We start from the raw sequence: 57671 nt of genomic DNA on the forward strand, positions 1-57671 counted from the left end.
ATCCATGGGTGATTTTCTTCTGGCAATTAGCTTCACTGAACATCAAACTTGCGCTCATAAGCTAAAAGGAATAGTCAACATTTCTTGCTGGGCAGGCAGTGTTGATTTCGAAAAACGCCAGCGACAGTTAGACAATTTCGTCTACTGTCGCTGGCATTTTTTGTTGTTAGCATTTGCCAAAACAATCATCATCTTTTCCCTGAAACAAAAAAATGCCCAACCCTTATCAGGTGGACATTTTCTCTGATTATGCAAAAGTGGTTTTAATCTGCATCTGCTTGACGTCGGCCATCGTTTGACAACCGGTTAGCTGCATGGCGATGTTGATTTCCATCTTCATGTGATCGGCTACCGCCTTGACGCCTTCCCAGCCGCCGAGGGCTAAGCCATAACTGAATGGCCGGCCGATGCCGACAAGATCGGCGCCGAGGGCCAAGGCCTTCAGGACATGGGTGCCGCGTTGGACGCCACCGTCAAAGATAATTGGTACGCGATGATCAACTGCAGCCGCAATTGCTGGTAAGGCTTCAATCGCACCTGGCGCACCATCTAGTTGGCGGCCACCGTGGTTGGAAACATAGATGCCGGCTGCACCAGCTGTAATCGCCGCAACCGCATCATCAGGATGCTGAATGCCTTTGACAATAATTGGCAGCCCTGAATAAGAGGCCAACTTATCGATGGTTGCAAGATCCAGTTTCTGCATGGATTCTTTAAACAAACCGCCAGCGCCAACTCCCTGCTGCCCAGTATTGTAACTTTCAAGATTAGCTAAGCGGCCTTTGAGATGATAATGATTCATCACGTCTTTTTCCCGATAGCCGCCAAGTGTCGAATCGGCCGTCAGAATGATCGCCAATGCGCCTGCTTGTTTTGCCTGATCTAACAAATATTGGCAATACGACCAATCTTTTGGCATGTAAAGTTGGAACATATAAGGGGCACCGTCGCTGACCGCAGCAGTTTCCGCAATTGTCTTGGAGGCAAAGGTGCTTTGCGACATCATAATACCGGCTTCTTTTGCGCCTTTTGCTAAGCCCAATTCACCACTTGGATGTGCCAGCGTGTTCCCAGCGATCGGCGCAGTTAACAGCGGTGACGCCAGTTTTGCTCCCATAAAAGTCGTACTTTGATCCGGATTCTCCACTCCTTGGAGCACGCGTGGGAGCATTTGTACATCTGTAAAAGCGGTGGTGTTGCGGCGCATGGTGTAACCATCGTCAGAGCCTTCGCTGATATAGCCAAATTCACCACGGCCAAGAATTTTCTCCGCACGCGCCTCCAAACTGGCTAAATCCAACACATCAATCGCATCAACTTTGCCGAATGGATCGGTCTCTACTGCATCGACCATCGTAAACTTCCTCTCTATTTCTAAAAAATTAAACGTGCCCACTCATCTCGGGCAGTTTGTGCCGTCATATTAGTCCAAATAGTCAATCAGCTGCTTCACATCATAGCGATCAGTATGAATCGGCTTCTCAGCTGCTTTACCAATAGCCACTGCCATAACTGGCACAAAGCGTTTTGGATCAAGTCCCAATGTTGGAATAATCGTCTTGAAGTCGTAACCGGACCACGGATTGGCATCAAAGCCATGTGCCCGCGCCGTCAGCAGCAGTTGCATACCAACCATGGCGCCATCGATGGTGGCATCTAATGTCAGAAATTCAGGTGAAGCATTTTCATATAATGGCAGGAAGGTATTGAAAATCTGGTCCAACTTTTCCTTGCTGATTTTGCCGTCTTCATAAACCTTGGTCCAAACATCACGATAAACTTCATGAGACTGCGTATCGCCGGCGATGAAGATGATGGCAGAACTGGAATCGATCTGCGGATAGTTGAATTTCATGGCAGACTTTTTCAATTTTTCTTTGCCTTCTGGTGTATCAATAATGACAAAGTGCCACGACTGCAAGTTGCAGGCAGATGGCGCGGTGGTAGCTTCTTTAATCATTTCCTGAAGCTCGTCGCGACTGATTTTAACTGATGGATCGAACACCCGAACTGAGTGGCGATCAAACATCACGTCTGCGAAGTCATTATTAGTTAATTTTTTTGTTGCTACTGTTTCTGTCATTTTTATTTGCCTCATTTCTTAATATCAATATTAACCGTTTTCAATCAAATAATATAGGTCGTTGCCAGCGGATTCATCATGCTGCGATCGTAGCGGCCGGTGATCAAATAAGGGGCGGTTTTATCGGCATCGACTTGTTCCAGATGCAAAGTGTTGAACATGGTCGAAGTCGCAAAATGATACCACATCGCACCAAGCGGCTTGAGCACTGGCAATTCACCGAATGGATCATCTTCAGTTGATGCAAGTTGAATCGACAGTTTCCCTAGCTCAACTCGATCAGCTAACGACTTCATCTGTGTGGCGACCAGCTCAACATTTTCAAAGTGGTTCGCACCTTGTTTATCCTGTACAAGATCATGGGTGAAGAAGAAACTGTTCATTTCGGATTCTTTGTTTAAGGCAAATTGACTGCCAAATGTTTGCAAAATGGAAGGATCATTGACATCCCCGGCTTCCCAATCAACCGAAAGCAGCGTCTTGCCGTGACGTTCCACCGTGGCACTGGCACTGTTGTCATTGCGCCGCAGTTCGATGTGATCGGCGAGCTTCTTAGGAATACCTGCACCTTCACGACCTGCCACCAAGCCGGCTTCAGCACCAGGGCCATGCAGGAGCAAGGTTAGTGGATAGGAACCCATCATTTTGTCTTTGTAGCTAACAAGGGCAAATAACGTTTGTTCCAGATAAGGTCCGCCAAACGACGGCTTGCCCATGTGGACGACGTAGCCGCAGACAACTGGTGCAACCAACTTCAACGGTGCCGGAATCAATTTGGCCAAGACGTCTGGATCCGTGGCATAGGCAAAACTGATCCCTTCTTGATCATTCATACTTGGTAAATTCAGAAAGTTCTTCACGTCTTCTTGACTCACAACATAGCTCGACATTTTTGACACTCCTTCTCTGTGAACGCTCGCCAGCGCGGTTGAGGCACTGATTCGCGTGTTATCGAAAGTAACTAACTACATAATCCCATCCATCACATGAACATCTGGTGCACCATTTTTGACGATCCGATTGACCCGATCCAAAATCAATGGGTTGAACTGTGGGTGGGTCAAAATGTAAAACTGATCTTCTTCAAGTGCTTTGAAAACCGTCGCCGCAATCGTATCAAGTGGCATACCGTTGGTGATCACATATTTGGCAAACTGTTGACCTTTCAGGAAAGCCTCGCTTTGATAGTAAGGATCACTTGGATTGCTGTATTGCTTTGGCCGATGTTCTTCAGTGTGATAAAGATCCGTCTGAACAAAACCTGGGCACATCACATGCATTTCAATATCAGCACCGGCCCGCTGCAGATCATAAGCAGTTGCTTCACTCATACCGACGCTAGCAAACTTGCTGGCGTGATATGCAGGCATGCCTGGGGTATCGACCAAGCCAGCGATCGAAGCGACGTTTAAAATCGCCCCGTGCGTTTTTTGCGCCATCATAATTGGAATAATCCGCTTCATCGCATAAACCTGACTCATCACATTGACGTGCATGATCCATTCCCAATCACGGGTTGGTAATTCCCACATACGTCCTGGCAAAGCAATCCCTGCATCATTGATCAGCAAATCGATTTGCTTAAATGCTTGAAGTGTCTGATCAATAGCTGCGTTAACTTCGTCTTCTTTGGTAACATCAGTCGGAATCATCACAGCATCCGCCCCTGTTGCCACAACGATTTGATAAGTTTCATTCAAAGCCGGCTTGTCGATATCGACTAAGGCGAGCTTCATCCCCCGTTTTGCCCCTTCTTCAGCAATGACCCGACCAAATCCGTGGGCGGCCCCGGTGATGAACATGACCTTGTCCTTAAAATCCTTCATAATTGCTTGCCTCCTATGTGGCGTGAATCCACGCACGCAGTCATTCATGTGTGTGCTTATTCACAATTTCGAATACGCCTTTACGATAGCGCTTTCAAAACGTATGATGAAGGTACAGTTTGCACATGAATGAACAAATAAATTTGTATGTTTTTGCTAATTGACACGTGCCACCTTCACGTCACCTTCGAGGATAAATAATGAAATTAAATACTTTGCTCCAACGACTTGACCAAACAGTCCCATTAACCTTTGATACCAGTCTCCAAAACCCCGAAATAACAAGTCTGCAATTTGACGATGATATGACTCTTTCGCCACATCCGACCTCACTGTATCTTGCTGTATCTGCTGATCAAACGATTACCTTGAAAGGAGCTGTTGGCAAGACTGCACAACTGTCCCTGTGTGCTCAAACGCAGCTAAAAAACGAGTCGCAACTTGCTCAACTATTCGATCGGGCTGGTTGTCTTTTGACGTCCGAAACAAGTTTACAAGCACAGATTAATCAGCTTGCTATTAAAGCGATCACAGAGGACTTCGACACGATTCTTAATCAAGCCGCCCGGACATTAGGTAATCCCTTGATTGTTCTTGATCTTGTCGGGCAACCTGTGGCGCAATCCACGCAAGCGCCGGCCATTAGTGACTTGACAGCGCCAGCTATTACCTCTGTCCAGGTCCAACAGGCATTGAAAAAATTCAGACCCGCTAAAGACTTGATCCCGCAAGTTATTCTCATTCAGCAATCACAGCTGCCCTTGCTGCTTTTATGTCTGCCATTGGCCTATCGCAACAATGCCCTAGGCTACCTCGTCATGCCAGCCTGCGTCAGACCGCTCACCGCTGAACAAACTGCCTTCTTCAAAGCCGAAGCCAAAATTATCACCAGCTCCTTGATCAAAAACCGGATGATGCCGACCGCCGCCTCAAAACGCGATCAACTGCTCACCATGCTGCTTACCGAACAACAAAGTGGTACCTTTGCCGCTCAGTTTGCGAAAGAACATGCAACATTGCCAACAAGCATGGTTTTGATTAAAGGTGAGCCGCGTGCTGGACAATCTTTGGCAGCGTTGAAAGAGCGACTAAAGTATTTATTAACCCCGCTTTTCTCACAAACTTTGATCACACTTTATCATCATCAATGTCTAGCCTTAGTTTCTGTCGACTTGCCAACTTACAACAACCCTGAATTTAAAGCTGATTTAGCGACCATTGCCGATCGTGCCAACTGTCGTTTGATCGTTTCGAATCAATATACGCGGCCTGAAGATACCATCGCTGCCTATGCCGTCTGCAGTCGCACTGCGAAGCTTAAATCTCAACCAACTCACGTCACCATGTGTGAGGATGCCTTTTTTGACTTAATGCTGGCACAGGTCGATCATGCCGAAATTTTGCCATTTTTCATCAATCCGGCGGTTAAGGCATTGATGGATCATGATGCTGAGAATAAAACTGAGTTGTTGCCGACACTGGACGCTTATCTTGAATCTGGTGAAAACCTCACCCACACTGCTAGGCAACTTTTCATTCACTTAAACACGTTGCGCTACCGGCTCAAGCACATCAGTGACATTACTGGAATTGATTTAAAAGATGCTGAAACTTGTTTCAAACTTGGCGCAAGTTTTAAGGTGCGTCGATATTTGAATCACAATAAACTCACTTTTACTCGATAATTTGATGGCTTTAACGTCATTTTCCCTGCGAGACAAATCAGTTGCTTTTAACGCCAAATCAGCCTATGTTAACGGCGAAAGGAGCTGATCCTATGCAAATTCATTTTGATGAAGGTGCCACTGAAAAAATCCAACCGCATCTGGGCGATGACAAAAAGTTGCTGCTTACGTTTGAAGATGGGGTGGGTCCTTATTCGCAGCATGCGATGATCCATATGCAGGTCCAGTTCTCACTTAACGTCGTAAAAGCTAGCGATCCGGCAACGGATTATGACACTGAAATTGACAGTAACCTTGGGCCAATTCTGATCAAGGGTTATTCGCAAGAAGATTTGAATGCCCACATGAATGTCCACTTTAACAAAACGCTGAATACCTTGGTTTTGAGTGGTGACGGCGGTGATATTGATACCAATATGGGCTTTATTGACTTCACCGAAGCCAATGGTGTTCGAAATAACCCTGCTCGCTAACTGCTATTTTCAAGAAACGTAATCTCGGTGCATTCTTAACAACTCGTAACAGAAAAGCCGCGTCAAAAATCACAATTGATTTTTGACGCGGCTTTTTCTATGTTCTTTGGTTTGATCAACGCATACGCGGCTTATTTGGGAAGGTCGCGATGAAAAGTGCGCCATGAGGATGGACATCCTTGACTTCAATATGCCCGTGATGCATGGTCACAATCCACCGAGCAATTGCTAAACCAAGTCCACTACCACCTGTTTGGCGACTACGCGAGGCATCTTCTCGATAAAAACGTTCAAAAACGCGAGCTTTATCAGCATCCGCAATACTCGGCCCAGAATTGCCAACCTGCAACTGCCAATCACGTGGTGTCTGTGTCACTTCAACCCAGATAGAATCACCCGCCTGTGTATATTTAAAGGCATTGTCCAGTAAAATCACTAACAGTTGTTTCATCCTCGCCGTGTCAAACAGTGCATGACCGGCCTTGGGTAGCGTTGTTGTAAGGGACTTCTGCTGACTGACAGCAATATCTTGATAAGAAGACAGCTGTGGTTCAAAGGCCTTTTCAAAAGGTTGATCAACCAATTCAATTTCGATGGTGTTGCTATCGGCTTTGGCAATTGTTAGCAGATCATCGGTCAGCTGACGCAAGCGTTTCGTCTCACCCAACGAAGTCGCAATTGCCTCACTTTCGTCAATGATGGTCGCTTGTGGTTTCGTCAGCAGGGCTTCCTGCTTGCTTTGAATCACGGCAAGTGGCGCCCGCAACTCGTGTGCTGCGTCGGCAACGAAATCCTGTTGTCGCTGCCATGACCGGACAATTGGCCGCATAGCACGTGTGGACAACCAGTATGACAAGCCGAGTGCCAATGCCCAAAAAAGAATAATGGTGACAATCAGAACCTGCCGAAATGATCGAATCGCTGCTTCCTGTGCATCGGTATTTTGCAAAATTAACACATAGTGACCGGCATACTGAGGATCTGCGCTGTATTTAGGTGCTTTGATTAATAGCGTCCGGAATGTTCCAGTTGATGTGGTCAATGTCTGTAACTTGTTTTGCGCTGATCGATCCAGTTTTAAATTTTTAAAGTAAGCATAAAACCGCTCACCAAGCATGGCTTGATTAATGATGCGCCCTTTTTGGTTAAAGACCACCATGTTGGTCCTGAAAGGTGCTGGGTGAGTTACTCTCGTACCGGGTTGCTGCGGACCAAGCTTTGTCGTTTCTTCGTTTGGATTAAGAATCATTGCTTGTTGCTGCTCTAAGGTGTGATCAATGTCTTGATAAATTGAGCGCTCATATAAGAAAAAAACAATGATACCTAATACCACAAACAAGCCCGCAAAGCTCAACAGTTGCCCGATGAATAAGCGACGTTGCTGATGTTTAATACCTTTTTCTGCGTTCATTCACTGCCCTCCGGCTCCTGAAAAATATAGCCAACGTTGCGAATCGTTTTGATCCAATGCTCAACTTTTAGCGGTTTTAATTTTTTGCGCAGGTTGGACATGTAAACCTCCACCACGCTGACAGCTGTTTCAGAATCAAATCCCCACAAACGATCAAAAATCTGATCTTTGGTGATAATTGTTTTCTGATTTTGTAATAGATAAACCAACAGATCGAATTCTTTACCGTTCAAGGCCACTGGTTGATCGTTGATGAGCACCTCATGACTCGTCACATGTACCACAAAAGGACCAGCAGTTAAGCCATCATCGTCAAAGAAGTGACCGGTTCGCTTTAACAACGCCTTCAAACGCATAATGAGTTCTTCACGATGAAACGGCTTCGTCAGATAATCATCTCCGCCAAGTTCAAACCCGTGCAATTTATCGGTCAGCGCATCTTTGGCTGTCAAAATCAATACAGGCGTTTTAATTTGCTTTGCCCGCAACTTCTTGAGTACGTCAAAACCATTTAATTCTGGCAACATAATGTCCAAAATAATGGCATCAAAAATACCTTCCTCGGCCAAATACAGACCATCAGCACCGTTTAAGGCGGCTTCTGGGTCGGCAAATGCGCGGATAAAATCAGTAATACTCTCGTTTAAATCCGGATCGTCTTCGATCACAAGAATTCTCGGTTTAACTGTCATGTTCTGCCCCACTTATTTGTTGGTAACCTTATATCTGCTGGTCTGACCATATCATGATAACCATAAAGTCATCTTAAGAAATAGAATGCCCGACTTTAAGGTTAATTTATGCTGTAACTCTCATAATGATCCCATTCACCAAGAAGGGAGCGGTTTGATGCGTCAAAAGCTGAAACAATTCATCGGCTTCGGCTTGGTCGGTGGGGTCAATACCATTTTAACTTATCTCATTTACTTGACATTATATCAGCTGATCAACCCGACAGCCGCCATGGGGGTTGGCTACGGGCTGACATCCATTTTTGGCCTATTTCTTAATGACACATGGGTGTTCAAGGCAAAAGATCGACGCCAACTCAAAACGGTGGCACCGCGTTATTATCTCTCCTATGGCCTGACCTTCATTCTAAGTTTAGTTTTGACAAGTTTTTGGAATGATTTCTTACGACTACCCAAGCCGCTTGCACCTATGTTCGCATTGATGATCACTGTCCCAACGAACTTCCTTTTAAGCAAGTTCTGGGTATTTCGAGAAAAGGGAGTTGCTGCACATGAAAAAAATTAAACAGTGGACCGTTGATTGGTGGTTTATTGGCATTCTGATCCTAGCCGCCTTTCTATATGCTTGGAATATTTGGGAAGCCGGTAACGCTAACGACTACTACACCGCCGCTATTACCAGTATGATTCAAAGCTGGCATAACTTCTGGTATGGTGCCTTCGATCCCGCCGGCTTCATCACCGTTGATAAACCGCCAGTTGCCTTGTGGTTCATGGCTATTTCGGCAAAAATTTTTGGCGTACATGGTTGGTCCGTTGTTTTGCCATCCATTCTTTTCGGGATTGGCAGCGTCGCCTTGATCTACAACATGATCAAACCGCGCTTTAACATTTGGGCAGCACGGCTTGCTGCGTTGGCGTTAACGCTGACACCGATCGTTGTTGCTGATTCACGAACGAATAATATGGATGCAACCCTTCAGTTCTTCCTCTTACTCGCCAGTTGGTGCCTCATGAAGGCCATTAGCAATCGCAAGCCATGGCTCGTTGTTGTGAGTTTCGCGCTGATCGGCGTCTCTTTTAACATCAAGATGCTACAGGCGTTTATGATTCTGCCGGCTTTGCTCTTATTCTTCTGGCTGGCTTCCAATCAGAAACTTTGGCGGCGCCTAGGCACCTTGGCTATTGCCTTGGTTGCTATGGCCATCACCACCCTCGCTTGGCCAATACAGGTGGATTCAACCGCCACTAGTCAACGGCCTTACGTTGGCAGTTCGGAAACTAACTCTGAATTGGAGCTGGCTTTTGGCTACAACGGCACTGAACGATTACTCGGACAAACCACAGGAACTGGTGCTGCCTTCCCTGGTATGGGTACCAAATCCAAGACCGGCTCCACTGGCACTGCTGGCACCCCGCCAACCGGTGCTAAAGGCACGGCGCCGGGTGGCACGACTGCTAGGAAACCAACTGGAACGCCTGGTGCCGGCAACACAGGCAAAACACCACCTGCCGGAACAAAAATGCCCGGCACTAAGACTGGCGCGGCTGGGAAGCAACCCGCTGTGACGACCGAAAGAGGCGCTGGTACAGGTCGCAAAATGCCTGCCAACTTCAAAAAAGGGACGTTTAAGGGCGGTACACGTGGTCGTCAAGGCAGTCAACGTGGCGGTGCTGGTGGTGCTTTCTCCATCGGGACAGTCGGTCCATTACGCCTATTGCAATCTGATTTAGGTCCACAAATCAGTTGGCTTCTGCCAGCTGCAATCATTGGCTTCATCAGTGCCTTTACCTACTATTTGGACCGCAAACGGAAATGGTACCAGACAACCATTCAACAAAATCACTTGCTCTTTTGGCTTGGATGGCTCATCCCCGTTGCTGGCTTCTTCTCCATCGCCAGCTTCTTCCATCCTTATTACATGATCATGTTGGCACCACCAATTGCCGCCTTATTCGGCATCGGAACTGTCACTATGTTCAAACAATTCAAAACCGATCTGAAACATTGGCAAGCATGGCTTTTGCCAATCGCAATCGTGGTCACCACAGGCTTGCAGGCTTGGTATGTCAGTCTCTATTATCAATGGCAGCCATTCTTAGTCATCGCTGGCGGCCTGCTCGGTTTGATACTTCTGTTCATCGGCCGCACTAAAGCATGGCGTAAAACAGCGTTAGGCGTTGCCATCGCAGCAATCATGGCCGCACCAGCATTCTGGTCCTTAACGCCAACAATAGCTGGTTCCTCGGCTGGTATTCCTTCTGCCGGTCCATCACTGCTCTCCTCTAGCGGTAACGGTGGACTCGGCAACGGCACAGCAGATTCTGGCTTGCTAAAGTATGTTGAAAAACATCAAGGCAATTCCAAATACCTGTTTGCAACCAGCAACGCCAGCACTGCAGCCCCGTATATCATCAAATCTGGCAAAGCGGTCATGGCCATTGGCGGCTTTAACGGGACTGATCCAGCTATCACCCTGAAACAGTTCAAAGCGCTTGTTAAAAAGGGCGATATGAAGTATTACCTTTCCTCTGGCCGCTCAGGCAATTCGAAGATTGAAGCTTGGGTCACCAAAGTCGGCAAAAAGGTTGCCGCAAGTCAATATGGCGGCACTTCATCGTCCAGCACGCAAGGCTTTGGCAGCCGAGGCGGCATGGGCGGCGGCACCTTGTATGAACTCGATGCCAGCATGGTGAAATAAAGCGTCTTGATCTCTCTATGAAAGGAGTCCCCGATATGCGACAAGAAAAGAATCCATTCATTTCGATTGTGTTGCCGGTTTATAACGAAAGTGCTGGCATCGGCGAAACTTTAACGGTTTTGGCAAATTACGTTCGTGCACGGCCGGAACGATACGAGTTAATTTTCGTCAATGACGGCTCAACAGACGACAGTGCTGATCAAATCAGGGCCGCCATGGCCAAAAATCCGGCGATTCGGTTAGTCGATTTCTCCCGCAACTTCGGCCATCAGCTAGCAATCACTGCCGGCATTCGCTATGCCAGCGGCGATGCAGTGGTGGTCATGGACGCCGATCTGCAAGACCCGCCGCGTGTTATCCCAGAAATGTTAGCCCGCTGGCGTGAAGGCTATGACGTCGTTTACGGTAAGCGGCGCAAACGCAGTGGTGAAACGTGGTTTAAGAAGTTGACTGCCGAAATGTTTTATCGCTTACTCAAGGCTGTCACTAGCATCAACATTCCTGTCGATACCGGCGACTTCCGTTTGATGGATCGGCGTGTTGTCAATGTTCTCAAGCAGATGAATGAACAGGACCCATATGTACGCGGGATGGTCACTTGGGTCGGCTACAAACAAATTGCCGTTGAGTACGATCGTCAAGAACGGGAAGCCGGTGAAACGCACTATCCACTGAGAAAAATGCTTCACTTAGCTATGGATGGGATCACTAGTTTTTCCACAGTACCGTTAACTTTAGCTAGCTGGCTAAGCGGCTTCTTCCTGATCATCGCGGTCGCGCTCTTTGGGCTTAGTTTGGCACTAGGCCACCTCACTAGCTTAACCTGGGTCATGATCATCACCTTGCTAGTTGGCGCTGGTATTACCTTCACCATTGGCATGCTCGGCACCTACATCGCGAGGATGTTCGCTGAAAGCCGCCATCGACCGCTCTATATCGTTGCCGACACATACGGCTTCAAAACCCAAACGACGCAACAAACAAGTTATCCTTATCACGCATTACAAAACTAGCCACAAGCGCCACTATTTAAAATCAAGAAAGCCGCTAACCTGTTGTTTGAATGACGACATCAGGCTAGCGGCTTTTTTGAGCACAAAAGAATAAGCTAAATGCCACAAATATGTTTGAACTAGCCGATGGTGCTCATGTCTAAACTCATTTTAAATTTTACAACACCAATATTTTTATGTTACGGTTATTATAAGTAAGTAATGATCGTGTCTCTGACAAATTGAAAGGAATGAACTCATGACAACAACGACCAAGCACTTGACGCGCTTAACGCCAAGCGATCTGGCCGCTGAATTAACGACGAACACCAAAACCGGCCTGACTGCTAAAGAAGCAGCTGCACGTTTGCAGCAAAATGGCCGTAATCAGCTCACCGCGGCTAAAAAGCCTAGCTTGCTCCGGCAAATCGGCCATCACCTCAGCGATATCACCTCACTAATTTTGCTTTTTGCCGTTGGTCTCTCTGCCTATCTGGCCTTGACGACTGACAGTGACTGGACCAAAACCATTGTTATTGGCGCCATCGTCATTCTCAATGTTGTGATCGCTTTGTACCAAGAACACAGCGCTGAAAAAGCACTCGCTGCTTTGAAAGCCATGACGATCCAAACCGTCACCGTTGTTCGTGAAGGCAAGACGCAAACCATTCAGGCCGCCGAGCTTGTTCCAGGCGATTTGATTCTCCTCAAGGCCGGCGATGCGGTTCCTGCAGACGCCAGAATCATTCAAAGCCAAGAACTTGAAGCGGATGAAGCAATTTTAACTGGCGAAAGTCTGGGCGTGACCAAAACGGCAGAAGCCTTGGCCACTGCTCCTGATGATCTTGGGGATGCTGCCAATTATATTTTCTCTGGCACAGCCATTACCAGCGGCAAGGCAACTGCGATTGTGACGGCTACCGGCATGGACACCGAACTGGGAAAAATTGCTGCACTGCTCAATCAGACAAAAAAGCAGACGACGCCATTGGCCAAACGGTTAAACACACTTGGCAAGCGGCTATCCTTCGTTGCTATCTTGGGCGGTATCATCACCATTTTACTGGCAACCTTGCTTCATCAGGAAGGCTTTACAGATAGCTTGATGCTTGGTGTCAGCCTCGCCATTGCTGCAGTTCCAGAAACCTTGCCCGTCATCGTCACCCTCAGTTTGGCTCATGGCGTTCAGAAGATGGCCAAGCGCCACGCGATTATTCGCCAAGTCACCGCTGTTGAAACCATTGGGAACGTGAACGTGATTGCCTCAGACAAAACTGGGACCCTCACGCAGAATCGCATGACAGTTACCCATTTCTGGCCTTATGGCAAAGAAATTCATAAAGTCGCCAACACAAAGTTGTCAGCCAATGACACCCGCTTTTTCAAGTATCTCGGTCTTGCAACCAACGCACACTTAACTGCTGATGATGAACCAGATATCGGCGATGCGACTGAACTGGCAATTGTTCGGCTACTTGATCATTACGATCTGAGTCGGACCGAGGCTGAGCAAATCTATCCGCGTGTGGCTGAAGCGCCGTTTTCATCTGACAAGAAAACCATGGCGACTTTGCATCGCACGCCGGATGGCCACTATCTAGCGATTATTAAAGGAGCAGTCGACCGAATTAACTTTGCGCCTGAAAACTGGGAGCAAACTGCCACCGCAATCCATGACCAAATGACGGCACAAGCATTGCGGGTACTGGCGGCTGGCTATCAACAATTTGAAACCGATCCTGGGGAAAACTGGGAAACACAGCTAACCGCCGTACAACCGTTGGGATTGATTGGTATCATTGATCCGCCGCGCCCTGAAGTGCCCGCTGCCATTCGCGCTGCTAAACAGGCCGGCATTACAACGGTTATGATCACTGGGGATCATCTCGGTACGGCCAAAGCCATTGCTAAAGACATTGGCATCCTTGAAAGCGGCCAACAAGCAATCACCGGCCATGACCTCAGCCAAATGAGCGACGAGGATCTGGCGGCCAATATTGCTGATATCCGCGTGTTCGCGCGGACTACCCCGAGTGATAAAATTCGAATCGTCAAAGCTTGGCAAAAACAAGATGCGGTGGTCGCCATGACCGGTGACGGCGTCAATGATGCGCCAGCGCTCAAAGCTGCCGACGTCGGCATTGCCATGGGCATCACTGGGACAGATGTGGCCAAAAATGCTGCCGATATGGTTTTGACCGACGATAACTTTGCTACGATTATCGATGCTGTCGCACAAGGTCGAACCGTCTATCAAAATATTTTAAAAGCCGTTGAATTTCTGATTTCGGTTAATTTTGCCCAAATTTTCACGATGCTACTGGCCGTCCTCGTTGGCTGGGGTGCTGTGATGACACCTGAGCAGCTACTCATCGTCAACGTCCTTGCTGATGGTATTCCCGGCTTCTTCCTTAGCCGAGAGTTGGCTGAACCTGGCATGATGCACTTGAAACCCATTCCAAAAGCAGCCAGTATTTTCAGCAATGGCCTCGGCAAACGTGTGGCCGTGCGGACGACCACCTATGTTGGCTTGATTCTTGGCATCTACTTCGTTGGCCGTTTCGTGGTCAGCCCCGATGTGCCAGGTATCGGCATGACCATGCTATTTCTGACATTAGCCATCGGTTCGATGCTGGACATTTTCCCCATCAAAACCCGTGGTCGGCTTAACTGGTCAGCGATGACTGTCAATCCGATCCTGACTGGTAGCCTTTTACTGACGATGACAGTCATCGTTGCCTTAGCAACCATAGCGCCATTGCAACAAATTTTTCAGCTAGCGCCACTAACAGCCGGACAATGGGCCATCGTCCTCGGTGCCGTCTGGCTGCCAATGTTGGTTGTTGAAACTTACAAGCGCCGTCAACATCGGCACGAATTAGCGCCATGGCGTCAGGCCACCTTATCAGATTCGGCAGAATAACGTTGGTTTTGCTATATCATCGTTATCTGATATGCTTTAGTTAACTAATGAGCATGGCAATTCACCACCAACAATAGGTGGAAGAATACCATCCAAGGAGGCTTGTTCTATGCAAACATTTCAAGCATTGGTTCACGATGGGCAAAAGGCAACTTTTCAAACCCTGCACGAAGATGACTTACCAGCAGGCGATTTATTGATCAAGGTCGCTTATTCAGATATTAACTACAAAGATGCGCTTGCCTATCAACCGCAGAATCAAATTATTCGAGATTATCCACAGATTCTCGGGATTGATTTAAGTGGGACTGTGGTAGCCAGTCAAGATGCCAATTTTAAAGTAGGCGATCAAGTGTTGGCCACCGGTCATGGTCTAGGGGTCAGTCAAGGCGGTGGTTACGCTGAATATGCCCGCATTCCGGCTTCTTGGGCAATCTCGCTGCCATCAGCCATGACACTTGCTAGCGCCATGAGTTTTGGCACGGCGGGGTTGACCGCTGCCTTATGTGTCGCTGCTTTGACCGCGCACGGCATGACGCCTGAGCATGCACCGCAGATTCTTGTGGGTGGCGTAACGGGCGGTGTCGGCAGTGTTGCCATGCGCTTATTAGAGCAAGCAGGCTTCACGAATCGAATCGGTATTGTGCGGACACCAGATCAGCAAAAACAGGTTATGTCACTTGGCGCCACGGCAACATTAGCACTTGACGAACTGCCCAAGGGAAAGGCTTTGAGTAAGCAACGCTTTGACTTTGCCATTGATCCGCTCGGTGGATCGTTCACAACCAGTTTGCTGCCAAGTATGCGTTATGGCGGCGCAATCGCGTTATGTGGCAATGCTGCAGGAACTGCCTTGCCGCTGACCGTCTTCCCATTCATTTTGCGCAATGTCAGCTTGCTCGGTGTGGATTCCGTCAATGCCCCTGCTGCGGCCCGAGCAGCCGCATGGCAGACATTGGGCAAATTGGCGCCAATGCCTGTTGATACGGTCAAACTAGCTGACTTGCCACAAACCTTGACGAAACACTTTAACCACCACACAACCCGGACGATTGTGGACATGAGCTAATGGAAAAGTGCCAGCTGCTGAGTATCTGTTTTTACTGGCATCAGTTATGAATTAACCACTAATTTCGAACATGCTTGATTTTTTAACCATCAAAGTTGTCCTTCAACCAAACACGGTTGAAGGACAACTGATAGCCACCAAAAGACGACTGATTTTCCAATGACGGAAATCAGTCGTCTTTTGTTTTCTCATAGAGAATCTATTCACTAACTTCTTTTAGGCCAGCTTTAACTCAACAAAACAGCATCATCAGCAAACTCTTGTCCACTGCGTTCTTTAAACATCGTCAATAAGTCTTCGACGGTCAGGTGCTGTTTTTCCTCGCCACGGACATCAACAGCAATTTCACCATGATCCAGCATGATTAAGCGATCACCATATTTCAGTGCACTGGCCATGTTGTGTGTAATCATCAAAGTTGTCGTATGTTGCGCGCGCACCATTTTATCAGTCAAAGCCATGACGGTAGCGCTTGTCTGCGGATCGAGCGCTGCTGTGTGTTCGTCAAGCAATAACAACGCCGGTTCTTTTAAAGTAGCCATCAGCAAGGTTACTGCTTGTCGTTGACCGCCAGAAAGCAAGCCCATTTCGGCACCCAGGCGATTCTCAAGGCCCAATCCAAGGGTCGCCAATTTTTCCTTAAAATGTTGGCGATCACTCCGTTTGACCCCACTGGCCCAAAAGTTACGCCAAGAGCCGCGTTTTTCGGCCAATGCCAAATTCTGTTCGATTGTCAGCAACGAGGCGGTGCCGGAACGCGGATCCTGAAAGACTCGAGCAATTACCTTCGCCCGCTTAGCAACATTTTGATAGGTCACGTCCTTACCGTTGATCAAAATCTGCCCCTGACTAACAGGGAGCGTGCCAGCGATACTGTTCAGCAACGTTGATTTACCTGCGCCGTTGCCACCAATAATCGCGACGAACTCCCCGCGTTCAAGACTGAGATCAATGCCCTTCAGCGCGTGATTCTCGTTCACGGTTCCTTGTTCAAAATACTGATGCAGTCCATGCACTTCAAGTACGGCCATGGCTAAACCTCCTTTTGCTGATCACCAGCATGTGTGCGCATTGAATCGGTTTTTGCTGCTTGCATCTGTGCCTGAACGATGCGAGCTTGACGCCGATTACCGTGACGAATTGTCATGAGTTGCAATTTCTTTTTCAGTAACGGCAATGACAGGAAGATCGTTAACATCAAGGCGTAGAAGAAACGCAGGTAGTTCGGGTCGACACCAAGATCCAGCACAACCGCAATAATCAGGCGGTAGATCACAGCGCCGACAATGATCATCAACAACCGCGCCCATAACGGCACGCTGCGCAATAGGATTTCCGAAATAATGATGGCTGCCAAGGCAATGACGATGGTCCCAATCCCCATCGACAAATCCGCATAGCCATTGGTTTGCGCCATGAGACTGCCTGATAAAGCAATCAGGCCATTGCTCAGCATGTAGATGATAATTTTCATCGCATCATTGTTGATCCCGTTGGCCGCCGCCATGTTCTGGTTGTTGCCGACTGCCGCAGCAGCTAAGCCCATCTCGGTATGGAAAAAGAATACCAGAATACCTATCACAATGGCGACCACAATGGCACCGATGATGATGCCGGTGGTCGTGGCATCACCACTGTCAACCAGATTGAAAACCGTCTTAACAGTCCCAATCAAACTGATATTAGCCTTGCCCATGATGAAGAGGTTCACCGAATACAATCCGGTCATGGTCAAAATACCAGTGAGCAAGTCTGGAATATGCAACTTGGTGGTTAAAAAGCCTGAAACTGCACCAGCTGCGGCGCCACCGGCAAAGCCCATGAGCGTCGCCGCAATCGGCCCCACCCCCGTGACAATTGCATGAGCAGTAATCGCAGCGCCCAAGGGAAAACTGCCTTCAGCCGTCATGTCAGCAATGTCTAATATTCGGAAAGTCAGATACACGCCAATCGCCATGACCGACCATAGTAATCCTTGGGCAATACTTGATGTCACGATGTCCATAATGAAAAGCTCCTTTGTTAAGTGAGCGCGAGTCAGCCCGGGTAGGAACCGGAGTGTAAGCGGCCTTGGGCGTGATGGTCGTAGTTTGACCGTTGCGACCGAGGTCCTTACACGCAGGTTTCTGGGCTGGCGAGCGCGTTATGAGACGAAATCGGTTATTCGGCTTGTTTCAATGCCGCTTCTGTCAGGCCGAATTGTTTCATCCGGGCTGGATCAGTGACCAATCGGGTTTTAGCTGGTTTTTCAACAGCTAGCTCCTTAACTTTCTTACCCTTCAAAATCTGAATAGCCAGTTTGCCGGTCTGCCGGCCTAAGTCTTCGTAATTAATCCCTACTGTCGCCACCCCGGCTAATTTCACCATTGTCGCGTCAGCGGTGACGACCGGAATGTTTTCTTTCGTGCTGATTTTGCCAATGGTCGGCATTGAGGCCGCCATCGTGTTATCGGTTGGAATGTACACAACATCACTTTGTTTCATCAGTGCAGTGGCACTTTGTTCAACATCGTTGGTGGTCGCGGCGGTTTTTTCAACCGCAGTCAAACCTAGTTTTTTAATAGCTGCCTTGGCAAGTTTGATCTGAACCTGAGAATTTTCTTCGGCGGCGTTAAACAATAAGCCGATTTTTTTTGCTTTAGGAAAGGCTTTGTGTAAAAAGTTGATCTGACCAGCGACATCGACCATGTCTGTGACTCCTGTAGCGTTTTTGTCTGGCTTGGCTGTTGTGGTCACAAGACCAGCCGCTTTTGGATCCGTGATCGCCGTGAACAACAATGGGGTCTTGCTGTCTGCCTTCTGTAGGGCTTGGGCAGCCGGTGTAGCAATCGCCAAGTTGAGATCGTTTTTATCACGTTGCAAGCGCTGGCTCATCGTCTGAAGATTAGATTGATCGCCTTGGGCATTCACGTAGTCCAACTTGATCTTCTTGCCTTTGTAACCGGCTTTGGCCAGTTCTTCAGTGAAGCCTTTGCGGGCCGCGGTCAACGCTTGCTGGTCAATCAACTGTAAAATGCCGATTTTAACCTGACTCTTGTCAGCCGCTGCACTGGTTGATTTACCACAACCGGCTAAAACCATGATAGTGAGTGCTGCTGCCGCAATAGCGGCCATTCGTTTGATCTTCATTTTTCTTCCTCCTGGGATGTACGGGTTAAGGTGATGGTGCTTCACACTTTGTGCAAACGCGCTCACTGGCGCAGAAACCTACATGTAAGGACCTTGGTCGCAGTGGTCAAAATACGACTATCACGACCAAGGCCGCTTACACTCCGGTTTCTACCCGGGCTGACTCGCGCTCTTACAAAAATAGCCAGCCACTGGATTTTTCGTCCATGTGGCTGGCCATTGTTTTTTCCCGGAAAAAGAAAAGGCCACATGGATGAATTCGTCCATGTGGCGGTTAATTGCAAGTTAAACACTTACGGCCATCATGGATACAAACCTGATTGGCTTGTATCCATGAGATACAAACCATTATCCGAAATAGCCGTAATAATAAGAATGATTAAGTTGTGTTGTTTTGACTCGATCCATGATCAACACTCCTTCATGCAGAGATGTTCTCTCTGACTTGTCTCAAAGCGTATACTCATATTCTCATCTTGTCAACACAAACAAAAAACTTACATTCGGCTATTTCAGTTTTTGTATGGGGAAGAATGTCAAGGAACGTTACTATAGCAGTTATTCTGGTAATTTAACCGTTTGTTTGACGGCTTTTAGCATTGCCTCGTTGCGAACTGTTTCGACTTTTGCTGGTTTCTCAACTGGTAATGTTTTAACAGTTTTACCTTTTAGGAGCTTAATAGCCATTTTGGCCGTCTGCTTGCCAAGGTCGCGGTAGTTGATGCCTTTGGTGATCGTGCCGCCGTCTTGAACCATGGTCGAAGCGGCTGGGACGACTGGTATTTGCTGAGCCTTGGCAACTTTGCCAATGGTCGGCATAGCGGCAGCCATAACGTTATCGGCCGGTAAATAAAGGGCATCGACGCTTTTGGCTAAACTCTCGGCGGCCTGTTGCACATCGTTAGTTGTCGCCGCTGTACGAACTTGGTAACGCAAACCGAGTTGTTTCAGCCGAGCTTTGGCTTGTTTGATCTGATAAACCGAATTTGGTTCGCCAGCGTTATACATGAGGCCGACAGTTTTTGCTTCTGGGAAAGTTTGATGAAGCAGGTCAATTTGTTTGGCTACCGCAACTAAATCTGTCACGCCGGTTGCATTTTTATCTGGTTTTGCGGGATTGGTGACCAATCCGGCTGACTTAGGATCCGTGATGGCGGTGAATAACATCGGTGTCTTTTTGTCAGCTTGTTGGAGTGCTTGTGCTGCAGGGGTCGCAATCGCAAGATTCACATCATTCTTATCACTTGCCAAACGATCACTCATCGTTTTCAGATTAGCTTGGTCGCCTTGGGCATTGACGTAATCAATTTTGACGCGATCACCACTGTACCCGGCTTTGGCCAACTCGGCCACAAAGCCTTTCCTAGCCTCAGTCAAGGCACTTTGATCAATCAACTGCAAAATACCGATCTTAACGGTTTTGGAACTGGCGGCGCTGCTTTTTTTGCCGCAGCCGATCAGCGTTAAGCCAACCAGTGCTGCAGTAGCGATAACAAGTAGCCGATGCTTTTTCATAAAAAAATCCTCCTGTGAGCGCTCGCCAGCGCGGTTGCTGCGCTGGCGAGCGCGTTATCGATGAGTGACGAGTGACAATTCAGCCATCCGGAACGGTCAACATAGTCGCATGATGCAAAAAGGACCAGCCGCTGGTTTTCACCATGCGACTGGCCCCGAGATTTTTCGGTATAGAAAAGCCGCATGGATAATTGTTCATCCATGCGGCGTTGTGTGCACATTTAATGTGACGGCCTTATGGATGCAAACCACTGCTTGCGCGGTTTGCATCTCACTGCAAACCGCTATCCGAAAAAGCCGCCGAAAAAGTTATTAAGTTGTGTTTGCCGTACTAAGTTCATGGTCAACACTCCTTTAAACACGCGTTCGCAGTCGCATAAATCACGTCTGCTGACACGCTATCTGTTTGGTACGAGAATCAGCATACCGAATCCAATCGTCATTCGTCAAGAAAAATTTTTAATGATTTTACAATACATCTGTTATCTAAAAATCATTTTCACATACTGATGATTGGCCGCAGCTACGAGTCGATCAACCATGCTTAACTTTAATGCACCGCTGGCCTGTTGCGCCAAGCGAATGAGTGGCGTGTCCAATACGATTGCCTGCTGGAACTTCGCCTCGGGTCCTTGCTTGTCGATATAATCTTTAGTTCGAATTTTGACCGTGATCCACGCCACTAGCCGCAGCAACAATGAGTGTTTCTTCATTTCTCGCGGTGTATTGAGTCGAGTGAATTCGCCTGGTACAAATTCATGTGGTGCCGGTACTTTCTGGTCTGTCAACTGTTCAAAATCTTGAACACTAGGTTTCCCGGAAAGCGTTGTATACCAATTTGGAATCGTTGCAAAGTTATTAAAAGTTTCCCCTGTGAAGCTAACTGGTAAGACAGCATCAATATTAGTGACACTGGTACCAACAGCAATCGCCTTTTGAGCTTCAGGCAAGACCCATGTTTGTGTCTGTTCACGCCACTCCTTAAAGGCTTGTGCCTTCAGCTCGAGAGCAACATTAACGGTTTGTCCAGCTTTGACAAAAACCTTTTTGAATGCCTTTAATGATTTTTCCGGTCGTAATGGTCGTGGTTGTTGTTCTTGAACATAGACCTGGACCACTTCCGCACCATCAACCTGTCCAGTGTTGGTCACTTGCAGGCTAATGGTCAGTGGCTGATCATCGGTTACGTGATCACTTGAGAGCCGAATGTTTTTCAAGGCAAACGATGTGTAGCTCAAACCAAAACCAAATGGAAAGGCGACTGGCACTTTTGCTTTGTCGTAATAACGGTAGCCAATATATGTGCTTTCAACATACGGCACCGACCGAGGGTTTTTATCATAGACATCCGCTGAGGGCACGTCTTGGTATTTTAGCGGATAACTTTCAGCCAGCTTGCCGCTTGGATTGACAGCACCTGTCAAAACGTTGGCAGCTGCGGCCCCGATACGTTCACCGCCAAGTGACAGGTTAACGACAGCTTTGACTTGATCCACCCACGGAAGCTCAACCGGTGCACCGGCTACTAACAGGACAATCACGTTTGGATTAACTGCGGTCACTGCCTGCAATAAATCGTTTTGAACTTTTGGTAAAGCCATATTTTGGCGATCAAAGCCCTCCGACTCATAATTGTCGGGTAGCCCAGCAACAAAAACGACTTTGTCATGGTTGCGTGCCAAGGCTAATGCCTCGGCAGTCGCCTGCGAATCATCCTGATCGTCAAGTCGATAGCCAGCCGCATAATCAAATGACACCTTTTTTTGCTTAAGGCCATCCAAAACTGAAACGATCTCGGAAGCATTAATATGCGAAGACCCTGCCCCTTGGAAGCGTGTAGCTTTAGCCAGCTCACCAATGACCGCGACTGTATCAGTAGCCTGTAATGGTAACAAGGCGGCCTCATTTTTCAGCAGAACAATCGCACTTTCCGCAATTTTTTGCGCCAATTGTCCATTTGCTTGCAGTAATTGCTCTCGCGATCCCTGAAATTTGGGCCGTTGTTTGCGGGCAATTTCGGCAATCTTAGTCACCGCTCGATCTAAGCTGGCCAATTTCAGTGTGCCTTGTTGATAAGCCTGCAGCGCCTCACCATCAAATAAATGATCGTCGCCTGGCATTTCTAAATCCGTACCGGCATTAAGCGCCGCAACCTTATCATTCAACGCTCCCCAATCCGTGATCACTGCCCCGCCAAACCCAAATTGTTGCCGCAACACTTGGGTCATCAAATACAGATTATCACTTGCATAGGTGCCATTAATTTTGTTGTAGGAACACATGACCGCTTCTGGGTGGCTTTCTGTGACAGCAATACGAAAAGCCTCAAGATAGATTTCATGCAAGGCGGTCGGATCCACCAGCGAATCAGATGAAAGCCGGTCATTTTCCTGATTATTCGCTGCAAAATGTTTGAGACATGCAGCAATCCCTTGCGACTGGATACCATTAATCCACGCAGCGCCAAGTTTTCCGGCCAAGAATGGATCTTCACTAAAATACTCAAAGTTCCGACCGCAAAGTGGATTGCGTTTCATATTAACGCCGGGACCAAGTACCATATCGACGCCTAAACTTTGCGCTTCTAATCCAATCGCCTTACCCATTGCTTGAATGAGATCAGGATCCCACGCAGCTGCGCTAGCACTAGCTGTTGGAAAACTGGTACTAGGAACACTATCATTGATTCCGAGATGATCCGCTGCCAGTGCCTGATACCGCAGCCCATGGGGACCATCACTCATCCGAAAACTTGGTATACCTTTATCGGCAAGATGCTCAGAGGTCCAGAAATCTTTTCCAGAAGTTAGTTTCACTTTTTCTTCAGCTGTGATCTTCGCCAGATGAAAGTTAGATACTACCACCCCCATCAAAATTACCTCTTTTCCGGCAAAATTTTTGCCATGTTTTTTTGGAACACTTATTATACCTTAAGATAACGATATTAACGCTTAAAACGGTCGCAATTCATTCATTTAAGTTTCGCCCGAGAAATCAAGGCTTCAATCACAACAGCTTTTGTCAATTTATATAAACATATTTTCAACTAATTGACATTTTGACCATTTAAAATTCAATAACATTTGCTCACAATATCAAAAAGTAGCAAAGAACATTAAAAAACCACATTCAAAATTTTTCTTCCAGAACGTCATAAAAAATTCACAATTACAGATTATTCTTTTCTATGTAGCAAGGAAGTTTACCCCCTTCTTACTACTACCCCAACCCAACTTTTTTTCATTTTTACTCCTCCAAAGTAAAAAGAAGTCGGCACCACCCCCAATGGTGTTGACAGGAAACCCCGCGTACCCCCAATACGCGGGTTTTTTTGTGTAGCGCGAAAGCAGGTTTCTGCGAACGCGTGTGCGAGGGCCTGCAAAATTGGCGGAGTTTTGGTTGTTTAGGTTCAATGTCCTTATGTGCAGATTTCTGGGCTAATTTACCCGTTTCAGCGAAAGCAGGCTCGCTTACCATCTTTAATAGTCCACCAAGCAAAAATGGCAAAAGGCAACTTTGATCTTCCTAACATCGCCTCAGGAAGTTGCAAAGTCGCCTTTTTTAATCGCTGCACAAGCATCTAATCCGCATCGCGCACAACGATTCGATCTCGAATTGCTGTTGGATGTTCCAACTGATCCAGAATTGCCAAGGCCATGTTGCCGGTCGTAATGTGGCTTTGTCCATCTTCGCCTACCAGCAATGTATCCTTGCCAGCAACATAACTCGTTGCTGGCCCACTTGGAAAGGCTTCGCTTGGTGAAATACCAATCCAGTTCACATTCGCGTTCATTTGTAAAAACTGATATTCGTAATATTGGTAAAGGGCGCCATCATACCACGGTTGACTTGCGGCACTTTCTGGAAAGTCAAGAATCATGGGGTGATCCGCACCCGGCATCGCCAAGCTAGCACTTCCCAAAATAAAGACAGCCAGTGTATCGCTGTTGCGCAAGAGACTAACTAAGTGCGTGGCAAAGTCCAGATGTAAATAACCACGGCCCGAACCCCACGGCACACTCAAAGCATCTACCACTGCATCAACGCTATCCAAGTCGGCTTCAGTCAATACCAACGGTTCCTTCACCAACGTGGCAACCGTTGCACCAAGCCGATCAGCGGCCTTCTGCGGATCACGCACAACTGCCAGCACCTCATGTCCACGTCGCCGAGCTTCAGCGACAATGGCACTGCCCGCGCGACCAGTAGCACCCAAAACAGCAATTTTCATTTTGCCTACCTCATTTCATATTGAGCGCAGGTCAATCCGCCTACATGCAACTTGCTGGATTGACGAGCGCATTTATAGGAAGCAACGACCTCTCGTTCATATTCTAGCATGTATCCAGCATTTACGGCTGAATCTGCCTTCTGGGCTTGAAAAAGACAAGAAAACTTCCTTATATTGCCAGTTATGCGGTACACTTAAATCATTAGTATAGAATGTGAGAGGATATTAAATGTCAATTGAAGCTAGCCTTACTTATCAAAAGAAATTCTTCAACGATTTTACCGATGCTTGGCATAAAAAGTCACGTTATCGCCTTTATCAGGGACTAGATGCAACCGCAGAAAATCTGCGGCTAGACATCGAAGAAACGCCTGGTTATATTTTGGCTTATGACAAAAACGCACAGGCGGAACTGCATGATTTTCTGCAGATCGGTCTTATTGATTTTCTGCGCCAGCACATCCCCTTTTTTGAAGTTAATGATCAAGGAACCGTCTACTTTGGTAATTGGTACCACCGACGCGAGTTTGGCCATATTAACGTCATCTTGCGAGCAATCACGCAGTCAGCTGACGAACAGCGCCGCATCCTACCACAACTCGAAGCTTTTTCTGACGATCCCGACCATTATCTAGATCGCCAGTTGGATGCGATGCGCAAAGAGGTTTACCGTGACGTTGATTCATTGCACACCCAAATCGACAACTTGGAAGCCGAAAACGCCCCAGAGCGCGGCCAAGCAACCCAAGGCAACAGCGGTTTCCGCGGCTTGTTGAAAAACTTTATTGATCCGAGTGATGATGACCAAGCATCACCTTCACAACCTTCAGGAGATGCCTCGCGACTGAAAGCACAGTTCGACAAGGAAAAGCTTACCGCAGATGATATTTTCGACAAGCGCAAACGCGAACTTGAAGTTTCCGCAGCCATCACGCGCTATGAATTCCAAGCAGTGATGGGGACTTACAGCTCAGTCGCTGAATTTGAAAATATCTTAGCTAACTTGAAGGATGATTTCATGCAGTCATTAAAGCTTGAAGGAGGGCGCACGCATGCTTAATCTTAATGATGCACATTTGGCTGCCCTGATTACAAAACCACTCACCGTTGCTCAGGCACGCCAACAAATTGGCACAGCATATCAGCAAGAAGCCGATCGTTTAGCAAACTCGCCATTATGGGAATCAAATGATGAGGCATTGACCGCCTTATTGGCAAGCTACACGAATCTCTTGGGCAATAAATTATATCAGGCATTGCAAAACTTGACGTCAATCCCTACCCCATTTTTGCAGACATTGTGGCTGCAGGATACAACGGCAGATGCTCACCACAGCGAAATTGCGGTGATTCAGACGACGCAGGACGACAACAACACATTGTTAACAATTGTGGATCCCTTGAGTGACGATGCCAAATTAAAAGCGGTCAACCTACCGACACTTTTGCAGATCACCGCTGCTGACAGCAATGCCATGACCTACGATGCCGAAACCGTTAAGGCACTGTCTGCCTTAGCCAAAGCGCTCAATCAAGGCGGCTATCGCTTCACCACTGTTGATGAAACTGTCTTGCAACCCGTTAACGGACTAAGTTTCAAGACACGGTTTGATAACCTCAAACCACTCGTTGCAAAAAAGGCAGTCATCAAAGCCGGCGACTTTAGCATTGGTACGTCATTAGATCAGGATGCAAAAGTACTTGGGTATCAAGTCCTAGACGAAGATGGCCACGACTGGCAAGATCTTGGCTCTGAAGAAGTCAAAAATGACCGCTTTGAGTGGGCATCAACTACTGTGCCGCAAGAATTGGTCAATCACCGTCTCAAGCTCATTATTCGTGTTTCGGCAGGCAGTAATTCACCAGCATTGGATGAATTATTCGTCATTGCATCCAACAACGCTATCCTCATGCGACAAGGTGCCAAAGCTGGCGTTTACGAATTGCCACTACCAAATCAAAAGATCTTTACAGTGATGATCAATCCGGCTAATAATATGGTTTATCTGAAGTATCCTGATCCAGAAACGCAGATCATCGAACTTAACCATCAGTATCCATTTATCGGCGAATGGCTTAAAGCTGTCTTGCCGCAAAAACGGGCGTTTAATTAGTAACAGTATTGGCAAGTCATGACAGTCTTTTATCAGGAAGAGCGTAAACTGATGCGGTTAGAATCCGGAGCATAAGCGACCTCAAGCGCATTGGCTGAGCTTTGGCCAGTGTGCTTCAGATCCTGATGTGCCGGCTTCTGCACCAGTGAACACGTTTACGAGGAGGGAATCACGTGGCTAATGAGTTTCCACAAGTGATGACAATCGGCGGTACGGACAGTGACGGCAGTGCCGGTGTCCAAGCCGATTTGCATAGTTTCTTCATGCGCGGCGTTTATGGTGCTACCATTTTAACCGCGGCTGTTGCAGGCAATTCTTACGGGATTCAGGATAGTATGGTCATGCCATTACCGTTCATTGATGCCCAGTTCAAGTCACTCGCTGCTGATTTGCATATTCGCGCTGCTAAAACGGGCATGCTTGCCGATCGCGCACTGGTGCAAAATATTATCAAAAACTGGCAGCAATATGATTTCGGTGCCTTAGTTGTCGATCCCGTTATTATCACTAAACACGGCGCGATGTTGCTAGAACAAGACGCTTATGATGCTGTCAAAAATGAACTGATCCCCCTAGCAACGGTGGTCACCCCCAATCATTACGAGGCCGAGCATCTGACCGGTATGAAACTCGACACCGACGCTCAGACTGAAGCGGCCGCACATCAACTACAAGACTCCGGTGCCAAGAACATTGTTTTAAAAGGTGCCCATGATGATCCTACGCAACCAACTGTGCGTGATTTTGTTTTGCTGGAAAGCGGCAAGTCATTCTGGTTAAGTGAACCTTATCATGCAACCGACCGGGTTAACGGCACAGGTGACACGCTTTCCGCCGTCATCACCGCAGAAATTGGCAAAGGCAACTCAGTTGAGGAAGCCATTCGCATTGCTAAGCGTTTCACCAATCAAGCCATTGGTCATCCAATTGCAGTCGGTCATCAGTACGGCCCGATCAATCACTGGGCCAATAAGATTGTCTACCCACAATTCTAATTAAGACAACAAAAGCGATCAGCTCATTTTAAAAAGAGCTGATCGCTTTTTCATGGCGCCATCGATTCAGATTAATTATATGCAACCTGCTCATCGCCAACTTCACCGAAGTTTTCGTCAAGCGGCACCCGGTAAAGTACCGGTACTTCTCCTTGATAGCCTTCCAAATAAACCTCGCGATGACGATCATCAAATTTAGGAACGAGATGGTCGCGGTTGATCACTGTTTGAATACGCGCAATCGCAGGTGCTTCATCCGTCAGTGGTGTTGAATTAAAGCTTTGAATTTCAAACCCTTCTGCCAACTGTTCTAAGTGAAGCTGCTGGGCAATGGCTGGTTCAAAATGCAGCTGTGTCAGTGCAGCCTCAAACTGGTCTTCATGAATAAACAACGGTTGCTTCAACCACAATCGAAAAATGTGGCGCTTACTGATTTTATCGCCCCCTGACCAAACCGCCTGCAATGGATAGGGATGGTAAGCTTTAAAGTTCGGAATATCAATGCCAGCATCTGGTCCTTCGCTGATCCGCTCAGCAATTTGGGTGACCGCTGCTGCCAGTGACGTGAAGGCTTGATCCGTCACCCGATCTGGTGCCACCCCCATCGCTGTGATATAGCTGCGCGTTGTCAACTTCACAAAACTAGGTTCCTCAGACCGCGAATACTCGTCACGTTCAACTTCCCGCCAATCAAACTTGTGCATCATTTTTTCCTCCTTCAACGTGTTCTCCAGCCCAGAAAGGCGACGACTTCAGCCTTAAATCGCGTATAGGCCAGTTTCTAAGCACGCATGTTAAGCGTTGTCAGATCCTTTTGCACAGAGTGTAGCCATCTACTCGGTGGAATACAATTATTCTGCCTATCAGCCAGCAAAAGATCTAGGCAAAGAAAAAAAGCATTCCCCACCTTTTAGATGTCGAATGCTTTTTTTAGTGATTAGGCACGTGGTCGCGTAAAGAGTTGCAAAATGCCCATGACAACGAGTAAGCCACCAAAGAATGAGAAGACCATCATGACAGTTCTGAACGGATTCAAGGCCATAATGAAGCCCATGATAAGCAACACCACACCATAAATGACGGTCGGCCAAACCGAGACGTTCACAAATTGTTGTCGATTTCGAGCACTTAAAATTTTATTGACGCCATAAATCATCAAGACAATGCCCAGCAGCAATGGCCCGAGACTCATCAGTGGCCGAACGATGACCGGCACCATCAGCGCCAATAACAGGTAAAAGCCCCCTGTAAAAAGCGATGTACCGTAAGTGCCTGATGCTTTGCGGGCTGAAAAGCCGTCAATCAGCTTTGGAATTGCCGCAATAATCAAGACTGCAGCTACGATCCAGATAAAGCTGCGATAGACTTGGCGCGGTGCGATTAAAATCCAGGCACCGATTAAAATCATCAGCAAACCGCGCAGCCATGACCAACGTTGAAGACGATCAAACATTGTTTGCATTTTTTAGGCTCCTTTGTTTTGCTAACTTAACCATAGCATACGGTGAGTTATTTCCCCTCCGTCGTCAGACTGAACTTTCACCATTGTTCGTGATTCCAACTGCGGCCATCGATTTCACCTTCAAGACTTTCACGACGTTTTGCCTGCTGGGTGACGAATGCTTGTAGTGCCCTAAAAAAGGCGGCATTTTCATAAGATGTTGCCTGTTTTTCCTGCACTGCAGCAGCGTTCACTAGCCATTGTTCATCTGTTGTCATTCCGACTCGCCTGCCTTTAATTCGTGTAATGTCAAACGTAAGCGATCAATGTCATCCGTCTGCGCTGCTAATTGATCCGCCAACAATTGTGTATCAGCGTTGCCACTCAATCGATCAATAAACCACTGTGCCTGTTCATCTGGTCGGTCAGGATGGTCAAGCGTCAAATATTGCTGATAACGCACCAATAATTGTTGATGCTCAAGATCTGTTTGATTGGCAAATTGGGCAATTGTCAAAGGCGGCAATAACGTCAAGCCGGTTTTAGCCGCCAAGGCCGCGTATGGTGTCAAAAATTGGCTGATGCTAAAACCAACGCTACCGCCAAGCTGATAGGCGGTCGCCGGTTGACTGAATGTCACGACAAAACCAAGTGATTTGCCGTGTAACAATCCACCTCGCGCATCATAAACAAACTGTTTCAGCCAAACGTCTGTCAGCCACTGATGTAAGCTTGCCGGCGCCATATACCAATAAAGTGGAAACTGAAAAATAAGGCGATCAGCAGACGTGATTGCTTGCTGCTCCGCCGTCACATCAAAGGGTAGCCGACTATCTAAATGATGCCACACGACTTGCGACAAAGAAGCGGCACTCGCCTTTAGAAACTGCTGAGTGTCGCTTTTTTCAATTTCAGGATGACTCACAACGACTAATGTTTCCACGATTATCCTTTCAACAAATACTGCGCAAAGAACGCAACGGTACCCTGCCACGCTTCATCAAGATAGCCTTCAGCATGCTGACCGCCCGGAATCGACTGCAAGGTCACAGGTAAGCCAAGCTTTTCAGCGGCATGTGCCAATTGATAGATGCCGCTAATCGGAATAATCTCTTCCTGCGAATTAGCCAGATACAAAGGTCCTGCCTGAGCGGTCAAACGGTCAAACGGTTCAACTTCAGGGAACTTTGTTTCATCTGAATCAACATAATTCAAAATGAACCATTTGTAAAATGGATCATTACGACCACCTTGATCAATTTTCGCACTTGCCGTTTTCACAAAATCGGTTTTCGTATCCGGCTGAGCAACGACTGCTGGATGATCTGCGAACCACTGACGAATGTCGAAGATGCCCGACCAAGAAACTGTCGGTACCCCCTCGGCTAAGCCAACGTCAACTGACAGCGAACCACCGGCACTGGACCCAAAAACGCCAAGTTGCAACCCTTTAGTATGCTCACGCAACCATGAAAAGGCTGCTAAAACGTCATCACGAGCTGCTGGGAAGAAGGCTTCAGGTGCAAGCCGGTAATTAGGAACCGCCACCGTATAACCAAGTGCGGCAAACCTTTCAGCCATCTCACCTTCTTTATTCTTCTCACCGCGAAACCAACCGCCACCGTGAATGTCGAGGATCGCCGCCCCATTTGACTTCTCTGGTTCATAAAAATCAAGCTTCTGTAATGCTGCGTCACCGTAAGCGATATCTCTTGTTACATTAACTGTCAAAACGCTCACCTCTCCAATCAAATTTGCACTCAGTATAACCCGCTCAACGGCGAAATGTAAGCAATTGACTCAGGGCGTGAAGCGGAGCGGTTAGCTCGGCATAGCCGAGCTGTGCCTGTTCGCACGTTTCAGCCAGCGGGTGAGACGGCCCAGTTTCTGAGCTGATGAACATGTTTCAAAATCACTAAGCCACTCACCCAATACCAATTTCTAATTCATCCCCAGCGCTGCATTCAACTTCTTCTGCACCGTCGGCAACGCCAGCTCACTAAAATGATCCGCTTTCACCCACCGTGCTGGTAAAAAGCTGAGATCGCTCGCCGCAGTTTCGACCCCAATCAACGTCAACTGCCATTGCTGATGCGTAAAAGTATGCTTAACCGTTTTCGCGCCAAGATCCGCAAACGTCAGCTGCATCCCTGACGATGCCGCAAACAACGTGCTGACCTCATCTAACTGCGCACTCATCATGGTACTTTCAAGATCTGCCATGTCAACGAGCGGAAACATCCACAAATCAGCCAGCAAGCCAGTACTTGGCCGCTGTTCAAGTAAATAGCCTTTCTCCGAGCGAATGACTAACGCAAAGTAACGATGCAACACCGGCCGTGGCTTTTTCGTTTTAACCGGATAAGCCGAAACCACCCCATCTCGATAACTGGCATCAAAATCTCGCACCGGAGAATGTGCAGGGTCTGGGTGATTCGCCGACATGTAACTTGAGCCAAGATCCATGACGGCCTGATTAAAATCACCAGGTCGATCTTTTGGCATCAGTGGCTGAATCAAGTCAAAAAAGATCTGACGCGTTTGTGGCCGGGCAATATCCGCATCCACTTTAAACAACCGAGCGAAAACTCGAAAAGCGTTACCGTCAATGGCAGGCACAGGTTCCCCGAAACTAATTGACGCAATCGCTCCGGCTGTGTAAGGCCCGATGCCAGACAATGTCTGCAGTGTTTCTGAGGTCTGCGGCCAAACGCCGCCATAATCGGCAACAATCTGCTTGGCTGCCTGTTGCAGACGGCGTGCGCGGGAATAATAACCCAAGCCCTCCCACGCCTTCAGAACCTCTGCTTCTGGCGCCTTCGCTAAGGCTCCCACGGTCGGGAATTGATTCATAAACCGTTCATAATAAGGAATCACCGTCTGCACTTGCGTTTGCTGCAGCATGAGCTCACTAACCATGACATGATAAGGATCATGATCCTCGCGCCACGGCAATTGACGCGCATGTTGATCATACCAATTCAATAAGGCCTTTTGAAAAGCCGCCACTTTTTCCGGCGGCCAGTTCATTAATTTGTTTGTCATCATAACCACTAGCTTACCATGGACTTGAAAATCGGGAAATATTGAACTGCTTTTGTTGGTGAGTGGGAATCCTTGTTTCAAGCTGAAATGCGCGAGCAAGGTCCAGAAGCCTGTGCATAAGGACCTCGAACCTAAACGACCAAAGCCCTGTCATGATATTGTGGCTCGCCGAAGCGCGCAAACTGACCTAGAAACCTGCGCATAAGGAGCTTGAATCTAAATGGCTAAAGCTTAGCCATGATATTGTGGCTCTCTGAAACGCGCGAAAAGGCGCAGGAACCTGCGAACCTAAACGACCAAAGCCCTGTCGTTTAGGTTCGAGGCCGCTTATGTTCCGGTTTCTAACCGAGCCTTTTCGCGCTCTACAAAAAAATCACCCCAACGACCATACGTATCGCTGGGATGACTTTAACGACTCAATGATCACTGCAACTGCGGCAATTCTCATCGATTTTTGTTTGCTTACTCATGGGTTCTGCCCACTAACGGCAGAAGTGCCGCTTCTATTCATGCTTGCAATGCAGTCCGTAAATCTTGGGTCAACTGATGACGAACATTATTGAATTTCAATGTTGTGACCAGACTCCTTAGATTCAGTCAGCTTAGGCATGGTGATATTGAGGACACCATCCTGATAGGCTGCCTTGATGTTGCTTGCATCAACGTTTGGTAGTTGATAGCTCCGACTCATTGTGCCGTAGTTACGTTCGGACATCATGACGTTGCCGTTCTTATCAGCGTGGTCGGTGATATCGTCCTTATGAACGTTAATACTCAGAACACCATCGTGGTAGTTCATCTTGATGTTGTTCTTATCAATCCCAGGTACATCCACATGAACTTCGTAAGCGTCCTTGGTCTCCTTAACATCGGTCAGTAATCCGTTGACGGCCGTGCTGGTGATGGCAGGTGTTGCCCAATCCATCCAGTCAGATACCGGGCCGAAGAACCGGCGTGCCAAGTTGTCAAAGAACGGATCATTCACATTGTTCATCAACTCATTATTACGACGATTCAAAACTTCATTAGCCATAACAGATAGCTTCCTTTCAATATAGAGACATTGGCGATTCGGGAGAAACACATTTGCTCTGAAGCTCTTGTTCCTTCTCCCTCGCTCCACCTATAGTTATACCACAAACTAGCACTTGTGAACGCTAAGTGCTAATAATTTTTGAAAAAAGCTGATTAATCGGCTTCTTTGCATACTCTCACATGCGTTATAGCTTTTAATTTCTTTGTAGACCATTATTAAAAAAGTCTTAGTATTGCGGCAACTGCTCAATAGACACGACTAGTATGCGGCGTCATGGGTAAAAGCGCTAGCTTAATGGCGATAAATACCGTCTTTGCCATCATAGACAGTTACTGTCACTGGGGCGCAAAAGTTGCAGATCTGGCTGTCTCGAAAATGAATATTGGGCTATAGATCTTTGAAAACGCGCAAACTGGCCCAGAAACCTGCACATAAGGACTTCGAACGTAAAAAGACCAAAGCCCTGTCTGATATTGCTGAACTCCGAAACGCGCAAACCGACCCAGAAACCGAAGCATAAGGGCTTCGAACCTACACGACCAAAGCCCTGCCTGATATTGCTGAACTCCGAAACGCGCAAACCGGCCCAGAAACCTACGCATAAGGACCCCGAACCTAAACGACCAAAGCCCTGCCGTTTAGGTTCGGGGCCACTTATGCTTCGGTTTCTAAGCGGGCCGGTTTGCGCTCTGCAAAAAAAAGCCCTGAACAGTTAACTGTTCAGGACCAGCGACTCAACTAACATTAATTTTCGCTTTCAAGGCGTTCTGCTTCTTCGTCAATCGTTTCGAAGCCAGACTTCTTTGACTTCTTTTCGGGATGGTCTTGGCGCTCCTTTTCGACTTTAGCGATCAAAGCTTTTTTCTGTTCTTTGCTCAATGATGCCATGTGATGTCGCCTCTTTTTGGTGTGAGTTCGTAGGATTGACCCTTACAATCTCTGTTATACCACTTTCACGTAGACTTGGCACACTCAATTTAAAAGTGCTAAGCCGAGTGAAGGATCTTTAAGCGACTGCGGCCCGTACCTGCTGGCTCAACTTGCAACTGATCGGGAATATTATCCCGCAGCTCGGTCACATGTGAAATGATGCCGATTAGCCGCGATTCGCCTTCTAATGATTCTAACGCATTCATCGCCACATCAAGACTATTGGCATCAAGGCTGCCGAAGCCTTCATCAACAAACAATGCATCAATATTAATCCCGCCGCTTTCCTGCTGAATCACTTCACCCAAAGCCAGCGCCAAGCTAAGGGCAGCGATGAAGCTTTCACCGCCTGATAGCGTCTGCACAGCTCGTTTCTCACCAACCTGATCATCGTAAACATCAATTTCCAACCCAGAGTGGATCTTCTGCGTCCCCAAGCTGGTATGCAAAACAAATTGATACCGGTTATTGGACAAAACCTGCAGACGGCTATTGGCCACATTCAGAATTTCTTGCAAATAAGCCTGCAAAACGTATCGCTCCAGACTGAGTTTCTTGGGACCATTGCCATTCATCACAGTGGCCAGTGTTTGTAAATCCGCATAGGCTGCAAGCGCCGTTTGATTGGCCGTAAAGATAGTGGCGGCTTGTTTGGCCAATTTTTCAGCAGCATCATGCGCCTGACTAATCTTAATCAAAGCCGTTTGGTCGTTTGTTGCTGTCGTTTCCGCTGCTGTTGCTTCGGCCTCAAGCTGATCAAGCTGTGGCTGTGCTTGGGTACCAATAGTTTTATTGGCGGCATCTAATAACGTTTGTTGCTTGAGCTGTGTATGCTCATAAGTCTGAACCTGTTCGTTCAATAGCGGTAATTGTGATACCCGCAGTTGCAACTCGGCGAACCGTTGCTTGCCATCAGCACCAAAATACTGCGTGACTGCTATCGTAAAGGTTGCTTTTGCTTCCGCCTGTTCCTTGGTCAAAGCAGTCACTTGTGCCGCGGCGTGTTTCTCGTCTGCTTGCAACCCGGCTAATTGCCGATCCAAAGCATTGACCCTTGCCTGCGCCTCCTGAAGTTGAGCCTGATACGTTGTAATGGTTGTCTGCAGGGTTGTAGCTTGAGCAGCGACCGTCGCCAAATCCGTCGCTTCCGCGGGCAGGTTCTTTTGCATGGTCTTCAACGCACTTTGCGCTTCAGCCGCATCAATTCTAGCCGTGTTCAAACTAGCTTCGCATTGCTGAACTTTTGTCGTACCGGTAGTGATGGCCTTGTCACTCTTTTTTAGCGCAACTTGCAAAGCAGCGTGCTCCGTTTGCGCTTCCGTTAACTGGTGCTCGTTAGTTGCCGCCAGTGTTTTCAACGCCGTTAATTGTTGTAAAATACCAGTTTTATCCGCAACGCCTGCAATCAGTTTGGCCTGTTCTTGCCAATGCTCAGTAAAAGCCTGCCTTGCCTGTGCAGTTTTGGCCTTCGCAGTTTTCAGTTGGGTTTCAAGATTCGCCAATTGTGTCTCGACCATAGTTTTTCTTGCGGCAGCCTTTTGCCGTTCCTGATCGGCTTGTTTCAACGCTGCTTCGCTCACCAATGGTTCGTCAACCACAAGCGCCGGATGCGGATGGCTAGTACTGCCGCAAACAGGACATGGGCTGTCAGGCTCGAGCTTAGCAGCCAAATGTGCAATTTGTTGGCGAATCTGAGTCTGCTGAAGCTTGTTCAAATGCGAGGTTGTGGCTGCTACCTGCGTTTCGGCTTGCTCCAGCGTAACTTGGGTTTTTTTGATGGCCATAGACAACTGTGCAACATCAGCTTGAGCTTCCTGATAATTAGCAGCCTGTGGCACTAAGGCAGCCAATAAGTTGCGCTGAGTATTGACCGTGTTTATCAGCTCATCCAAGCCCAAGTTATCCAGACTTGTTTGCTGCTGTGTTTTAACGGTTTGGGCGTCTGTCAACTGCTGTTGTGCGTGCGTCAACGCAAGCTCAGCCTCATTAACAATCGCTGCTTGTTTAATCACCTGTTTATTTTGTTCGGCGATGGCTGTCAACTGTTGCTGAACAGCCTGTAAACTATTCAGTTGTTTCTTTTGGGCCTCAATCTGGTCTGATTTGGCCTGCAAGCGTGCTAAAGCTTGCTTGTCCAGAGAAAATTTCTGTTCGGTCGTCGTTAAAGCTGCTTGCGTTTGTTCAGACTGCACAATTGCCGCTTTAAGATCTTGTCCAGCCTTTTGAACACGTTGAGCAGCATTTTCATGTTGCTGTACCCATGTCAATTGTTCAATTTGTTTTAATTGCTTCTGATGGGTTTGTTTTTGCTCCGCCAGTTTTGCTAAAGCTGTGGCGGCTTGTTCTCGCTCTGTAAAAGCCTGCGCCAATTGTTGCCCCTGTTGCAGTGCCGTTTGTGCTTCCTGATATCGTTGGTGACTTTGCGCCGCGGTCGCTTGTCTTGCTGTCACAACTTTCGCTTGACTCGCCACCGTTGCTCTCATCAATGACAGCTTATCCGCCATCGTAGCATGCTCGTCAGGAGCCGTCTCGAAGTCAAACTGCGACATCAAAACGTCTAACATCCGCTCTTGGTCCTGAATGGCTGCTCCCTTGGCCTTCATCTGCGCCAACATAGCGGTTTGCCAACGTTGAATCAACTGAGTACCGAACAAGTCACGCAGTAGATCTTCTTTCGCATTGCTATCAGCATCTAAGAAGCGGCGAAAATCGCCTTGTGGCAACAAAACAATCTGTCGAAACTGCGAAGCATCAAGGTGTAAAACGGCGTCTAGCTGTTCCTGAACTTGATTTTTCTTACGGTACTCAGCCACCTGTTTTTCATCTGAGGAGATAGCTAGCAACACCTTAGCTTTGACTTCGGTTAGTCCATCGCCGCGTTTTTTACTTTGCAATTGCGGCGGTTGGCGCTCGATTAAATAATGTTTGCCATCATGATCAAAGGTGAGTGTCACCTTTGTTAAATCGCTGTTACCTGCAAAATTTGAGCGCATTTGCCCACCGTCACGCTCACCTGACGTTTCACCATACAAGGCATAAATCAAAGCATCAAAAATCGTGGTTTTACCACTGCCGGTCGGCCCGCTGATCAAGAATAAGGGACTGGTGCGAAAATCGTCAAAATCAACGACTGCATCTGCATACGGACCAAAAAATTGCATGTGTAATTGTTTAAGTTGCATTATGCCTGCTCCTTTTTAGCCGTCGTCAACCCTGCCTTCGCCCACTTAATCTGGGCGGCCGACAAATCATCTTGTGTCATATCTTTAAAAAAAGTCTGCAGCAAACTCATCGGATCCAAATCACGCTGCCGCTCTTGCAAAGGCTTGACGGCATTCACACCGTTCTCACGGCGCAGGCTAATAATCCGCGGATAAATCTGGCGTAATTGCGCCATGACATTAGGAATTACTTGCGTATCGGTCAAATCAATCCCAATATAGGCATCTCGATCCTGCTGCTGATAGTATGCTGGAGCCGTCAAGTCGGCATAACTAGCTTTTAACTCGATTAAATCGTGCTTAGGCTTCAACGGCACAAACTCACGATCCATGGTCTCAGTATCGACAATATAGACCCCTTTTTCTTGATGGGCCTCGCTGACCGCATATTTTAACAAAGCACCGCTATATTGAATCTTTGGTTCACCATGCAAAGCATGATGGTTGTGCAGATGCCCTAGTGCCACATAATCAAATGCTGCCAAATCATCCAGCGGTACCGCGTCCAGTCCACCAACATTAACTTTCGTTTCCGAAGCACTATGGTCAGTTCCAGCAGCGAAAAAATGACTAACCAGAATATGACGCATATCTGGCTTAAATAAAGTCTTCATTTTCGCGACAATCGGGCGAATTGCCTGAGCCACATTCGTGATTGTCTTATCTTGAAAATAGTCACGAACAGCAAAGGGTTCAAAATACGGCAGCAAAAAGAATTGCACGCCATCCAACTCAATGGGTGTAAAAGCTTCGGCTACTTGGGTATTAACAAACATTTTAGTAGCGGCATACCATGCCCGACCTGTGCGCAGGCGTACCGCAGAGTCATGGTTGCCTGAAATGACCAACAACGGATAGCCGTGGTCACGATTCAACTTAATCAACATGTTATCCAGAACGGAAACAGCAGCTTCGCTTGGCAAGGCGCGGTCATAGAGATCCCCCGCAATGATAATAGCATCAACTTTATGCGTCTCAGCCGTTTCCACCAGCTGCTCAAACACAGCTTGTTGATCCTCAAGCAAATCAAAATCATTAAGTTTTTTGCCAATATGCCAATCGGCTGTGTGTAAGAATCTCATCGTTATGCCTTTCCTTGTTATCGCTTACTTGCTACAATTATCTTTATTGGGAGGAATATCATGAACACTTTTATCTTCGACATCGATGGTACGCTGCTCGACAATGTAGAGGCGTATTTGTATGGCTTACAAAAAACATTACGCCGCCATGGCCGAGAGGTCCCCATTCATGAATTAACCTGGACCAATGGGCGTGCGGGCGTTGACAGCCTCGCGGAACTCGGATTCAGTGCCGCAGAAATTCCTGAAGTCCATGAGCAATGGCGAGAAGATTCGAAGGAATTCCTCACCGACATTGCTTGGTTTCCCGGTATGCAGCATGCGCTCAATCAGCTCAAACAAACCTACAAGCTTGGCCTAGTGACGTCAAAAGACAAGACGCAGTTCATTGAAGAAGACAAAAAGTTTCATTTTAGTCCTTACTTCGACGCGATCGTGGTTGCTGGCGAGGCCAAACGCAACAAACCCTTTGGCGATCCCATCACCCTCGCACGTGAACGTTTGGGCAGTGAGCCAGCATCAACGATCTACATTGGTGATACACCGACTGATGCACAGGCAGCTGCCGACGCCAAGGTTGCTTTTGCACTTGCAGGTTGGACCACGCCGCCAAGTAATGAAGTAATGCCTCGGGTTGCGGTGCTACAACAGGCAAGTGATTTGCTGACTTTGCCAACCTTAGCTTGACGTGTTGTTCCTATTATATACTACGTTAAAATGACGTTTATCCACAATTTCCAACCAAAAACCGCCAAAGGGTGCGTGCGCACATGCAACTATTGGCGGTTTTTTTTAAACTTACTTTTTGAATTTATGCCATGAATTTCTCATCTATACCAGCTAAAAAGCCATCCGACACAGGTCACCCAGCATAAGCATTTTTGTGAAACCGTTCGTGAAAACAGATTTATGTGTGTGTATGTTGTTTTCTGTTTGGTTAAATGTCGCATTATATTTGTTTGTTCATTGTAAACCGTTTTCTTGTGATCTCTATCAATTATCATCAAGGCAAATGAAATCTTAATAGACATCGTATTTATAGGCTTGACGAATATTGAACTCGGTGGTAACTTGAACAATGTAATAAGAAACAAAATCAAACAACAATGAACACACGTGCGAGGTGAGGATATGTTAAAAGACGAGCGCTTACTGACAATACGTAATTTAGTTGACCGCAAGGGTATTGTAACTGTCAACGAAATCGGGGAAAGCCTTGGTGTTTCAACGATGACGGTGCGACGGGATTTGGAAGAGCTTGCCGACCAAAAAGAGTTAGTCCGCATTCATGGCGGCGCCCAAAGTACCAACTTTAAACCGCTGACTGAATTATCCCGAAATGAAAAGCGATCAATTCATGTGAATGAAAAGCGAAAAATCGCCGCAACAATTGCCGCACTGATCATACCAGGCGACACGATCTATATCGGCCCTGGGACCACGAACGAAATGATTGCACAATATCTCAAAAAACCCGATGTGCGCATCATCACCAACAGTCTCCCTGTTTTTCAAAGCTTTCAGGATCGCGCGGATTTCTTTTCACTGCAACTAATTGGCGGACGGCTTCGGGCTCGATCTGGCGCATTTATCGGCAGCTTAGCAAACGAAATGCTAGCACATCTCACCACCACGAAAGCATTTATCAGTGTCAACGGTATTGCGGACAATCATATCAGCAATGCTAGCCCCGAAGAAGGCCAGACACAACGTATTGCCTTAGACAATGCGGGCATGAAACTTGTGGTCGCAGATCATTTCAAGTTGAATCGGCAAGACTTCTATAGCTTCTATGATCTTGATCAGACAGATGGCTTGATTACCGATCCGGGCATCAGTCGCGATGATCTTCAACATTACAACACGTTCACACATGTCATCACAGATAAAACAAATAAAGGAGAATAAGAACATGGATGTCATTATTGGCGCAGACAAAGATGGATTCGCAATGAAGGAACAAGTTAAAAAATATTTAGAGGATCATCAGTATCGGGTTAAGGATATGACCCCAGAACCTGCTGAAGATTTTGTTGATTCATCTTTGGCTGTTACAAAGGAACTGTTGAGCGGCGATGCACATAAAGCCATCATGTTTGACCGTTACGGTATGGGCTCAGCAATGGCCTCAAATAAAGTCAAGGGCATGGTCACCGCGGTTGTCGAAGAAGAAAACACCGCCCATATGACCGCCGAACACAATGGCGCCAAGGCAATTGCTATTGGCACTGGCATCACAGGTTATGATCGTGCACTTGTGATCATCCAACGTTATCTGGACACCGAATATGCAGGCGGCCGTCACCAAATCCGCCTCGACATGCTCGAAAAAATGATTTAGTCCCCTTGCCTACAGCCTAAAAGAAGAAAGGAAGCTTCACACTTATGATTATTGCTATTGGTAACGATCACATCGTCACGATGCAGAAAATTGAAATTTCGAACATGTTAAAAGATATGGGCTATACCGTCATTGATGAAGGTACCTATGACACCCATCGTACCCACTATCCTATTTATGGTAAGAAAGTTGCCGAAGATGTTGCTGACGGCCGCGCTGACTTAGGCATCGTGATGTGCGGTACTGGTATCGGTATTTCAACCGCCGCTGACAAAAACGACGGCATCCGTGCAGCTATGTGTGATGACGTGACCTCGGCTGTTTATGCACGTGAACAATTAAATGCCAATGTATTGGGCATCGGTGGTGCCACGGTTGGTATCCATATGATCCAAGATATTGTCAAAGCTTATCTGGATGCCACCTATAAAGAAACCCCTCAGAACAAGAAAATCATCGATAAAATTGATAACATTGCCAAGCCAAATCCAGAACAAAAAGACAATCCGCACTTCTTCGATACTGAACTCGAAAAGTGGGCTGAAGGCGTCTACCACGACTAATTATCACTTCGACACTATTTCTTAGGAGGAATTTCTACATGACTGTCACCCTTACTGCTGGCCAATACAAACATTTGCAACAATTGTCCGATGACAACAACATCATCTCTGCTCTGGCCATTGATCAACGCGGTTCCTTGAAAAAGATGCTTGCGGCAGCGGCCAACAAGCCTGCTGATGAAACCACCATCGTTGATTTCAAAAAGGCTGTTTCTGAGGAATTAACCAAATACGCTAGTTCCATTCTGCTAGATCCGGAATATGGTCTGCCAGCTGCCAAAGTCCGTGCCCCTCAGGCTGGCCTGCTGCTTTCATATGAAAAGACCGGTTATGATGCTACCGAACCTGGCCGTTTTCCAGATCTGATTGATGATCAAAGTGCGTTGCGCATTAAGAATGAAGGCGGCGATGCCGTTAAATTCTTGCTTTATATCGATCCAGACGAACCTGACGCCATCAATGATCGCAAGTATGCTTTCGTTGAACGCGTTGGTGCCGAAGCAAAGGCTAACGATTTGCCATTGTTCTTGGAACTGGTTTCCTACGATGGCACCCTCAATGAAACTGGGACGGCTGCATGGGCAAAGGTAAAGCCAGATAAGGTGATCAAGATCACCAAGGAATTCAGCAAACCACAGTACAATGTCTCTGTTCTAAAAGTCGAGGTTCCAGTTGATCAGAAGTTTGTCGAAGGCTTCACAGATGAAGGCGTGACCCCGGTTTACACCAAGGAGGAGGCTGCCAAGTATTACAAAGCCCAATCCGACGCCACCGACCTGCCATTCATTTTCCTGTCTGCTGGCGTTTCAAACGAATTGTTCCTCGAAGAACTGAAATTTGCAAAGCAAGCAGGTTCAACCTTCAACGGTGTTCTCTGCGGCCGGGCAACTTGGAAACCAGGCGTGAAACCATTTGCTGCTGAAGGCGAAGCTGCTGGTAAAGCATGGCTGCAAACTGAAGGCAAAGCAAACATCGATCGCTTAAACAAGGTCTTAGCTGAAACGGCAACTCCTTGGACGGACAAGGTCGAACACGCCTAATTCGCGTGAAGACGATAAAAGCCGACTCCTCAGGGAATCGGCTTTTATAACGTCTTCCGTGATTAGGTTTGTATCCGACCCAGCTCATCATCACATTTTTGGAGGAAAATACTTATGATTTTAACAGTGACTTTAAACCCATCCATTGACGTCTCCTACCCGCTCGAACATCTCAAAATCGACACCGTCAATCGGGTGAAAACGGTACGGAAAACTGCTGGCGGTAAGGGATTAAATGTATCTCGCGTCATTCATATGTTAAATCACGAGATTACAGCAACTGGCTTTATTGGCGGCTATTTTGGCAAGTGGTTGGAAAATCAGCTTGATCGCGACGGCATTGACCATGACTTCTTCCCGATTGATGCCGAAACCCGCAGTTCGATTGCTATGTTACATGATGGCGGTGAACAGACTGAAATTCTGGAAGCCGGACCAACAATTGCTGCCGAAGATGCCGAGAAATTTCTCAGCCATTTTGACAGCCTGTTAGACAAAAGTGATTTGATCACCATCTCCGGTTCCATGCCGCAAGGATTACCGGCTGATTATTACACCCAGATGATTGCCCATGCAGGTCAAAAAAACGTCAAAGTGCTTCTGGATACATCAGGTGCCACTTTAAAATCCGCTTTAGAAGCACCTGTGAAACCGTTGCTGATTAAGCCAAACGAAGAAGAACTTGGCGGCCTGCTCAACCGTGATGTTGACAAAACCGACTACACGGCCTTGAAACACGATCTGATGGACCCGATTTTTGATGGTGTCGATTGGATAGTCGTGTCCCTAGGTGCGGCTGGTGCCTTCGTAAAACATTTGGATAAGTTCTATCACGCTGCCATTCCAAAGATTAAGGTCGTTAATCCTGTGGGCTCCGGCGACTCAACATTGGCTGGCTTAGCCATGGGCATTCATGATGGCAAATCGGATGAAGACATCATGAAAACGGCGATGACAACCGGGATGTTGAACACCATGGAAGCAGAAACCGGCTTCGTCAATCCAGCTAAGTTTGATGAGTATTTTGCCAAAGTAACAATTGAATCCTATTAACATTCAGAAAGAAGTCCATCTATGTCAACCATTGATCAGCTAAGAACCCTTAATCCAGATAAAACCATCCACAGCTTAGATGAGGCAGCGTTTGCCGACTATGGTGTCACCTACGCCCAGTATGACGTCAGTGAGCTCAAAACCTTCATGGATCAGCATGTCACCATCCCCGCCCCTAGCGAAGCCAATCTCTATGTCCCGTCAAATCCCGACATGGAAAAGATTCCTGTGGTGCAGCAAATTGGTCGTGATGTTTACGCCGGCTTGCCAATTGAAGCGGGAGAATGTGCTGGCCACGCGGAAGCTTTGACTGCGGTTGAATTCCATCAAGGCAGTGAAGTGAACGTTTTCTTCACCGATGTTGTCATGGTGATCGGTAAGCGCGGACAGATGCACGACGACCAATTCAATGCCGAAAAAGACGCGAAGCTTTTCTTCGTCCCGGCTGGAACGGTTGTTGAATTCTTCAGTGACACCCTTCATTACAGCCCTTGCGAAGCACATGCCAGCGGCTTCAAGTTTATCGTGATGCTTGTGCGCGGCAGCAACCAACCATTGCCAGCCGACTATCACACTGATAACAAGCTAATCGTTAAGCAAAACAAGTTTCAAGTCGTCCATGCAAGTCGGACAGACAAGATCAAGCAAGGTATTCAAGTTGGCGTCACCGGCGAACTCGTTCGGGTGAAGCATTTAAACTAAGTTACAATGGCCGAATGCGCCTATGTTAACAACTCAGACAGCATCCAAAATGTGCCCTGTCACTTTAACGTGTCCACCAGCCCACGTCGACATCGCACTCACGCCATTCATCGAAAGAACGTGGTTAGTCCCCCCATTGAGAATGGAGCAAGACTTTAATTCAATTTATTAGACTGTAACAGCTTTATATTTTTCAAGTAAACAGAAGCCCCGATTGCGTTTTGTGGATGCAGTGGGAGCTTTTTTATTTTTCTTTGCTTTTAGTTCTCCGTGCTTTACCACTTCAATGCAAGTGATGCCTATTAACCCGCAACCTTATTTAGCCTCAATAATACGAGCTGTGTTGCCTGTTCGATATTGTTAATTTTAGTTCTTTTTTGACTAGTGTTAGCGCTTTAGCTGCGGTATAATAGAGTTATTCAAAAGCCAATGGAGGTAATCTGATGACGGCACGTAGAAAAACTTACTTACTGTGGTTGGCCCTTGTGACATTCGTAGCAATCATAAACGGTATTTTTAAAAACTCATTGACACAAGTATTAGTGATGGTCACCGCCTGCTATGCCCTCTATCAGCTACTCAAAATGGACCATGTCTTTGATCGTAAAAAGCGTCGTGAAAACCGGGCAAGCCGGTAAATCAATTCAGCCATTTTTTTCAATCAGCACGTAAAGTTGCGAAAGCCATCGCGACTTTTTTTGTGCCTCTTTAAAATGTCCTTCTACTTGTTTCTCAAAAAGTAATAACGTCTATTTACCATTGATGAAACAAAAAGAGCCCCATCAAAAACGATGGAGGCTCTTTATGCATCTCATGATGAAGCTGTAAGTTAAAAGATTTAAGAATTTTAGTCCGCGGATCCTGCAGCACCGTGTGTTGCAACGAACTTAACATCGTCAGCAACTTCTTTACCGTCATCAGAGTACTTCTGATTCCGTTTCATCATTTCGTGACGATACCAGAAGAACAATGCGGTATAAGCAATCAATGCCAGTGCAGCGTACAATACCATCATCATTTCGCCCTTGGAAGCTTTACCAACAAGAACAGCGATGAATTGTTCGATTGGACCTTCCTTAGTTGAGGAAGAGAAGAGCCCTGTTGCAGGAATACCAGGCGCGTGTAGTGCGCGAGCTGTGTGTGTGATAAATGGTGCAGAGAGGGTGCCTGCCCAAAGGAAGAGCGGCAGTTCAATAGCACCGATAACGATCATCCGAATAATCTTACCGCGAGTCACAACCAGCAGGGCTGGGGTAACACCCATGGCGATGATCCCGCCTAAAGGCAGAATGCGGTTGCCAGGCAATACCAGTGCTTCAAGCAGCATGATTGGTGCCAAAACGTTAGCAGCGGCCCAGATTTCAGCACGGCCTGCCAAGAATGGCCAGTCAAGCCCGATATTCAACATACGTCCGCCAAGACGCTTGTTGGCAAAATCAGTAACACCTTGTGACAGTGGTTCAACAGCAGCGATGAACCATGAACCGATTATACTAAACAGCTCCAAGCAGGTAGCGGCCATAAAGGCCAATGTCGCGATTGACTTGATACTCTGATGAGAAATCAAACCAATAAAGATCCCAAGATAAATCCCAATGGCGAAACGACTGCCCCAGAAGCCAATCTTTTCGTTAAGCTTTGCAGCGTCAAAGTCGTATTTGTCCAACCATGGGAACAACTTGTCAAATAACTTATCAAACACCATGATAACTGGATTCATCATGTAGTTTAAATGAGTGGTTGTCATTGGGTTTTCCCAATCGTCAAGTAAGTCGTTAAAAGTTGGCTTCATGAGATCAGAATTGATGATCTTCAAAATGCCGATAAAGATAACCAAAATGGTAGCAATAAACAGGTTCGCTCCAAAATAAATAGCCAGTAAACCAGTAAATGATAAGTGCCAGATATCAAAGATATCAACATCCAACGTGTTTGTCCGATTCAAGAATAAAAGAACTAAGTTGACGATTACCAAAATTGCTAGGAAGAATAATGTGTATGGTGAACCCCAAGTAATCGTAGCAAGCGGTGCCCAACCTAAGTCAGTAATTGAAAGATTGATCCCTGTAGACTTAACGAAAGCATTTAACGCCGGCTGGTAGGTGGTTGTCAATAAACCGATAACACTCCCGATCGCAGTAATCGCAATCGCAAGTTTGATGCCGCCTTCCAACGCATGAAAGAAGTTAACGCCAACCGCCCAAGCAATTAAGGTCAGCACGATCAGCATAATCGGCGCTGCCCCTAAATCAATAACTGGCTTGAAGACCGCATTGGCCAAATCAATAATGGTTTGCATGAATTTTCTCACTCCTTATATGTATCTGACGGTTCATCGCCATCAGACCATGAGACTATTTCAGATTTTCCTTCTTGATAACGCCTTCAATTTTGTCGTAAACAGGTTTCGCCATTGCTGGCATCCGATACAAGATTGGGCCAGCGTTAATAACTGGAATTGCTGGGGTGAAACCCAAGTCCGTCTTAGCAATCGGTGTAAAGATGTCATAGTTCTTCATCATATCTTCGTTAACATCCTTGACCATCACTGCATCTGCCTGAACGTTATAACCACGCTTCTTAAATTCCTTTTCAATTGCATCTTTGATTTGGTGGCTAGAATTAACGCCAGCGCCGCAAGCTGCCAAAATCTTAACTGTCATAACAAACTTCCTCCTTATTTTTTAAAACTGGTTGCCAAAATGTTGTAAATCGTTGCCGCATCATCTGCGCCGAACAATTTTGCTAATGTTTCCGCAGACGATGTTGTCAGGAAATCCATAATCTGAGCCAAGACGTTGGCTTGGCCTTCAGGATCATTGTTCAAAATCATGAACAGAAAGCTAACTTTGAGTTTTTGATCAGGTGCGATCATGTTCGCAAATTCGATCGGCTTTTTGAGACGGATCGGAACGATTTTTCTGACATTGACGAATTCACCTTCTGTATGCGGAATCGCCACATTCGAGTACTCGGGATTCACAACGCTCATATCGATGCCGGTCGGACAGCTTTTCTCGCGTTCGCTAAGATGTTGATAAAAGTCCGGTTTAACGGCACCCGCTGCCAACAATCGGTCAGAAACTTGTTTAAAGATTGTATCCTGATCCTCACCATCCTCGACAAAAACTAATTTTGAATCAAAAAGGTCATTCTCAACCGCCTCAGCCATTCTCTTCACTCCTGTTAATTAATGTTTATTTCTGTTCACTCTTTATTATATTCAAACGCTTTCAGGAGTCAAGAAAATCTTTGACAGGTTGGCAAATTAATTTATAAAAAATCAGCCTCCCTCTAATCCTCGTTGCTATCCACCTTTAAGCCGACAGGATGACTTTGCAAAGTCGAAATCTCTATCAATACTATTTTCCTTGGATACAACATAAAAGAACAATTTTAAACAAATAGCCGACAATTAGATTGTCGGCTATTGATTTTGAAACTTATTTATTTATATATATTGCAATTTTTATCGGCTACATTGATTCTTCGCGATACTGAATGTTGATTGTTTTTTTCCTAATAAAAAACAAACTTAAGGAAATGAGCGCCATGCCAATCAGCCAACTTGGCCAAAAAGGTACGACCCAAGCGTCTTGGCTGAGACCACCGAACAAGAACGTATTTTTTAAAATGGGCGCTCCTTGAACGGTGAACTGTAGATGCCATATGACATAGAATGACGCGCAAAGAAGTGTAAACCAGCAAATTATTCTGAAAACTTTCCCTTGTCTCGAACTGTAACGTAAAATCTCACCATACAACCGAAATGCACCCACAAATAGAACTGTGAAAACTAGTAACCCCAGTGTTACTAAGGATCGTTCAACAACCGACAAGCCGTTTAGCCCAATTATCGGCGTCCAGAAAGTTGCGATAAAGACGATTGTAATTGCAAATACCCATATTGGTACGACCGCTCGCAGCACCGGTTGAAGCGTATGAGTTTGGTCATTTAGTCTGACAACCCGATAGATCGCGTACCACGTGAGAAAAAGAATGAACCAGAAAATGAACTGTAACCAGTCAGCTGTTACAACACCATCTACTCGAAACATCTGCGGTACAAGTGGTGGAAAGGGGATTGGTACTTCATTTTTTGCAGTCGGAGTGTTATACAGCATGAATGCTATAGCAAGCAAAAACCAGATGGCGCCTAGAACGATGCCTTGTAGTGCAATTGGTAGGCGTTGCAATTTCATTTTCATGAGAAAGTCTCCTTCCCTAATTGCCGCCCAATTAACATTTTTACGCGTTCAATATTAGTTACGTAAACGGTTCATATCGCTATCTAAATTATAGTTGAAAGCGTTTACTTTTACAAAAAGCGTGTTTTTTTAAGGCTTGATTGTTCATCTTGGATAGTTGGTTCGCCCGACTAGGTTGTACGCTTGTCAGCAGTTAGACCCCCTCAATCTTTTTGCTGAGTTGTGTGAGCACGGCCGGTCTCTCTATTTTAGTGAGAATCATCCGTCATTCGAAGTCGACGAAAAGTGTGCCACCAAATAACCGCCGTTAATAGTAAACCTAAAAACCAGCTTGGCCAAAATGGCAGTGTTAACCATGTACGTCGTCCTAGATCGTCCAAGCTAAAGGAGCTGCTGGCAAACGTAAATTGAAAGTGGCTCATAATAAATCCAGCTCCAAGGAAAAGCACTGCCCAAAATAGAACCTTAATGACATTATGTACCCGGCCAACCGGCACCCAGAAGTTTAACCAAAGCATGTAAGAACTAAATAAAGTAATATCAAGAAACAGTATTGCAATCGTGAGTACTTGTCGATCAAAACTCGAAAAACGAGTCATCCCTGTTTGTGGTAGCCAAAGATTTAATAAGAAAAATACTACGATTATCACCAACCAGATGGGCCACAAATTCTGAAGTACATAAAGGCCTTCTTTAGTGTCACAGTTTCTACTTTTAATATGCTTGACGACATAAAGACTCACACCGGCCGTCACTGCACACGCAAACGGGAACCATTGAGCGGTCACCTCACCTTGCATATGAATCAAATTCGGTGCAAGCCAATAGGCGGTTGTTTGAAAATCCTGATCACTTGTTGGCCAGCGATATAGCATCACGCCAATCCCGACCATTAGCCAAATCAACGTTAAGAAAAGTCCTTGTTGATAGACCGGCAACTTAAGAAACTTTGTCTTCATGCTATCGACTCCTTTTGTCACATTGCATGTCTTTTGACCGCGTAACCATTTATGTATTAACTTGAAACTATTTGTTCACAATGCTAACCAAAAAAGCAGCTTAACACAAGAACTTCTAAACTTTTCTCGTTGCGTCAAAAAAGCCTTTCAATGATTTGGAAGGCTTCTTTCTTTATAAAGATTAGGTTCGTTCAGAACATCCCGAGGCATTAAAAAGTTAAGCTGCCTATTCAAACGCCCAACTATTCACCAACGTAAATGGTTCGCCCGGCAATAATGTCATCGCCGAAAGATCATCGCCGCTGACCGGAGCAAATTGGCATTCAAGAGCCACGCCATCAAATTGATCAATGTTGTGAGGAATACCGGTACCGTCAAAGTGGTTGGCGGTGTAAACGACGACGGACGGCGCAGTGGTTGCCAGGGTCATAGTATGTTTGTCAGTCTGGAGTTTGGCCGCGAGGGTTTGGCCGTGTTTCAGTAGGAATGGGTGATTAATGCCCCGTTCTGCAGTGATTTGCGCTGCTCGAGTGTGAATGACATCGCCAAGCTTTTGCCCTTGGCGAAAATCAAAGACCGTTCCGGCAACTGGCTGCCAGCCTTGATCTGGCAGATGGTCTGCATCAAGCGGTTTGTAATCGTCGGCTGGAATCGTCAGCGTGGTGGCATCAATTTTGTTTGGCTGGTCAATCGCAAAATAGGTATGGTTAGTTGGATTGAAGAGCGTTTCTTCATCGCTAACTGCATCCAGACGATAATGCAAGGTATTCGTATTCTCCAAGGTATAAGTCACTTGCAGCTTGACGTTGCCCGGATAGCCATTATGCCCTGCTGGATCAACAAAAGTAAAACTAGCACTAGCTGTGGTAGCTGTCTGGTCAATACGGAAGTTATAAACTTGCCGATCCAGTCCGTCATCGCCGCCGTGAATGTGATTCTTGCCTTCGTTCATTGGCAGATCAACTTTCACATCGCCATGCTGCCAAACATGACCACGAATACGGCCAACAATTCGACCCACTGTGCCACCAAGGAAGTTGCGCTCTTTCGAGTAATCTTCCCGACTTGGTAGTGACAGAATCATGTTGTGCAAGCCATCAGCTTCTGGTAACAACACTTTTTCCAAGGTTGCACCATAATTCAGCAACTTCACAACCATGCCTTGATCATTGGTCAAGGTCAGCTCATACAAATTGTGGCCTTGATACTGACCGTATGGTTCAACTGAAACGTCCATCTTGTCCTCCTTTATAAACGAGCGTAAGCCAGCGCGGTTAGAAACCAGAGCATCAGCTGACCTCAAGTATGATGACCCGCTTTTGGTCGTTGCACTTGAGGTCATTATGGACAGGTTTCTTCGCGGGGGAACACGTTATGATACCGTTCCTACAAGCTGCTGGCTCGCATAATAAGCTCACTTTTGAAGTTAACCTGACGTGGTACGCGTTTCGGATCTTTGATGCGTGCCTGCAACAGTTCGACCGCGGTTTGGCCCATTTGGTCAGTGGCAGCATGCACCGTTGAAAGTGGCGGGGTCGTGAATTTGGCGACCGCCACATCGTTGAAGCTGATCACAGAGACGCGTTGCGGCACCTCGATCTTGGCCTCGTTCAAAGCGCGCAACGCCCCGACTGCCATCGTGTCGTTGGCCACAATGAAACCGTGCGGTAAGGTGTCACCGAGTTTGGTGATCGCTTGTTTCATCAGTTCGTAACCTGAATCAGGCGTGAACGCGCCAATAAAACGAAACGCTGGCTGCATCAAATTCTCTGCGTACATCACCCGATCAAACGCGGCTGTCCGCACGTCCTGAAACTGCTCGCGTCCGCTGCGACTCGTTTCAACGCCACCAAGAAACCCGATGTCGTTGATCCCTACCGATTGAAAATGATGAATAATTTGCTCGATAGGACCGGCATAATCGCTGGTGACCGAATCGCAGTCAAATGCCAACATATTTTGATCCACAAAAACAACTGGTTGCGCCAAGGCTTTGATCGTTGCCACTTCGCCAGCGTCGTACTTACCCAACGCAATCACACCTTGGACGTTTTGTGTCGTCTCGGCTCCCAACTGCTCCAAATGCAAGCTCTGCAAATGATAGCCAGCTGAGGCCGCCCGTGCCTCAATAGCATATTGAATCTGTAAATAATACAGATCATTCAACTCTTCTTGCTCGCTGCGCCACTGAATCAAGGCAACGGTGGTTTGCGGGGACACACGTTTACGTCGACGTGGTTTGTACGCCAGCTTTTCGGCTGTTTTCAACACGCGTTGGCGCGTTTCGGGCGTGACAGCCAACGTCGTATCATAATTTAAAATACGCGAGACAGTCGCAATTGAAACCCCTGCCGCCTTCGCAATATCGGTAATCGTGGTCATCGTTTTCTCCGTTTCCATTGACTCCTTGCCGGCTTCAGCAACGTAGCCTGTTGCTACAGTGCCCGACAGAAGCGAGCAAATGCTTTTTGACCAACTTCATCGCGTTTGAACACACCAGCATCTTCTAAGACCCTGGCAAATACACGACCAACCGCTGCCTGCATTTGTATCTCTGCATTTGCTGGCGTCCAATCATATTTTGCTTTCAGTTGGTCGGCCCATGCTTGATGCATTGGTTTCATCGTGTTGGCTTCACCCAAAAGATATTTCTGGACTTCAGCTAACTCCGACTTTAATCGTGCCGGTAAAATGGCACGTCCCATCACTTCGATCAAGCCAATGTTTTCCTTCTTGATATGTTGCACGTCTTGATGCGGATGGAAAATACCATCCGGATACTCTGCACTAGTTTGATTGTCGCGCAGCACTAAATCCAGCTGGAATTCCGAACCAACGCGCCGAGCAATTGGGGTCACCGTATGATGCGGTTTGCCATCAACAAATGCGCGGACGTCAACTGTTTCATCGGTATACTGATTCCAAACCTGCCGAACATGTTCGGCTGCATTTATCAACTCGTCCGAATCAGCACTCACTAAGCGAATAACACTCATCGGCCACTTGACGATGCCAGCGAAAACATGCGGATGTCCGCTAATTTCAACCTGCGTCTCAATTGGTGCTTTGGCCATTGGAAATGTATGGCGACCGCCTTGGTAATGTTCATGCGTCAGCATCGAACCGCCGACAATTGGCAAGTCAGCATTTGAGCCAACAAAATAAGTTGGAAACATTGAAACGATGGACAACAAGTTGCTGAAGGTACTTTGGTCTATCACCATGGGTTCATGGATAGCATCCAGAAAAATCGCGTGCTCGTTGAAGTAAGCATATGGCGAATATTGGAATCCCCATGTTTTACCGCCAAGCAAAAAGCGAATAATGCGATGATTGGTTCGCGCCGCAAAGTCAGTTCGACCGGCATACCCTTCCGTTTGTAAACACAAGGCACACGCCGGATAGCCAGACTGGGCGGCATGTGCCGCAGCAGCAATGTCTTTCGGATCTTTTTCCGGTTTAGACAGGTTGATGGTGATTTCGAGGTCGCCATATTCAGTTTTAGCTGGAAAAACAACATTCTTAGCAATCGCTCGCGTTTGAATATAATTATTCGCGCGACTCAAAGCAAAGAACCAGTCTGTTGCAACCCGTGGTCCCGCCTGATACTTATCCCAAAACAGTTGATTGATCCGACTTGGTGTCGGGGTAGCAAGGTCCATCAGCTGCGCTTCCAAAATCTGACGTGCTGCCTGTGAATCTGGAATTTTACCATTCTCCTGCGCAGCTTTCACCATCAGATCAAGGTTCGTCAATGGATCAGCATCACCAGACAGGTCAAGGGCAGCATCTCCGATCAAATTCAACAATTTGTTGTTCAGATAGACTGCATCCATCTGGGTGTAATCGGGATTGAGTTTCACAATGGTACCAACGTGATTGCTAATCGCGGTCAATTCCGGTCACCAAATCCTTCTGGGTGATTTTCGTGCCAGTTCCATGCGGTTTCGATAATCTTGTCAATATCGTCATAGTTTGGCTTCCAGCCTAAAATGTCACGAGCCTTTTCTGAGCTAGCAATCAAAGTGCTTGGATCACCGGCACGCCGCGGGCCCATCGTGGCTGGAATCTCTTGGCCAGTCACCTTACGCGCTGCATTTAGAATTTCAAGGTTGGAGAAACCATGCGCAGAACCAATGTTGAACGCGGATGACTTATTGCCGGCATCCAGATACTTCAAGGCCAAAATGTGGGCATCAGCAAGATCGACCACATGAACATAGTCACGCACATTGGTACCATCCTTAGTTGGATAGTCGTCACCATAAATTTGCAAACCAGTTCGCGTACCTGCTGCAACCTGCAAGATAATTGGCACAATATGCGTTTCTGGATGATGGTCTTCACCGATGGAACCGTCTGGCATCGCACCCGCAACATTGAAGTAACGCAAAGCCACGAACTTCAGCCCATAAGCCACATCAGCCCAATGCATGATCTTTTCCATGGCCAACTTGCTTTCACCGTAAGGGTTGGTCGGTACTTGCGGATCAGTTTCTTTAATTGGGACCTGCTTAGGTTCGCCATAAGTTGCTGCCGTAGATGAGAAGACAATTTTCTTGATGCCGAATTGATTCATGGCTTCAAGCAAGGTGATCATGCCGCCAGTGTTGTTATCAAAATACTTCAACGGATCTTTCATGGATTCCGGCACAATTGAGAACGCCGCAAAATGGACAATCCCGTCAATCTTTTCCTGACTGAACACTTGGCTCAGAAAATGATAGTCGCGGATGTCGCCTTGATAAAAACGGGCGCGTGGATCAACCGCCTTACGATGCCCAGTAATCAAGTTATCCAAAACCACAACATCCTCGCCGGCAGCGAGTAATTGTTTTACCGTATGTGAACCGATGTAACCAGCGCCGCCTAAAACTGCAATTGTCATAATAAAATATCTCCCTTTTTTAAAACGTGTTCGTCAGACTAGAAATCGGTCTGGCTCACGCTCTACTTTATAACACTTTTTCTATTTTAGCAGAGTTAGTTCAGTTGCTTAGCACCATCGGCAATATCGGCCACATAGAAATGGGCGTCATAGCCGATCTTTTCACGATAAGTCTTGCCAACATTATCAATAAAGTCTTCAACATCAGCACTGTTGACAATCGCAATGGCGCAGCCGCCAAAGCCAGCACCGGTCATGCGAGCACCGAGCACACCCCGTTGCTTCAAGGCATTGGTCACAAGGGTATCAAGCTCGATGCCAGTGACTTCGTAGTCAAAAGCCAACGAAACTCCAGAAGCAGAGACTAGTTTGCCAAAGGTCTTCAAATCGCCATCTTGCAGTGCTTTCGAAGCCTTCAATGTCCGCTGATTTTCAAAGACGGCGTGGCGCGCGCGTTTGATCAGGATTGGATCGTAAATGAGATAAGTATTCTCGTCGAATTCGTCTTCACTCAGTTGGCCCAGACTTTTAACTTCAATACCTTTTTGTAGCATTGCCAGTGCTTTTTCGCATTCACTGCGGCGTTCGTTGTACTTGGAATCAGCCAACTCACGACGCTTGTTGGTATTCATGATGACAATCACGTTATCGCCCATCTCAACTGGCAGGTACTCGTATTTCATCGTGTTTGTATCCAACAGCGTTGCTTGATTTGCGCGACCCATTTCAATCGCGAACTGATCCATCACACCGGAGTTCACGCCGATATAGTCGTTTTCGACTTTAACGCCGAACTGAACCAGCTCCAACGGTTCAAAGCCGCCATCAAAAAGATTGTTCAGAATCGTTCCGACCAGCATTTCCAGAGAAGCAGAACTTGATAACCCAGCGCCATCAGGTAAGTTGCCGTTGATGTAAACATTGAGGCCATGCGTGAAGTTCGCACCCGCCGTCTTCATCACCCGCGCCATACCTTGGAAGTAATCTGTCCACAAGCCGCGCTTATCTTGGAAAAGATCCGAGAATGGGATGTCAATAATGCCAACCTTTGGGAAGTTGGCCGAGTATAACCGAAAAGCGTTGTCCTCATTGGTGCCAACCGCTGCATAAGTGCCCAGCGAAATGGCACACGGGAAAACGTGGCCACCATTGTAATCGGTATGTTCACCAATTAAATTAATGCGTCCTGGTGCGAAGAAGGTGTGCTCCGCCTGCTTACCAAATTGTTCCGTAAAACCTTTCGTGACATCTGTACTATTCACCGTCAATACCTCCTAATTGAAGTTAAGCTTATTTATCCGCTACTGATTTTTGTAACCGTTTTAATTTTACTAAAAATAATGACGGATTGGAAGCGCTATAGCCAAATTTTTTTGTTTTTGTTTTACCGGTCATTTAAAAATCGCTGAATTTAAAGCAACTTCCTTTTACTAAAAATTCTAGCAGGTTCAGAATGTCCCTTCCACATGGCGCCGATAGTTAGCATTCCCCATGTCAACAACCCAACTTCATACATGAATCATTTTGATTGACGTCACCTGTAATTTGACGATAATGATCAAAACGAGCTTCAAGGAGGCAATTATGTCGAACTTAGATTTAACCATCGTTGTGCCAACTTACAATTTAGGTCATTATCTGCCTGAGACATTAAAAAGTATCCAGCAACAAACAATTGATTTTGAACTTTGGCTCATCGACGATGCCTCGACTGATGGTACCGCTCAGACAGTGGCTGATTTTGTTAAAGGTATCCCTAATTTTCACGCGACCGGTTTTAATCACCATCGTGGCATCGGTGCTGCGCGAAACTTTGGCATTGATCATGCCACTGGTCAAGCTGTGGCGTTTGTTGACGGTGACGATTTAATCGCGCCGGCCTTTGGCGCAACGTTATCGCATGGGTTCACATCGGGTGTTGTGGCCACTGCGGTTGGTTATGATTGGTGGCATCGCAGCCGCGGCGGGCCTAATCGCTTTCAATTGTTGTCACAGCGTGAAATGTTTGATCAAGTCTCACGCCACGGCTCCGAAGTGGGCGGTTATATTTGGAACAAGGCTTTCTCTCGTGATGCCTTAACTGCCGGTAATATTCGCTATGATGAACAATTGCGCATTGCGGAAGACTATTACTTCACGGCGGATTTTGTCGCGCATACGCCTGGCAAATATGCTTATAATCCAACCATTTTGTACACGAAGGTCAATCGCCGAAACAGTACGATGCACAATTTTTCTTGGGCTGATCGCCGTCAGGAAGACCAGATTTTTGAGCGGATCCATCGCATGCGCCAGCTCATCCAATAGCAGGTCAGATGATCCTAAGCAAAATACGCGCGGCTAATGAAAACGTTCATCGGCCACGCGTTTTTTTGTTCAAGATATCTCATTTGCAGCACAACCTCCATTTCCATCTCATTTACAGAATCTTGATCAATTTTTTAACTTTTTAAAATAACTAATGATACACATAAGTTTAAAGTTGACAGGATGTCACGAGGTACGGTATAACTATTTCTGGAAACGTTTTCATTGTGTGCAATATTATTTCACAGGGGGTAGTTATTTGTGACAAGTGATCAGAAGTACATTCTGGCGATTGATGAGGGTACCACGAGTACACGGACCATCATCATCGATCACAATGGTCAAAAAGTTGTTGATGCACAGCGGGAATTTCCGCAGTATTTTCCGCATCCGGGATGGGTCGAGCATAATGCCAATGAAATTTGGAATGCCGCTTTGTCGACCATCGCGACGGCGTTTATTGAATCACAAATTCAACCACGCCAAATTGTCGGAATCGGGATTACCAATCAACGGGAAACCACGGTTGTATGGGACAAACAGACCGGGTTGCCAATCTACAACGCCATCGTCTGGCAGTCGCGGCAAACTAGCGAGATCGCTGACAAACTTAAGGCAGATGGCCACAGCGATATGATTCATGATTCAACCGGTTTGCTAATTGATTCGTATTTCTCAGCGACTAAGATTCGCTGGATTTTGGATCATGTGCCTGGCGCGCAAGAACGGGCGGAAAAAGGCGAACTGCTTTTCGGCACCATCGATACTTGGCTTTCTTGGAAGCTGTCCGGCGGCGCCATTCATGTCACCGACTATACCAACGCCTCACGAACCATGTTGTTCAACATCCATAAACTAGCCTGGGATGACGAGATTCTCCAATTGTTGAATATTCCTAAGCAAATGCTACCGGAAGTTCGCAGCAATTCAGAAATTTACGGCAATGCAGCAGCCTACCATTTCTTCGGCAGTACCGTGCCGATTGCCGGCATGGTTGGTGACCAACAAGCAGCAC

At 46.9% G+C, this 57671-nt stretch carries 54 protein-coding genes (1 of these 54 running past the window's edge); 22 read left to right on the forward strand and 32 right to left on the reverse strand.

What is annotated here, in order from left to right:
• Nucleotides 1-247, forward strand: a 247-nt coding sequence (locus ACWPAB_RS05445) for a hypothetical protein (protein ID WP_016373438.1), incomplete at its 5' end; no start/stop codon positions are given.
• On the opposite strand, the gene ACWPAB_RS05450 is transcribed toward ACWPAB_RS05445, so the two are convergent.
• From ACWPAB_RS05450 to ACWPAB_RS05465, 4 genes are all read right to left on the reverse strand, one after another.
• Nucleotides 248-1354, reverse strand: a complete 1107-nt coding sequence (locus ACWPAB_RS05450) for an alpha-hydroxy-acid oxidizing protein (RefSeq protein WP_016381733.1) — start codon at nucleotides 1352-1354, stop codon at nucleotides 248-250.
• Nucleotides 1355-1423: 69 nt separating this feature from the next.
• Complete coding sequence (locus tag ACWPAB_RS05455; RefSeq protein ID WP_003569228.1) at nucleotides 1424-2083, reverse strand: nitroreductase family protein; 660 nt, start codon at nucleotides 2081-2083, stop codon at nucleotides 1424-1426.
• Nucleotides 2084-2127: 44 nt separating this feature from the next.
• On the reverse strand, nucleotides 2128-2973 hold the full coding sequence (locus ACWPAB_RS05460) for an acetoacetate decarboxylase family protein (protein ID WP_003587422.1): 846 nt from the start codon (nucleotides 2971-2973) through the stop codon (nucleotides 2128-2130).
• Nucleotides 2974-3048: 75 nt separating this feature from the next.
• Nucleotides 3049-3909, reverse strand: coding sequence for an SDR family NAD(P)-dependent oxidoreductase (locus tag ACWPAB_RS05465; protein ID WP_003569224.1), 861 nt, complete (start codon nucleotides 3907-3909; stop codon nucleotides 3049-3051).
• Between the two features lie 200 nt (nucleotides 3910-4109).
• Here ACWPAB_RS05465 and ACWPAB_RS05470 point away from each other — a divergent pair, with 200 nt between their 5' ends.
• Nucleotides 4110-5594 (forward strand): PucR family transcriptional regulator, encoded by a 1485-nt coding sequence (locus ACWPAB_RS05470; protein WP_003569222.1) that lies wholly within the window; start codon nucleotides 4110-4112, stop codon nucleotides 5592-5594.
• 92 nt (nucleotides 5595-5686) lie between these two features.
• The gene (locus ACWPAB_RS05475) at nucleotides 5687-6067 is read left to right on the forward strand and encodes an iron-sulfur cluster biosynthesis family protein (protein ID WP_003563820.1); all 381 of its coding nucleotides are present in this window, start codon (nucleotides 5687-5689) and stop codon (nucleotides 6065-6067) included.
• A gap of 115 nt (nucleotides 6068-6182) precedes the next feature.
• On the opposite strand, the gene ACWPAB_RS05480 is transcribed toward ACWPAB_RS05475, so the two are convergent.
• Complete coding sequence (locus ACWPAB_RS05480; protein ID WP_003587425.1) at nucleotides 6183-7478, reverse strand: sensor histidine kinase; 1296 nt, start codon at nucleotides 7476-7478, stop codon at nucleotides 6183-6185.
• The gene (locus ACWPAB_RS05485; protein ID WP_003563812.1) at nucleotides 7475-8170 is read right to left on the reverse strand and encodes a response regulator transcription factor; all 696 of its coding nucleotides are present in this window, start codon (nucleotides 8168-8170) and stop codon (nucleotides 7475-7477) included. Before ACWPAB_RS05485 ends, ACWPAB_RS05480 begins: the two co-directional genes overlap by 4 nt.
• Before the next feature lie 157 nt (nucleotides 8171-8327).
• Between ACWPAB_RS05485 and ACWPAB_RS05490 the strand changes: the two genes are divergently transcribed.
• From ACWPAB_RS05490 to ACWPAB_RS05510, 5 genes are all read left to right on the forward strand, one after another.
• Nucleotides 8328-8735, forward strand: a complete 408-nt coding sequence (locus tag ACWPAB_RS05490; RefSeq protein ID WP_003563810.1) for a GtrA family protein — start codon at nucleotides 8328-8330, stop codon at nucleotides 8733-8735.
• Nucleotides 8722-10872, forward strand: coding sequence for an ArnT family glycosyltransferase (locus ACWPAB_RS05495; protein WP_003569215.1), 2151 nt, complete (start codon nucleotides 8722-8724; stop codon nucleotides 10870-10872). Before ACWPAB_RS05490 ends, ACWPAB_RS05495 begins: the two co-directional genes overlap by 14 nt.
• Nucleotides 10873-10907: 35 nt before the next feature.
• On the forward strand, nucleotides 10908-11885 hold the full coding sequence (locus ACWPAB_RS05500) for a glycosyltransferase family 2 protein (RefSeq protein ID WP_003563806.1): 978 nt from the start codon (nucleotides 10908-10910) through the stop codon (nucleotides 11883-11885).
• Nucleotides 11886-12123: 238 nt separating this feature from the next.
• Complete coding sequence (locus ACWPAB_RS05505; RefSeq protein WP_003569213.1) at nucleotides 12124-14787, forward strand: cation-translocating P-type ATPase; 2664 nt, start codon at nucleotides 12124-12126, stop codon at nucleotides 14785-14787.
• Between the two features lie 109 nt (nucleotides 14788-14896).
• Nucleotides 14897-15856, forward strand: coding sequence for an acrylyl-CoA reductase family protein (locus tag ACWPAB_RS05510; RefSeq protein WP_003569211.1), 960 nt, complete (start codon nucleotides 14897-14899; stop codon nucleotides 15854-15856).
• Nucleotides 15857-16083: 227 nt separating this feature from the next.
• Here the strand turns inward: ACWPAB_RS05510 and ACWPAB_RS05515 are convergent, their stop codons facing one another.
• The 6 genes from ACWPAB_RS05515 to ACWPAB_RS05540 all read right to left on the reverse strand — a co-directional run bounded on the left by ACWPAB_RS05515 (nucleotide 16084) and on the right by ACWPAB_RS05540 (nucleotide 24731).
• Complete coding sequence (locus ACWPAB_RS05515; protein ID WP_003563800.1) at nucleotides 16084-16887, reverse strand: ABC transporter ATP-binding protein; 804 nt, start codon at nucleotides 16885-16887, stop codon at nucleotides 16084-16086.
• 2 nt (nucleotides 16888-16889) lie between these two features.
• Nucleotides 16890-17861 (reverse strand): ABC transporter permease, encoded by a 972-nt coding sequence (locus ACWPAB_RS05520; RefSeq protein WP_003569209.1) that lies wholly within the window; start codon nucleotides 17859-17861, stop codon nucleotides 16890-16892.
• 155 nt (nucleotides 17862-18016) lie between these two features.
• A complete protein-coding gene (locus ACWPAB_RS05525) occupies nucleotides 18017-18985 on the reverse strand; it encodes an ABC transporter substrate-binding protein (protein WP_003587430.1) in 969 nt (322 codons plus the stop codon).
• Nucleotides 18986-19543: 558 nt separating this feature from the next.
• Nucleotides 19544-20500 (reverse strand): ABC transporter substrate-binding protein, encoded by a 957-nt coding sequence (locus ACWPAB_RS05530; RefSeq protein WP_003569207.1) that lies wholly within the window; start codon nucleotides 20498-20500, stop codon nucleotides 19544-19546.
• A gap of 482 nt (nucleotides 20501-20982) precedes the next feature.
• Nucleotides 20983-23370, reverse strand: a complete 2388-nt coding sequence (locus ACWPAB_RS05535) for a beta-glucosidase family protein (RefSeq protein ID WP_003607413.1) — start codon at nucleotides 23368-23370, stop codon at nucleotides 20983-20985.
• Between the two features lie 710 nt (nucleotides 23371-24080).
• Nucleotides 24081-24731 carry an SDR family oxidoreductase gene (locus tag ACWPAB_RS05540; RefSeq protein ID WP_003569202.1) on the reverse strand — a complete coding sequence of 217 codons (651 nt, stop codon included), beginning with the start codon at nucleotides 24729-24731 and terminating at the stop codon, nucleotides 24081-24083.
• A gap of 229 nt (nucleotides 24732-24960) precedes the next feature.
• Between ACWPAB_RS05540 and ACWPAB_RS05545 the strand changes: the two genes are divergently transcribed.
• The 3 genes from ACWPAB_RS05545 to thiD all read left to right on the forward strand — a co-directional run bounded on the left by ACWPAB_RS05545 (nucleotide 24961) and on the right by thiD (nucleotide 27840).
• Entirely contained in the window at nucleotides 24961-25791 is an 831-nt protein-coding gene (locus ACWPAB_RS05545; RefSeq protein ID WP_003569200.1) for a hypothetical protein, read from the forward strand.
• Nucleotides 25784-26845 (forward strand): hypothetical protein, encoded by a 1062-nt coding sequence (locus tag ACWPAB_RS05550; protein ID WP_003563792.1) that lies wholly within the window; start codon nucleotides 25784-25786, stop codon nucleotides 26843-26845. Before ACWPAB_RS05545 ends, ACWPAB_RS05550 begins: the two co-directional genes overlap by 8 nt.
• Nucleotides 26846-27018: 173 nt before the next feature.
• Nucleotides 27019-27840 (forward strand): bifunctional hydroxymethylpyrimidine kinase/phosphomethylpyrimidine kinase, encoded by an 822-nt coding sequence (gene thiD, locus ACWPAB_RS05555; protein ID WP_003563790.1) that lies wholly within the window; start codon nucleotides 27019-27021, stop codon nucleotides 27838-27840.
• A gap of 71 nt (nucleotides 27841-27911) precedes the next feature.
• On the opposite strand, the gene ACWPAB_RS05560 is transcribed toward thiD, so the two are convergent.
• From ACWPAB_RS05560 to mutY, 6 genes are all read right to left on the reverse strand, one after another.
• Nucleotides 27912-28544, reverse strand: a complete 633-nt coding sequence (locus ACWPAB_RS05560; protein ID WP_011674244.1) for a hypothetical protein — start codon at nucleotides 28542-28544, stop codon at nucleotides 27912-27914.
• Between the two features lie 233 nt (nucleotides 28545-28777).
• A complete protein-coding gene (locus ACWPAB_RS05565) occupies nucleotides 28778-29302 on the reverse strand; it encodes an HdeD family acid-resistance protein (RefSeq protein ID WP_003569192.1) in 525 nt (174 codons plus the stop codon).
• A 77-nt stretch (nucleotides 29303-29379) separates the two neighbouring features.
• The gene (locus ACWPAB_RS05570; RefSeq protein ID WP_003563777.1) at nucleotides 29380-29559 is read right to left on the reverse strand and encodes a hypothetical protein; all 180 of its coding nucleotides are present in this window, start codon (nucleotides 29557-29559) and stop codon (nucleotides 29380-29382) included.
• Nucleotides 29556-30224: an NAD(P)H-dependent oxidoreductase gene (locus tag ACWPAB_RS05575; RefSeq protein ID WP_003563776.1), complete on the reverse strand. Its 669-nt coding sequence runs from the start codon at nucleotides 30222-30224 to the stop codon at nucleotides 29556-29558. The genes ACWPAB_RS05570 and ACWPAB_RS05575 overlap by 4 nt, the downstream gene beginning before the upstream one ends.
• A 2-nt stretch (nucleotides 30225-30226) precedes the next feature.
• The gene (locus tag ACWPAB_RS05580) at nucleotides 30227-31012 is read right to left on the reverse strand and encodes an alpha/beta hydrolase (protein ID WP_003569189.1); all 786 of its coding nucleotides are present in this window, start codon (nucleotides 31010-31012) and stop codon (nucleotides 30227-30229) included.
• Nucleotides 31013-31222: 210 nt separating this feature from the next.
• A complete protein-coding gene (gene mutY, locus ACWPAB_RS05585; protein WP_003569186.1) occupies nucleotides 31223-32326 on the reverse strand; it encodes an A/G-specific adenine glycosylase in 1104 nt (367 codons plus the stop codon).
• Between the two features lie 329 nt (nucleotides 32327-32655).
• On the opposite strand from mutY, the gene ACWPAB_RS05590 reads away from it, so the two are divergent.
• Nucleotides 32656-32889 carry a hypothetical protein gene (locus ACWPAB_RS05590; RefSeq protein ID WP_016363499.1) on the forward strand — a complete coding sequence of 78 codons (234 nt, stop codon included), beginning with the start codon at nucleotides 32656-32658 and terminating at the stop codon, nucleotides 32887-32889.
• Here the strand turns inward: ACWPAB_RS05590 and ACWPAB_RS05595 are convergent.
• The 4 genes from ACWPAB_RS05595 to ACWPAB_RS05610 all read right to left on the reverse strand — a co-directional run bounded on the left by ACWPAB_RS05595 (nucleotide 32883) and on the right by ACWPAB_RS05610 (nucleotide 38595).
• Nucleotides 32883-33359, reverse strand: coding sequence for an Hsp20/alpha crystallin family protein (locus ACWPAB_RS05595; protein ID WP_003573966.1), 477 nt, complete (start codon nucleotides 33357-33359; stop codon nucleotides 32883-32885). The genes ACWPAB_RS05590 and ACWPAB_RS05595 overlap by 7 nt on opposite strands.
• Nucleotides 33360-34106: 747 nt before the next feature.
• A complete protein-coding gene (locus ACWPAB_RS05600) occupies nucleotides 34107-34250 on the reverse strand; it encodes a hypothetical protein (RefSeq protein WP_003563758.1) in 144 nt (47 codons plus the stop codon).
• Between the two features lie 98 nt (nucleotides 34251-34348).
• Nucleotides 34349-37474 (reverse strand): AAA family ATPase, encoded by a 3126-nt coding sequence (locus tag ACWPAB_RS05605; RefSeq protein WP_003587361.1) that lies wholly within the window; start codon nucleotides 37472-37474, stop codon nucleotides 34349-34351.
• The gene (locus ACWPAB_RS05610) at nucleotides 37474-38595 is read right to left on the reverse strand and encodes an exonuclease SbcCD subunit D (protein WP_016381496.1); all 1122 of its coding nucleotides are present in this window, start codon (nucleotides 38593-38595) and stop codon (nucleotides 37474-37476) included. Before ACWPAB_RS05610 ends, ACWPAB_RS05605 begins: the two co-directional genes overlap by 1 nt.
• 60 nt (nucleotides 38596-38655) lie before the next feature.
• Here ACWPAB_RS05610 and ACWPAB_RS05615 point away from each other — a divergent pair, with 60 nt between their 5' ends.
• The 8 genes from ACWPAB_RS05615 to ACWPAB_RS05650 all read left to right on the forward strand — a co-directional run bounded on the left by ACWPAB_RS05615 (nucleotide 38656) and on the right by ACWPAB_RS05650 (nucleotide 44932).
• On the forward strand, nucleotides 38656-39282 hold the full coding sequence (locus ACWPAB_RS05615; RefSeq protein ID WP_003563745.1) for an HAD family hydrolase: 627 nt from the start codon (nucleotides 38656-38658) through the stop codon (nucleotides 39280-39282).
• 444 nt (nucleotides 39283-39726) lie between these two features.
• Nucleotides 39727-40503, forward strand: a complete 777-nt coding sequence (locus ACWPAB_RS05620) for a DeoR/GlpR family DNA-binding transcription regulator (protein ID WP_003563743.1) — start codon at nucleotides 39727-39729, stop codon at nucleotides 40501-40503.
• Nucleotides 40504-40507: 4 nt separating this feature from the next.
• Complete coding sequence (gene lacA / locus ACWPAB_RS05625; protein ID WP_003569175.1) at nucleotides 40508-40936, forward strand: galactose-6-phosphate isomerase subunit LacA; 429 nt, start codon at nucleotides 40508-40510, stop codon at nucleotides 40934-40936.
• Between the two features lie 44 nt (nucleotides 40937-40980).
• Nucleotides 40981-41499 (forward strand): galactose-6-phosphate isomerase subunit LacB, encoded by a 519-nt coding sequence (gene lacB, locus ACWPAB_RS05630; protein WP_003569173.1) that lies wholly within the window; start codon nucleotides 40981-40983, stop codon nucleotides 41497-41499.
• A gap of 38 nt (nucleotides 41500-41537) precedes the next feature.
• A complete protein-coding gene (locus ACWPAB_RS05635; RefSeq protein ID WP_003569171.1) occupies nucleotides 41538-42539 on the forward strand; it encodes a tagatose-bisphosphate aldolase in 1002 nt (333 codons plus the stop codon).
• Nucleotides 42540-42653: 114 nt separating this feature from the next.
• The gene (gene lacC / locus ACWPAB_RS05640; protein ID WP_003569169.1) at nucleotides 42654-43592 is read left to right on the forward strand and encodes a tagatose-6-phosphate kinase; all 939 of its coding nucleotides are present in this window, start codon (nucleotides 42654-42656) and stop codon (nucleotides 43590-43592) included.
• A gap of 21 nt (nucleotides 43593-43613) precedes the next feature.
• Nucleotides 43614-44294, forward strand: a complete 681-nt coding sequence (locus ACWPAB_RS05645; protein ID WP_003569168.1) for a DUF4867 family protein — start codon at nucleotides 43614-43616, stop codon at nucleotides 44292-44294.
• A gap of 443 nt (nucleotides 44295-44737) precedes the next feature.
• On the forward strand, nucleotides 44738-44932 hold the full coding sequence (locus ACWPAB_RS05650) for a hypothetical protein (RefSeq protein ID WP_003569166.1): 195 nt from the start codon (nucleotides 44738-44740) through the stop codon (nucleotides 44930-44932).
• 209 nt (nucleotides 44933-45141) lie between these two features.
• On the opposite strand, the gene ACWPAB_RS05655 is transcribed toward ACWPAB_RS05650, so the two are convergent.
• The 10 genes from ACWPAB_RS05655 to ACWPAB_RS05700 all read right to left on the reverse strand — a co-directional run bounded on the left by ACWPAB_RS05655 (nucleotide 45142) and on the right by ACWPAB_RS05700 (nucleotide 55611).
• Complete coding sequence (locus ACWPAB_RS05655; RefSeq protein WP_003569164.1) at nucleotides 45142-46593, reverse strand: PTS galactitol transporter subunit IIC; 1452 nt, start codon at nucleotides 46591-46593, stop codon at nucleotides 45142-45144.
• A gap of 55 nt (nucleotides 46594-46648) precedes the next feature.
• Nucleotides 46649-46957 carry a PTS sugar transporter subunit IIB gene (locus tag ACWPAB_RS05660; protein ID WP_003569162.1) on the reverse strand — a complete coding sequence of 103 codons (309 nt, stop codon included), beginning with the start codon at nucleotides 46955-46957 and terminating at the stop codon, nucleotides 46649-46651.
• Nucleotides 46958-46971: 14 nt separating this feature from the next.
• Nucleotides 46972-47466, reverse strand: coding sequence for a PTS sugar transporter subunit IIA (locus ACWPAB_RS05665; protein WP_016381735.1), 495 nt, complete (start codon nucleotides 47464-47466; stop codon nucleotides 46972-46974).
• A 304-nt stretch (nucleotides 47467-47770) separates the two neighbouring features.
• Entirely contained in the window at nucleotides 47771-48502 is a 732-nt protein-coding gene (locus ACWPAB_RS05670; RefSeq protein ID WP_003607410.1) for a hypothetical protein, read from the reverse strand.
• Between the two features lie 248 nt (nucleotides 48503-48750).
• Nucleotides 48751-49461: a hypothetical protein gene (locus ACWPAB_RS05675; RefSeq protein WP_003569156.1), complete on the reverse strand. Its 711-nt coding sequence runs from the start codon at nucleotides 49459-49461 to the stop codon at nucleotides 48751-48753.
• A gap of 226 nt (nucleotides 49462-49687) precedes the next feature.
• Nucleotides 49688-50698, reverse strand: a complete 1011-nt coding sequence (locus tag ACWPAB_RS05680; RefSeq protein ID WP_003590165.1) for an aldose epimerase family protein — start codon at nucleotides 50696-50698, stop codon at nucleotides 49688-49690.
• Between the two features lie 149 nt (nucleotides 50699-50847).
• Complete coding sequence (locus ACWPAB_RS05685; RefSeq protein ID WP_003569152.1) at nucleotides 50848-51861, reverse strand: LacI family DNA-binding transcriptional regulator; 1014 nt, start codon at nucleotides 51859-51861, stop codon at nucleotides 50848-50850.
• Between the two features lie 35 nt (nucleotides 51862-51896).
• Nucleotides 51897-53357, reverse strand: a complete 1461-nt coding sequence (locus ACWPAB_RS05690) for a UDP-glucose--hexose-1-phosphate uridylyltransferase (protein WP_003569150.1) — start codon at nucleotides 53355-53357, stop codon at nucleotides 51897-51899.
• The gene (gene galE / locus ACWPAB_RS05695; RefSeq protein ID WP_003563715.1) at nucleotides 53354-54349 is read right to left on the reverse strand and encodes a UDP-glucose 4-epimerase GalE; all 996 of its coding nucleotides are present in this window, start codon (nucleotides 54347-54349) and stop codon (nucleotides 53354-53356) included. The genes ACWPAB_RS05690 and galE overlap by 4 nt, the downstream gene beginning before the upstream one ends.
• Nucleotides 54350-54444: 95 nt before the next feature.
• On the reverse strand, nucleotides 54445-55611 hold the full coding sequence (locus ACWPAB_RS05700) for a galactokinase (RefSeq protein ID WP_003563710.1): 1167 nt from the start codon (nucleotides 55609-55611) through the stop codon (nucleotides 54445-54447).
• A gap of 322 nt (nucleotides 55612-55933) precedes the next feature.
• On the opposite strand from ACWPAB_RS05700, the gene ACWPAB_RS05705 reads away from it, so the two are divergent.
• Both ACWPAB_RS05705 and glpK read left to right on the forward strand, forming a co-directional pair.
• Nucleotides 55934-56656, forward strand: a complete 723-nt coding sequence (locus ACWPAB_RS05705; RefSeq protein ID WP_003569148.1) for a glycosyltransferase family 2 protein — start codon at nucleotides 55934-55936, stop codon at nucleotides 56654-56656.
• Nucleotides 56657-56917: 261 nt separating this feature from the next.
• Nucleotides 56918-57671, forward strand: the beginning of a protein-coding gene (gene glpK, locus ACWPAB_RS05710) for a glycerol kinase GlpK (protein WP_003569146.1). It continues 764 nt past the right edge of the window; the window shows 754 of its 1518 coding nt (coding positions 1-754); it begins with the start codon at nucleotides 56918-56920; its stop codon lies beyond the right edge, outside the window.

This window comes from Lacticaseibacillus sp. 30, assembly GCF_053819265.1.

Excerpts from the sequence above, each read along its gene's own strand:
- ACWPAB_RS05660 (WP_003569162.1), bottom strand. The coding sequence starts at position 46,957 with ATGACAGTTAAGATTTTGGCAGCTTGCGGCGCTGGCGTTAATTCTAGC.
- ACWPAB_RS05480 (WP_003587425.1), bottom strand. The coding sequence starts at position 7,478 with ATGAACGCAGAAAAAGGTATTAAACATCAGCAACGTCGCTTATTCATC.
- lacC (WP_003569169.1), top strand. The coding sequence starts at position 42,654 with ATGATTTTAACAGTGACTTTAAACCCATCCATTGACGTCTCCTACCCG.
- lacA (WP_003569175.1), top strand. The coding sequence starts at position 40,508 with ATGGATGTCATTATTGGCGCAGACAAAGATGGATTCGCAATGAAGGAA.
- ACWPAB_RS05505 (WP_003569213.1), top strand. The coding sequence starts at position 12,124 with ATGACAACAACGACCAAGCACTTGACGCGCTTAACGCCAAGCGATCTG.
- ACWPAB_RS05665 (WP_016381735.1), bottom strand. The coding sequence starts at position 47,466 with ATGGCTGAGGCGGTTGAGAATGACCTTTTTGATTCAAAATTAGTTTTT.
- ACWPAB_RS05530 (WP_003569207.1), bottom strand. The coding sequence starts at position 20,500 with ATGAAAAAGCATCGGCTACTTGTTATCGCTACTGCAGCACTGGTTGGC.
- ACWPAB_RS05605 (WP_003587361.1), bottom strand. The coding sequence starts at position 37,474 with ATGCAACTTAAACAATTACACATGCAATTTTTTGGTCCGTATGCAGAT.
- ACWPAB_RS05545 (WP_003569200.1), top strand. The coding sequence starts at position 24,961 with ATGTCAATTGAAGCTAGCCTTACTTATCAAAAGAAATTCTTCAACGAT.
- ACWPAB_RS05550 (WP_003563792.1), top strand. The coding sequence starts at position 25,784 with ATGCTTAATCTTAATGATGCACATTTGGCTGCCCTGATTACAAAACCA.
- ACWPAB_RS05460 (WP_003587422.1), bottom strand. The coding sequence starts at position 2,973 with ATGTCGAGCTATGTTGTGAGTCAAGAAGACGTGAAGAACTTTCTGAAT.
- ACWPAB_RS05535 (WP_003607413.1), bottom strand. The coding sequence starts at position 23,370 with ATGGGGGTGGTAGTATCTAACTTTCATCTGGCGAAGATCACAGCTGAA.
- ACWPAB_RS05485 (WP_003563812.1), bottom strand. The coding sequence starts at position 8,170 with ATGACAGTTAAACCGAGAATTCTTGTGATCGAAGACGATCCGGATTTA.
- ACWPAB_RS05675 (WP_003569156.1), bottom strand. The coding sequence starts at position 49,461 with ATGAAGACAAAGTTTCTTAAGTTGCCGGTCTATCAACAAGGACTTTTC.
- ACWPAB_RS05650 (WP_003569166.1), top strand. The coding sequence starts at position 44,738 with ATGACGGCACGTAGAAAAACTTACTTACTGTGGTTGGCCCTTGTGACA.
- ACWPAB_RS05610 (WP_016381496.1), bottom strand. The coding sequence starts at position 38,595 with ATGAGATTCTTACACACAGCCGATTGGCATATTGGCAAAAAACTTAAT.
- ACWPAB_RS05515 (WP_003563800.1), bottom strand. The coding sequence starts at position 16,887 with ATGGCCGTACTTGAAGTGCATGGACTGCATCAGTATTTTGAACAAGGA.
- ACWPAB_RS05620 (WP_003563743.1), top strand. The coding sequence starts at position 39,727 with ATGTTAAAAGACGAGCGCTTACTGACAATACGTAATTTAGTTGACCGC.
- ACWPAB_RS05525 (WP_003587430.1), bottom strand. The coding sequence starts at position 18,985 with ATGAAGATCAAACGAATGGCCGCTATTGCGGCAGCAGCACTCACTATC.
- ACWPAB_RS05490 (WP_003563810.1), top strand. The coding sequence starts at position 8,328 with ATGCGTCAAAAGCTGAAACAATTCATCGGCTTCGGCTTGGTCGGTGGG.
- ACWPAB_RS05590 (WP_016363499.1), top strand. The coding sequence starts at position 32,656 with ATGTTCCGGTTTCTAACCGAGCCTTTTCGCGCTCTACAAAAAAATCAC.
- ACWPAB_RS05475 (WP_003563820.1), top strand. The coding sequence starts at position 5,687 with ATGCAAATTCATTTTGATGAAGGTGCCACTGAAAAAATCCAACCGCAT.
- ACWPAB_RS05655 (WP_003569164.1), bottom strand. The coding sequence starts at position 46,593 with ATGCAAACCATTATTGATTTGGCCAATGCGGTCTTCAAGCCAGTTATT.
- ACWPAB_RS05705 (WP_003569148.1), top strand. The coding sequence starts at position 55,934 with ATGTCGAACTTAGATTTAACCATCGTTGTGCCAACTTACAATTTAGGT.
- ACWPAB_RS05560 (WP_011674244.1), bottom strand. The coding sequence starts at position 28,544 with ATGCACAAGTTTGATTGGCGGGAAGTTGAACGTGACGAGTATTCGCGG.
- ACWPAB_RS05470 (WP_003569222.1), top strand. The coding sequence starts at position 4,110 with ATGAAATTAAATACTTTGCTCCAACGACTTGACCAAACAGTCCCATTA.
- mutY (WP_003569186.1), bottom strand. The coding sequence starts at position 32,326 with ATGACAAACAAATTAATGAACTGGCCGCCGGAAAAAGTGGCGGCTTTT.
- ACWPAB_RS05450 (WP_016381733.1), bottom strand. The coding sequence starts at position 1,354 with ATGGTCGATGCAGTAGAGACCGATCCATTCGGCAAAGTTGATGCGATT.
- ACWPAB_RS05595 (WP_003573966.1), bottom strand. The coding sequence starts at position 33,359 with ATGGCTAATGAAGTTTTGAATCGTCGTAATAATGAGTTGATGAACAAT.
- ACWPAB_RS05680 (WP_003590165.1), bottom strand. The coding sequence starts at position 50,698 with ATGGACGTTTCAGTTGAACCATACGGTCAGTATCAAGGCCACAATTTG.
- ACWPAB_RS05600 (WP_003563758.1), bottom strand. The coding sequence starts at position 34,250 with ATGGCATCATTGAGCAAAGAACAGAAAAAAGCTTTGATCGCTAAAGTC.
- ACWPAB_RS05540 (WP_003569202.1), bottom strand. The coding sequence starts at position 24,731 with ATGAAAATTGCTGTTTTGGGTGCTACTGGTCGCGCGGGCAGTGCCATT.
- ACWPAB_RS05570 (WP_003563777.1), bottom strand. The coding sequence starts at position 29,559 with ATGACAACAGATGAACAATGGCTAGTGAACGCTGCTGCAGTGCAGGAA.
- ACWPAB_RS05645 (WP_003569168.1), top strand. The coding sequence starts at position 43,614 with ATGTCAACCATTGATCAGCTAAGAACCCTTAATCCAGATAAAACCATC.
- ACWPAB_RS05510 (WP_003569211.1), top strand. The coding sequence starts at position 14,897 with ATGCAAACATTTCAAGCATTGGTTCACGATGGGCAAAAGGCAACTTTT.
- ACWPAB_RS05635 (WP_003569171.1), top strand. The coding sequence starts at position 41,538 with ATGACTGTCACCCTTACTGCTGGCCAATACAAACATTTGCAACAATTG.
- galE (WP_003563715.1), bottom strand. The coding sequence starts at position 54,349 with ATGACAATTGCAGTTTTAGGCGGCGCTGGTTACATCGGTTCACATACG.
- ACWPAB_RS05500 (WP_003563806.1), top strand. The coding sequence starts at position 10,908 with ATGCGACAAGAAAAGAATCCATTCATTTCGATTGTGTTGCCGGTTTAT.
- ACWPAB_RS05455 (WP_003569228.1), bottom strand. The coding sequence starts at position 2,083 with ATGACAGAAACAGTAGCAACAAAAAAATTAACTAATAATGACTTCGCA.
- ACWPAB_RS05465 (WP_003569224.1), bottom strand. The coding sequence starts at position 3,909 with ATGAAGGATTTTAAGGACAAGGTCATGTTCATCACCGGGGCCGCCCAC.
- ACWPAB_RS05495 (WP_003569215.1), top strand. The coding sequence starts at position 8,722 with ATGAAAAAAATTAAACAGTGGACCGTTGATTGGTGGTTTATTGGCATT.
- ACWPAB_RS05670 (WP_003607410.1), bottom strand. The coding sequence starts at position 48,502 with ATGAAAATGAAATTGCAACGCCTACCAATTGCACTACAAGGCATCGTT.
- lacB (WP_003569173.1), top strand. The coding sequence starts at position 40,981 with ATGATTATTGCTATTGGTAACGATCACATCGTCACGATGCAGAAAATT.
- ACWPAB_RS05615 (WP_003563745.1), top strand. The coding sequence starts at position 38,656 with ATGAACACTTTTATCTTCGACATCGATGGTACGCTGCTCGACAATGTA.
- ACWPAB_RS05565 (WP_003569192.1), bottom strand. The coding sequence starts at position 29,302 with ATGCAAACAATGTTTGATCGTCTTCAACGTTGGTCATGGCTGCGCGGT.
- ACWPAB_RS05520 (WP_003569209.1), bottom strand. The coding sequence starts at position 17,861 with ATGGACATCGTGACATCAAGTATTGCCCAAGGATTACTATGGTCGGTC.
- ACWPAB_RS05685 (WP_003569152.1), bottom strand. The coding sequence starts at position 51,861 with ATGGAAACGGAGAAAACGATGACCACGATTACCGATATTGCGAAGGCG.